Source organism: Dysgonomonas termitidis (assembly GCF_042654545.1).
GTDB classification, from domain to species: domain Bacteria; phylum Bacteroidota; class Bacteroidia; order Bacteroidales; family Dysgonomonadaceae; genus Dysgonomonas; species Dysgonomonas termitidis.
The window spans coordinates 57,672-107,287 of sequence record NZ_JBHSGN010000169.1 but is presented as its reverse complement, the minus strand read 5'-3'; the positions used below and the strand labels follow the sequence as shown (position 1 = coordinate 107,287).

Below are 49,616 nucleotides of genomic sequence, written 5' to 3'. Positions count from 1 at the left end.
TTTTTTCAGGGGTCAATTTAGATTTGGCACGAGGGGGCAACGCTCACTGGATTTTCCACATGTCAAGTACAACACCACCTATTCAATCTGGAAAAATCAGTTTTTGGACTAATTGGAAAAAATCGGGGAGTTTACGATTATTTTTTGATGGGGAATATATAGGAACATTTACACAATATTTTGAGAATGGATTTCCAAGTTGTGGACAAGAAGGGACTCTTACAGTAGAGTATAAACCCGGAACTTATAAATATGTTGCTGTTTCAGGTAGTAAAAGATACGAAGGAATGGTTACTATAACGGCAGGACAATGTTCTTTATATTGTTTAAAGAAATAATAGAAACTCGCCCTCTACTATGTTAGTAGAATTATGAAATAAATTAATATTAACCAAGTTCTTGCTGACCAACCTTAATCAGAAAGGAATGTTAGCAGCCATGTTAGCAAAATACTGAGCAGATAAAGACAATAGACTATACAGTGATATATCAGGTTAGTAATTAAGCAGTTATCTACTCAATCAGAACATTAGAGCTAAGTGTCAGAGTATCCTTCCAACCTGAGGGTCGCGGGTTTGAGCCCCGTCTTCCGCTCTGATGAAGAGACACTTACAGAAATGTGGGTGTCTTTTTTTGTTTGTAGCTAATATATACAACTCTGTATCAACCCTTTGCGTTGAGACCGACAAACACCCTGCAATATCTATCCTCATCCTCACGATAGCCCGATCCAGCCCATAAAGAAACAGACACATTCCGTACATAACTGTCCGAAAACGGACAATTTAAATATTATCAAAATATTGAAAATAAACACATTGACTTATTGGCATATTCATTGATAAATAAAATACGGAACACTAAATAATTTCAAAAATGGACAGGGAAATACCACTGAGTGTACAGCGAAAAGAAAGACAGAAACTAATACTCCGGTACGGAATTATTGCATTGGCAATAGTAATTGCGATTATTTTCCTGATGAATCTACTTGAAAGTACACTCTCCTACAAAAATATAACGATAGGAACCGTGGATAAAGGTACTATAGAGATAACAGTAAATGCCTCCGGTAAAGTAATTCCCCTAACTGAAGAGATTATAGTGACCCCTATCAACAGCCGGATACTCGAAGTATACAAAAACGCAGGGGATTCCGTACTTGCCGGTGAACCCATCCTGAAACTGGAACTGGCATCCGTCGAAACGGATTATAACCAGAAGCTGGATGAGAAAGAGATGAAAAAAAGCAAACTTATTCAGTCCCAGGTCGGCCTCGACAACAAGATATCCGAATTGCGGATGCAAATGCAGGTGAAAGAGATGAACCTTAAACAAATGCAGACAGAACTCAAAAACGAACAGTACCTCGACAGCATAGGAGCAAGTACAACAGATAAAGTACGGCAGGCAATATTAAACTATGAAGTAGCCAAACTCGAACTTCAGCAACTGAAGCAACAAATAGAGAATCAGAAAAAAAATGCCGACGCCGAGGTAAAAGTGCAACAACTCGAACTCAGCATATTCGAAAAATCACTGGCCGAAAGCGCACGCCTGCTCAAAGACGCCCGTATCCTATCTCCCCAGAAAGCAACCCTTACTTATGTAAACAATCAGATAGGTTCACAAGTGTCGGCAGGCACACAGATAGCGATTGTTTCCGATTTAAGCCACTTTAAGGTAGAAGCCGACATAGCGGACAGCTACGCCGAAAAACTGGCCACAGGAGCAAAAGCAATCATAAAAATCGGACAATTGCAATTGGAAGGAACCGTAGTCAACATTACGCCCTCTGTCAGGAATGGGGTTATCCAGTTCATCGTAATGCTGAAAGATGCAGGGAATTCACGCCTGCGAAGCGGACTGAAGACAGACGTATTTGTGTCGCATGGTATCCAGGAAGATGCCTTACGCATACCAAATGCCTCCTATTACATCGGAGCGGGAGAATATGAACTATGGGTAGTAAAAGACGGACAGGCGAAAACCCGTAAAGTGAAACTGGGAGAAAGCAGCTTCGAATATGTAGAAGTACTCAGCGGATTAAATCAGGGGGAACAGGTAATTGTCTCCGATATGAGCCAATATAAAGGTAAAAAATCAATAAAAATCAAATAACTTATAATTCATAAAACTATGTCAATCATCAATTTACAAGGCATAACAAAGATTTACCGCACAAAAGAAGTTGAGACTGTAGCATTGGAAAATGTAAATCTGGAAGTGCAAAAAGGAGAATTCCTGTCTGTAATGGGACCTTCGGGATGTGGAAAGAGTACAATGCTGAACATCATGGGACTGCTCGACGTACCCAGTGAGGGTAAAGTCCTTATCGGCAATACCGAAACTCACAATATGAAAGATAAAGAGATGGCTGAGTTCCGGAATAAAACTCTGGGTTTTGTATTTCAAAGTTTCCATCTGATAAACTCGCTCAATGTTCTCGATAATGTGGAACTCCCCCTTCTTTATCGCAAATCGGGAGAAAGCAGCCGGCGCGAAATGGCTAAAAAAGTACTGGAGAAAGTCGGCCTGTCGCACCGTATGAAACACTTTCCTTCACAACTATCAGGTGGACAATGCCAACGTGTAGCCATTGCCCGCGCTATTATCGGCGAGCCGCAGATCATACTTGCCGATGAGCCGACCGGAAACCTGGACAGTAAGATGGGTACCGATATCATGGAGCTTTTATTTGAACTGAATAACGAAGGCACAACAATAGTAATGGTGACGCATGACGAACATATCGCCAAAACCACAAAACGGATCATCCGCTTCTTTGATGGAAGAAGAGTAGAATAAACCATCATCCGACAATTGAAAACCACATATCATGTATAGTACCTATTTCAAACAAGCCATTGCGATGCTGAAACAGAACAAGTTTATCAGCACAATAACTATTGCGGGAACAGCACTGGCTATAATGATGATTATGGTTATCATAGTCAGCGAATCTATCAAGAATACAAGCATCGCTCCCGAAATAAACAGGGAGAGAACCATGTATATAAAATATGAAATCCAAAAGAGCAAAAATTCAGAGATGTGGGCCAGCAGCGCTGTCGATTATAAAATATACAAAGATTATCTGGCCGGGATGCCGGCCCCCGAATTAACAAGTGCAATCCAGGCAAGGATCGTATTCGTCACTGCTGAACATAAAAAAGAAAGACAGGAAACCACCTACAGGCTCACCGACTACAATTTTTGGAAGATAATGGCATTCACATTCATAGAAGGGAAACCTTTCACAAAGGAAGATCACGATTCGGGGCTCAAAAAGGCTATTATTTCGGAAAGTACCGCATATACACTTTTCGGCTATGAACCCGCTTTAGGAAAAACAATAGAAGCAAATTTCATCCCTTATACCGTAACAGGTATTGTAAAGGATGTATCCCCTGTCTTTACCTATGCACATGCGGATGTATATGTGCCATATACATCCCATAGCGGATTCGACCAGAGTTCGTGCACTATCCTGATACTTGCAAAAGACCGAAACGACTTCAATACCATTACGGAAGAAGTACGGGAAGCCGAACGAAAAGCCGATACGACAGATCCGGAATACAACCTAACCCTCATTGGCCCTTACGACCATAGAACCCAACTGATAAATACAAGTGCTCAGGAACCCGATATAAAGGCAGACAACCGGAAAACGGTATTCATATTTGTTATACTCCTGCTTATACCTGCCGTTAACCTGTCCGGTTTCAGCATGTCGCGCATCAAGAAACGTACTGAAGAAATAGGAATCAGAAAAGCATTCGGGGCAAAAAGATATATGATTCTATTTCAGGTATTATATGAAAACCTCATAACATCACTTATCGGGAGCGCTATAGGCCTCATATTATCCTATATCGTCGTAATATGGTTAAAAGACTGGTTGCTCGATCTAGAATCCGGCGATAGCATCCCGCTCGAAACCTTCGTCTCATTCCCTGTATTCCTGGCTGTTTCCGTTATTTTACTGTTGCTGAATATGTTATCGGCAGGCCTGCCGGCATACCGGGCTTCGAAAATAGCGATCGTAGACTCTATCAACCAAAATAACCGGTAACTTATCATGATACAACATATTTTTAAGATAATCTGGGTTGAACGCAAAGTAAATACATGGATATTACTGGAACTTATTTTAGTATTCTGCGTACTATGGTTCTGCGCCGACTATATGTATTACACCACAAAACGTTATTTCCAGCCCAAGGGGTTCGACATAGAGCATACATATCATATAACCATCGGCATGAAGAGACAGGGCTGGAACGACATAGATTCCGGCGACAGCATAAAAAAAGCTGGAATATATGATAATGCATGGACTATATATAACCGGATAAAACAGTATCCCCTGATAGAGACAGCAAGCCTCTCCTCAGCTGCATATCCCTATTCAGGAGCAAGCATGAGTAATTCGTACATGATCGATTCCACCACTATAGATATGCGCGTAAAAAGGGTTACGCCTGAATATTTCGGTGTATTCAAAATAAATATAATTAAGGGAAAGCCTTTTACAGAAGAAGATCTCGTAGGAGGAAACAACGTCATACTCAGTGGCGGTAATAATAACCTGTTCGGGAAAAAGACCGTTGAAGAAATGAAAACATTATATTTTGACAAAGAAAAATCGGATAGCAGTAAAGTAATTGGTATCGCAGACAGGGTAAAAATAAATGATTATGAAGATTATCAGTGTATTCAGTACAAACCTCTGAAAATAAATGAGGAAGATGTGATAATATTCAATGAGTTATGTGTACGTATAAAGCCGGAAGCCGACAAAGACTTTATCTCCCGTTTTTCTCAGGATATGCGAAACCAACTGGAAATAGGTCCTTTCTACCTTTCCGGCATCAAATCTATAGAAAAGGAACGTGAACTATTTATGAAACAGGCAGGATACACCAACAATTTCAAAAGTATATATTCTGTAACAGCCTTTCTTATCGTGAATATATTCCTGGGTGTACTCGGCACTTTCTGGTTCCGTGTGCAATCGCGCAGGAGCGAAATAGGATTGCGTATCGCGCTCGGAGCTTCGAAAAACAATGTAAAGAAAATGTTTATTGGAGAATCCATCCTACTCCTGTTTATCGCCAGCCTGGTCGCATCCATCATTTGTATCAATATATCAGCGGCAGATCTTTTAAAAAGCATAAACGTCCCGGTACCAAACAGAGGTGAAGAAGGTGCAGGCATTGCCCAACATTTCATCAATTATGGATTTACTTTTGCCTTCCTTGCCGCTATTGCCATTGTTGCCGTATGGTATCCCGCAAAGAAAGCATCGGATATACAACCGACGGAAGCACTGAGAGATGAATAAGAAACCAACATTAAAAAACAGAGGCCGTGTATAAAACCTATTTCAAACAAGCCGTTGCGATGCTGAAACAGAACAAGTTTATCAGCATAATAAGTATAGCAGGGACATCACTTGCCATTATGATGATAATGGTACTTATAGTCTCTGAGTCTATAAAGAATGTAAGTATTGCACCCGAACCCAATCGGGAGCGAACAATGTATATGCGTTACGAAATAAAGAAAGGTAAAGAAACTAAAAACACGAATATTAACTCAGCCATTAGTTACGAGATTTATAAAGGATATCTATCGGACTTGAAAGAGCCGGAATTAGTAAGCATACAATCTAACGGCTGGGATAAAAGTCAGATTTCCACTTCTGAAAATCAGATGGATAGGAAAGCTATGAATGTAAAGTCGACAGATGCCAATTTCTGGAAAATAATGTCTCTTTCTTTTATCGAAGGAAGTCCGTTTAGTGAAGAAGATTTCAAATCGGGACTGAAAAAAACCGTAATAACAGAAAGGACAGCAAAAGAACTATATGGGAATCAGAGAGCATTAGGTAAAACAATAAACATCGACTTCAAACCGTATATCATAGTAGGAATAGTAAAAGATATATCTCCCATATTCAAATTTGCCTATACTGATATTTATATTCCATACACTTCCAAAGGAGGATTTGAAAAAAATGGATTTGAGATTCTGCTTCTGGCCAAGAATAAAAAAGATTTTGAAGCTATTTCGGAAGAAATACGCACGGCAGAACGGAAATTCAATGTAACCGATAGTGAATGGAATCTTACCTTATTAGGCCCTTATAACCATTCTATTTATTTGCTAAATACCAATAACAATGAGCCGGATATAAAAGGGAATGCCCGAAAGAATATTTTTATATTTTCTATTTTACTATTGATTCCTGCTATCAATTTATCCAGTTTCAGCCTTTCCCGCATAAGAAAGAGAACAGAGGAAATAGGGGTAAGAAAAGCCTTCGGCGCAAAAAGATATGTAATTCTGTTTCAGGTACTATACGAAAACTTTATCACATCGCTTATCGGGGGCATCATCGGTCTTATCTTATCCTACATTATAGTAATATGGCTTAAACAATGGTTATTGGGGATAGATACCGATGGTACACTTCCTTTGGAAACACTGGTTTCCCTCCCTATATTCTTTGCCGTTTTTATCGTATGCATCCTTCTTAATCTGCTTTCGGCCGGAATACCTGCATACAAGGCATCCAAGATAAAAATAGTAGATTCTCTCAACCGAAACAACCTCTAATTATGATAAAGCATATTTCAAAAATCATCTGGACAGAACGCAAAATAAACGCATGGATATTACTGGAACTTATTCTTGTATTCTGCATATTGTGGTTTTGCACAGACTATCTGTATTTCACCACAAAACGCTATCTGGAACCCAAAGGATTCGATATTGAGCATACATACCGGATAGGCATAAGCATGAAAGAAGAGGGACAGGCGATTTCCGCATCCAACGATTCTATAAAAAAGCAGGAAATGCTCAATGATATATGGACTATCTACGACCGCATAAAGCGATATCCTGCAACAGAATATATAAGTTATTCACAGTCTGCGCATCCTTATTCAGGATCATGGTCAAGCAATTCTATTATGTGTGATTCTGTACAAGTATATACTCAATACAAAAGAATAACACCCGAATTTTTCGATGTATTTAAAATTAAAAGAATAGCGGGAACTTCTTTTGACTGGAACAATATAACATCGGGCAACCCCGTCATGATAAGTTCCGACAATACTAATATGTTTGGCAAAACACCTGTCGAAAAAATGGAGTATATACATTATGACGATAGAAACAAAGATAAAGTATTAGGAGTAGTAAATAAAACAAAAAGAAGTGATTATGAGTATTATAACACTATAATGTATACACCTATAACAAAGCAGCGCACATCCCTGATCGACTACCGCGAATTATGTATAAGAGTAAAACCAGCTGCCGACAAAAATTTTGAAGAGCAATTTACAAAAGATATGCGCGACCAGCTCGAAATCGGCCACTACTACTTATCATCGGTAACAGCACTCGAAAAAGATAAGGAAACATATATGCAATGGACCGGATACGCTAACAATTTTAAGAGCGTTTATTCCATCACAGCTTTTCTTATAATCAACATTTTCCTCGGAGTTATAGGTAGTTTCTGGTTCCGTGTGCAGTCCCGTCATAGCGAAATAGGACTACGCATAGCCCTTGGTTCATCAAAAGCAAATGTAAAGAAAATGTTTATAGGAGAGTCTATTCTTTTATTATTCATCGCCAGTCTTGTCGCATCCATCATTTGCGTCAATATATCTGCCGCAGATTTATTGAAAAGTATAAATGTTCCCATACCCGATAGAAGAGAAGAAGCTGTTAATATTGGTCAGTATTTTATCAACTATGGCATAACCTTTATTTTTCTGGCCATAATAACTATAGTAGCCGTTTGGTATCCTGCATGGAGGGCATCGAAAATACAACCGGCGATAGCACTGAAAGACGAATAAAAATACACGATTATGAAAAAAACTCTGTCTGCCATAGCAATTTCTCTTTGGTTCTCTGCCGGGCTGACCGCACAGGATACTATAACTATCAGCCTGACGGATGCCATTAACCGCAGTGTATCCAATTCGGTAGATGCAGTTGTGGCACGCAACCAATACAAATCCAGCTACTGGGGTTACCGTACCTATAAAGCCGAGTTGTTACCGGAAGTAACGCTTAACTCCACCCTACCCTATTATTCCAAGTCATATAATCAATTCCAGAATACGGATGGTACATACACCTATGTAAGCAACGATTACAGCCGCATAGACGGAGGACTTTCCATATCGCAGAATATTCCTCTCACAGGAGGTATCTTGTCCGTAGAAAGCAGCTTTGAGCGTTTACAACAATACGGAGAGGGAGGTTCTACCCGCTATATGGGCATACCGGCATCCGTTACACTGGAACAACCTATTTTCGGATTCAACCGTGTGAAGTGGCTCCAACGTATAGAACCCGTAAAATATAAGGAAGCACAGCAAAAGCTTATAGGTGATATGGAAGAAGTTTCCAATACGGCCATACAATACTATTTCAATCTGTTGCTGGGACAGATAAATATGGAAATAGCAGAGCAAAACCTGAAAAACTCGGAGAAACTCTATACGATTGCCGAAGCCAAACGAAAAATAGGACAGATCTCAGAAAACGATTTGTTACAGCTGAAAGTATCGTTGCTCAAGGCCGAATCGTATCTCACCGATGCCCAGGCTTCGCTCAATGCGCGTATGTTTCAGCTACGCTCATTTCTGAATTATGGGGAGTATCTTATACTAAAACCCATAATACCCGAATCACTGGCAGATAAATTACCGGTCCTTTCATATGCGCAGGTAATAGCTCTGGCCCGGGAAAACAATTCATTTACCCGGAATGTACAGAAAAGAATGCTCGAAGCCAACCGTGACGTAAGCCAGGCAAAGGCCGACCGCTGGAACGCAAAACTGTTTGTATCCTTCGGTATGTCGGGACAGGAAGATACATTCTCCCGTGCATTCAACAGCAACAACTGGCGAAACAATCAGATAGTAAATGTAGGCATAAAAATACCGATCCTCGACTGGGGAAAAGGAAAAGGGAAAGTAAAGATTGCCGAAGCGGAACGTGATGTAGAAAACTCACGCATAGAAAAAGAGCAAATGGACTTTAATCAGAATGTCTTCCTGCGGGTACAGAATTTCAACAGCCAGTCGAAGCAACTCGAACTGGCCAAAGAAACAGATAAAATAGCCCAGCAGCGTTACAATACATCCATCGAAGCATTCGTATTGGGAAAGATAGATGTATTGAACCTGAACGATTCGCAATCATCAAAAGACGAAGCGCGCAGGAATTATATAGAGCAGATGTATCAGCTATGGTCTTATTATTATCAGATAAGAAGTCTTACTTTATATGACTTCATCAGTGACAGAGAGATTTCGGTTGACTACGAAAGTGCTATCAATTGATTGTAATTGATATGAATATGCGAAAACTTTATCTATATATAGCTTTTAGCCGTTAGCTATTAGCTGATAGTTCTTTGAAGTATTTGGAAAAGTTACAAGTTACTTTGCCCAGCGGGCAGTTACGAGTAGACAAGAAGCGAGATACAAGTTGTTAACTGATGACTGTTTACTGTTCACTGAAAAAAGTGTTACTTTTGTTACCTTTTTCGATTCAATACACTGGAAATAACTATTTTTACTGATTATAAAAAGAAAATCTATGATATTAATCTGCGACGACGATGCTGCCATACGCTCCTCGCTTACCCTGGTACTTAACCGGGCCGGATATAAGACAGCAAATGCCGCTTCCCCGCAAGAAGCCATTGATTTTGTACGCACTACCCTGCCCGATCTTATCCTGATGGATATGAATTATACAAAAGGTACAAGTGGAGAAGAAGGGCTTACATTGCTTCGTCAGGTGAAAATATTCGCACCCGGTGTACCGGTAATATTGATTACGGCTTGGGGTTCTATTAACCTGGCTGTAAAGGGAATACAAGCAGGTGCATTTGATTTTGTAACTAAACCGTGGAATAATCCGGCTTTGCTGAATACCATACAAACCGCTATACAGCTGAAAGAAGAATCAGAGAAAGAAGTAGAAACCAGCAACGTTCCAACAATAAAGACTTTCCGGAGTGACAAAATCATAGGAAAATCGCCCCTTTTACAAAACGTGTTCAATACCATTTCACGTATAGCAAAAACCAATGCATCTGTACTGATAACAGGCGAGAGTGGGACAGGTAAAGAACTGATAGCCGAGGCAATACATGAAAACAGCAACCGTAGCAAAAACCCATTTGTAAAGGTCAATCTGGGAGGTATTTCCCAATCATTGTTCGAAAGCGAGATGTTCGGTCATAAGAAAGGAGCCTTTACAGATGCGCATTACGATAGGGTAGGGCGCTTCGAACTGGCGAATAAAGGAAGTATTTTTCTGGACGAAATAGGAGAACTCGATGCCGCCTGCCAGGTAAAACTGCTACGGGTATTACAGGACAAAACTTTCGAACCGTTAGGTGATAGCAGACAAAAACAGGTAGATATACGTGTTATAAGTGCAACAAACAGGAATCTGGCCGAAATGGTATCGAAAGGAACTTTCCGCGAAGACCTCTTTTACCGTATCAATTTAATTTCCATCCGCGTGCCTGCCCTCCGTGAACGTATAGAAGACATACCTTTACTGGTAAATCATTTTGCAAAAAGACAGGCAGAACTGAATGGACTGGATAATATAGAAATTTCATCCGATGCAATGAATTACCTTCAAAGGCTTCCATATCCGGGAAATATCCGGGAGCTGAAAAATCTGGTCGATCGTGTTATTCTTGTATCAGCCAAAGACCTGATTACTGATAAGGATTTTAAAGAACAATATACCGAAATACCAGTTTCTTCTGCCAGGTTACCCGATTCTGTTTATCCTCTGGAAGAACTGGAAAAAAACATGATACTGAAAGCAATAGAACTGTACGGAAACAATCATTCTAAAATAGCGATGGCACTGGGACTGACACGTCAGGCACTATACAGGCGCATGGAGAAATACGGTATAAGCAGCAACGAACAATAAGCTCATGAAATCGAAAATTCTTTTCTGGATATTGGTAATATTGGTATTTGGAGCTCTGCTTTCCATCGGGTTCCTTTTTTATAATACGAATATATATAAATTCATGATAATAGAGGGTATAGCCATTTTAGCTATTATCCTGTTTGTCATTCTATATTACCGGCTGATAAAACCATACCAGATAATCGCCGACGGGATGGAATTACTTAAAGAGCAGGATTTCTCGACACGTTTGCGCCTCATTTCCGATAGTGAAGCCAATAAACTGATTTCGGTCTTCAATAAAATGATGGATCAGCTGAAAGATGAACGGTTACAGGTAAGAGAAAAAAACCACTTTCTGGATCTGCTCATTCAGGCATCGCCGCAGGGAGTGATTATCCTTGATTTTGACGACCGTATTTCCGAAATCAACCCTTCGGGCCTGCGTCTACTCGATGTCAGGAGTATAAGCGAAGTAAAAGGGAAGAAACTTTCAGATTCGGGAATCGGCATAGGAAGCCAATTGGAGAAACTCAACGCCGACGAAGACGTAGTTATCAGGAGTTCGGGTATCACCCTATACCGCTGCATACGTTCTTCATTTATCGACAGGGGATTTTCCCATCCGTTTATCCTGATAGAAGAGCTTACACATGAATTACTGAAAATAGAAAAGAAATCGTACGAGAATATCATCCGCATGATGGCACATGAGGTAAATAATTCGGTAGGCGCCGTCAGTTCCACGCTGAATGTGATATCGGATATCTTACGGCAAAATGATAATAACGAACTTGCCGACGTACTTCCCGCTGTAGATGCATCGTTTGACAGATGCAGGCATTTGGGTTATTTTATCAGCAACTTTGCCGAAGTGGTCAAAATACCTGTACCCTCCATAGCCGATACCGACCTCAACGAACTGGCACGTTCGGTAGATGCACTTACACGGCTCGAATGTAAACACCGGAATATAGACCTTAAATTGGATTTAACGGAAGATAATAACATTATCCGCATAGATGGTATCCAATTTGAGCAAGTGCTCGTAAATGTGATTAAAAACGCTTATGAAGCTATAGGGGAGAATGGGGAGATACGAATATCCACGCGATCAAACCCTTTATCCATCGAAATAGCAAATAATGGTCCCGAAATAACCGATGATGTAAGACAAAAGCTTTTTACACCGTTTTTTACTACAAAATCGTCAGGGCAGGGAATAGGTTTGATGTTCGTGCGTGAGGTACTGATAAATCATAATTGCAAATTCGATCTGAAATCTCAGGATGGATGGACTAAATTTGATATTCACTTTCCTAAGAATAAAACACTCTAGCTATTTTGCATTTTATTAGAAAAATTTTATCTGTAAAATGAGTTGTCGGTAAAGAGTAGCCGGCTTATCGTTCTTTGAAATATTAGAAAATAACTATCTGTTCAAATATTTAAGGTCAGAAACGAAAAAAGAGTACACGGAGGCACTCTTTGATTACGGATATTTAAATTTATTTCTATGCCAGAAGTGTTTTCAATTTATCAGTGTCCGAAAAGTCAGATACAACCGCATAAGTATAATCTTTCAGATAATCGGCCGATAATGTAGTGGAAATTCCAATCACACGCATAAATGCATATGTAGCCGCTTTTATACCTGTAAAAGAATCTTCAAATACAGCGCATTCGGAAGACAAAACACCTAAGTTGTTCTTAGCTAAAACATATCCCATCGGATCGGGTTTTCCTTTCTTTATACTATCCGATGTAATAACAGTATCAAATGCATCCTCTAATGATAGTTGAGCAAGAGCAACCTTTACTTTACTTGCAGGGGAACTGGTTACCAAACCCACTTTATAGCCTTCTTTTTTGATATATTGAATAAAATCGAGTACACCCGGGATTATTATCTTCTTATAATCAATGGATTGCTCCATGTCGTAGCAAGACTGTCTTATAGCCTGTTTCTCTTCAGGACTGGAGATAGCAAAATAAAGTTCTATAATTGAATTTAAGGTCATTCCTTTTATTATATCAGGAAAGTTGTTTATTTTCAAATCATTATCTTGTGCTATTTTACTCCAAAACTTGTCGTAATCATGTTCTGTATCTACAACAACACCATCCAGACCGAACAGTACTGTCGTGATTTTATTTTTTTGAGCCATATATCAGGTATTAAAAACATTATATAAATAAATGATGTACAAAGTAAGCTAATTTTTTCTCTTTATTATTCATCCGACTTAACTAAATGAAGTATAGGATATCCTTTTCCTTCACCATCGTATTCATCCCGGCTTACTTCCTTAAAACCAAAGTGATAATAGAAATCCAAAGCCTGCTTATTCTGTTCATTGACATCCACATTTCTGGCATTCAGTTTATTTACGGCATAGTCGAGTAGTATCTTACCTATACCTGATCCACGGCTTTCATTATCTACAAATAACATTTCGATGCTATTGTCCGCCACTCCAAGAAATGCTTTAACGACACCCTTGTTATCTTTATATTTATATAACGACATATGCTCAAAATAAATGGGTATATGTTTTTTATAAAATTCAAAATCTTTATCTGACAGAAAATCATGAGTAGCTTTTACAGCGCTTTCCCATACAGCTATCAGTACCGGGTAATCTTTTTTGTCTGCTGGACTAATCATATCAGTGCTATTTTAATTAATCTATATTAATAACGTCTCCGTTTTCTAATTTATTTAATGCTATAATCTGCGAAAACTCCGGTAACAAGACTTTCTCATCTACTTTCACTATCAGCCTGATAGGCTTCTTCCCGAAATAGGAAGCCCATTGTGAATATGAACTTGGCGGCCCTGTTATATACGAGCATTTCGACAAAGCATATAAATCTTTAGGTCCTGACGAATCAGGTATTATAAAACAATCCAATTCCTTGAAATGCTTAATATCCAGTCTTTCATTCGAACACAGCAGGAATTTTATATTTTGTCCCTTATCATCAAATTGCTTTTTTATGTCCTTCATCACATGAAGATATTCTTCATCGGTATAATAATAAATACCATCGTTCCATTTGGCATAATCGCCACGACGAATGTGCACACCAATGACAATCCTATCATTAAGCTTTGAAAATAAGGCGTCTACCACATCTGTCACTTCACTGCTGAATGTGAATATCTTTCTTATTTCACCGGAATGTTTTATTACCAATTCTTCATTGCCCAGGCGGTTCGACCAGCCTTCTATCAGATTGAGCTTAAACAGCTTCGAAAAAATGTTAGGTTGCCCGTTCTGTATATATCCTCTCGCTTTCATGGATAAGAGGAATCTTTGGACAAGTTTCCGGGAAGCAAACCTGATATATTTATTACTATTCAGATTCTCAAAGTCTAACGAATACTTATCGAGATTTATCGCAAGAACTTTCTCTTTATATTCGAGTCCGTAAGCAATGGATGGTATCAAAGACCATATCCTGTTACATAACTGTCCGGGAGAATCATAGTTTATAATCATTTAACCTTCAGGTTACTTTACACATTAAATCTGAAATGCATTATATCCCCATCCTGAACAATGTATTCCTTACCTTCAACATTCATTTTCCCGGCTTCTTTTACAGCTGCTTCGGAACCCAGAGTAATAAAATCGTTATACTTAATTACCTCTGCACGGATAAAGCCTTTTTCAAAATCGGTATGTATCACGCCTGCACATTGAGGGGCTTTCCATCCTGCCGTAAATGTCCATGCACGTACCTCCTGAACTCCGGCAGTGAAATAGGTCTGCAGACCTAATAATTTATAAGCCGACTTAATCAAGCGAGCCACTCCGGATTCTTCCAATCCTATTTCGGACAGGAACATCTCACGTTCCTCATATGATTCGAATTCAGCTATTTCCGATTCTATCTTTGCAGCTACGATCAATATTTCAGCATCTTCTTCTTTCACCGATTCACGTACCTGCTCCACATATTTATTACCCGATACGGCACTGGCTTCGTCTACATTACAAACATACATCACAGGTTTGTATGTTAACAGGTAGATCTCTCTGGCTATCTTCTCGTCTTCCTTATTATCGAATTTGACGGTACGGGCAGACTTGCCCTGTTCCAATGCTTCTTTAAACTGTAACAAGATATCGTAAGCACGTTTAGCATCCTTATCACCTCCTGTTTTAGCCTGTTTTTCTACCTTTTGTATGCGGGATTGGATAGTTTCCAGATCTTTCAACTGTAGTTCTATATCTATAATTTCCTTATCGCGTACAGGATTTACACTGCCATCGACATGTGTAATATTATCATCGTCGAAGCAACGAAGAACATGCAATATGGCATCTGTTTCGCGAATATTGGCAAGGAACTTATTCCCTAATCCTTCTCCTTTGCTCGCACCTTTTACAAGGCCTGCTATATCCACTATTTCTACAGTGGTAGGTACTATACGGTTAGGTTTTACCAGTTCCGAAAGTTTATTCAACCTTTCATCAGGTACGGTAATAACACCCACATTCGGTTCGATAGTACAGAACGGGAAATTTGCCGATTGTGCCTTAGCATTCGACAAGCAATTGAAAAGAGTAGATTTTCCTACATTCGGAAGGCCTACTATACCACATTGTAATGCCATTATTCAGTTTTAAATTATTTTGGGTACAAAGTTACGATTTTTTTATTTATCGCTTTTAATATTGGTAATCTTAAACTTTATTACATAAAAAAGCCTCTTAATCTTATAATTAAAAGGCTCATTCATATTATATATCCAAACTATTTCAATACTTCATCTATCACTGCCTTTGCTGCTTTTTCCATTACAGCATAACCTTCTTTTGTGAGGTGTACACCATCGGTAGTGTATGCGGCGATCATAGCTCTGTTTTCATCTTTCAGAAGGCTATAATAATCTATATAAGCAAATCCGTTGGATGCGGCATATTCCCTGATACCGGCGTTCAATGCCGCAATTTTAAGAGGTACTTCCTTGATCTCTTTTCTCCACGGATATTCTCCTGCCGGAGTTACTGAGGACAGGATAACTTTTATACCGTTGGCATTAGCCAGCTCTGCCATCGACTTAATATTTCCGAGTGTAAAATCAGCATCGTAAGTCCCTGTATTTTCAGCTACATCATTTGTACCTATATTAATTACGACAGCCGCAGGTTTCAGGTTGATAACATCCTGACGGAAACGGGATAAAAGCTGCGGACTGGTCTGTCCGCTTATTCCCCGGCCTATATAATTGTTCTCCTTAAAGAAATCAGGACGTTGGCCAACCCATCCTTCAGTAATGGAATTACCTATAAATACCACCCGATGTTCACCTTTAGAGGGTGCAGGCAATTCGCTGTTAGCTTTAGCGTATTTTGCCATATTTATCAATTCATTAAATTTTTGGGCATTGGAAAACAGACAAAACATAGAAAAAAACGAAGCCATTAAAATAAGTTTCTTCATGATCAATTAAAGTTTTATAATTATAAGAATAGTAAAAAGGTCCGATATCTTAAAATCTGAAAGTATATCCTACACTATAAAATATATTGTCGCCATAAGGTGAATTTTTATCCTGCACTACATCATATTGTATCATGGCTATCATACCACCAAGACGCACACCTCCACCGATAAGGAACGAAGGTACAAATTTACTTTCACTGAATTCCATACCGTCATTATATTTTATATTCTGCCACATACGGCTCATTTCGGGCTGTATACTGATAACCAGATATTCAACAGGATAAAAACGTCCGAATACATCGAAACTCAGATAGCTGTTACTCCACTTATAATCGTAATGCTTATCTTTAAAATAAGTATATCCGAAACCTGCCCCCGCAGTAAGGTATCTGGAAAAATCATATCCTATCTGCGGTGAAATACCCACAACAGTATAGTCTCCAAACTGTAAACTGAAGTTACCACCCACAGATAATTTAGAAGGATCAAACTGTTGAGAAAATCCGGCAACCGTCATACTCGCCAGTAAGGAAAATAATAAAAATGCTCTTTTCATATCATTATCAATTTTGATTCAATATATCATCAATAGCTTTCTGTATCAGAGGTTCCATAACCGAATAGCCTTTTTCATTCGGATGCTGGCTATCGAAACTATAACCGTCTTTCATCCCTTTGTCTTCATCATTCACCATAGACGAATAATAATCCACATAGCTATAGCCGTTTTCTTCAGCATAAGTCTTTATTTCTATATTCAGATCTTTTATCTTCTGTGTAATATTCCTTATATGACCTTTCCATCCATATCCGCTCGAAGGCAGTACAGATGTCAGTATAACCTTTATCCCGTTTATTTGTGCTAGTTGCGCCATAGATTTGATATTATCCATAGTAAACACAGGATCGTATTCGCCCGTATTCTCGGCTATATCATTTATGCCTGCATTTATAACCACTATTTTAGGATTAAGTTCTATTACATCCCGACGGAAACGAAGCAAAAGCAGGGGACTGGTCTGCCCGCCAATGCCACGGCAGGTATAATTGTTGTCCTTAAAGAATTTATATCTCAGATGCACCCAGTTTTCAGTAATGGAATTACCTATAAATACCACCCGGTTTTCGCCTGGTTCGGGAGCTTCCAACTGACTGTTGGCCCAGGCGTAGGCATTCAATTTAAAAATATTACCGTTTTTCCTGTTTATGTAATAGTTTATACCTATATAAGCTAGTGTCGCAACATTCAATATTATAGACAAGACTAAAATAATTCTAAAAAATTTTCCTTTGTTCATATATTCTTGTTATATCCCTATTTTTTCAGGATTACGGAGTTATTATCAAATTATATTAATATTATTCTTTTTATTTAAACTTTAAAAAAAATCATGTTGGTTATTATAGGCTGTTAATTGTGTTCATTGTTTTTTCCTGAAAAACTTGTATATTTCATTATTAAAAATCTGTTTGCATAGGATTGTGTCTTATTAACAACTATAAAAGTAGACAAATTATTTGTATATAGCGTATTGTGAACTTTATTAAAACAATGTTGATAACTATATTTGTTGAAAAATAACTTATTTCAGTTTTGTTCATCTCTGTTGATAATCCTTTGAAATATGATACAATAAATTGATGTGATTTTTAATTGTTGTTTGCGACTTATTTTGTATATGATGTTTTGTTTTTATAAACCATGATTTTTATTTGAAAAATATATTAACAGTTTTCAACAGGTTATGAACATACTATCAATAATTGTAAATTTTAATGATTTATAGATTTTAAATAGCATATTACCAGATAAATATATAATTTTGTTACCTGTTTAAATATAAAAGCTACGAGATGAAAGAGTTTTTTAAAAGTTTACTGGCCTCTATTTTAGGCTGTTCTATAGTATTAGGAATTTGTTTCCTTATATTTTTTATTGTTTTAGCTGCGTTGTCAGCTAAAGAAAGTTATGCATTGAAAGATAATACAGTGCTGGCGTTAAAACTTGAAGGTATATTATCCGAAAGGGTGGAAGAAGAGAATCCTTTATTGACTATGCTTAATCAAAATAGTGAAGCGCAAATAGGATTGGATGATATTATTTCGTCTATAAAAAAGGCAAAGGAAAATGATAAAATAAAAGGTATATATATAAATGCGGGTGCTTTTTCCGCGTCAAATGCTTCCCTGAAAGAAATCAGGGACCAATTGATAGATTTTAAGGAAAGCGGAAAATTTATTGTTGCTTATAGTGATGTATATACACAGGGCTGTTACTATCTTTCGTCTGTAGCTGATAAGTTAATAATGAATCCGGAAGGTCATCTCGACCTGCACGGGCTTTCAGCTTCCCCTACTTTTTACAAAGGCTTACTAGATAAAATAGGTATAGAAATGCAGATATTCAAAGTAGGTACATTTAAATCTGCGGTAGAACCGTTTATGCTCGATAAAATGAGTGATGCCAACCGTGAGCAGGTATCTTCTTATATAGGTGATATGTGGTCGACCATCACAAGTGAAATATCAGCTTCGAGAAATATCTCTGTGGAAAAATTAAATGTAATTACCGATTCACTTGCCCTTTTCAAAAAATCTGAAGTATGTGTGCAGGATGGCTTGGTGGATACACTTATGTATGAAACAGGAGTAAGGGAATATCTGAAAACATTGCTCACAGGAGTAGAAAAGGCTAAAGATGTGCGTCTGGCTTCGGTAAAAGATATGACTACCGTATCACCTGAAAACAAAAGCAAATCGAAAGATATCATAGCTGTATTGTATGCTGAAGGTTCCATAACCGATGGTTCGGGCACTGATGGAATTACAAGCAAACGCTTTGTAAAAGAACTGGAGAAACTGAAAGACAACGACAAGGTAAAAGCCGTTGTATTCCGTGTAAATTCTCCCGGAGGTAGCGCTTATGCTTCCGAGCAGATTTGGAAAGCTGTTACCGACCTGAAAGAGAAGAAACCTGTAGTAGTATCTATGGGAGACTATGCGGCTTCGGGAGGATACTATATATCTTGTAACGCTTCTAAGATCATAGCCCAGCCGAATACATTGACAGGTTCTATCGGTATATTCGGTATGTTCCCCAATGTAGAAGGCCTTACCAAGAAAGTAGGTCTTACATTCGATAATGTAAAAACAAATGGACATGCCGATTTCGGAGATATGACACGTCCGATGCGTAATGATGAAAAGGCAATACTTCAAAATTATATAGAGCGCGGATACGATTTATTCCTTACCCGTTGTTCGGATGGCCGTGGTATTGCTAAAAACGCCCTTGATTCTATTGCACAGGGTCGTGTATGGACAGGTAACCAGGCTGTAAAAATAGGTTTGGTAGACGAATTGGGAGGTATAGACAAAGCTATTGAAGAAGCAGCCAAACTGGCAAACCTCGAAGATTATTCTTTAAACAGTTTTCCTAAGAAAAGGGATTTCTTCGAATCCTTCCTTAGCGATCAGAAAGAAGAACTGACCACACGGGCCATGAAAGAATATCTTGGTAGTGATTATCAACTGTTCAAAACAATCAAGGAAATAAAAGAGCAAGACTTTATACAGGCACGCATGCCTTACGATATCAATATAAGATAAGCTCTTTTCAAGAATTTTAAAGAAAAATGATAAAAAATCAGCCTGTACATATCAACAAATGGTTGCTGCCGTTTTCATGGTTGTACAGGCTGATTGTATTCATACGCAACAAATTTTTCGACTGGGGAATACTCAAACATGAAGAATTTGATATCCCTGTTATCTGCATCGGTAATGTCACAGTAGGAGGAACGGGAAAAACTCCCCATACCGAATATCTTGTACGCTTGTTGCAGCAAAAATACAGGGTAGGGGTACTCAGCCGCGGATATAAACGAAAATCGAAAGGTTTTGTATTGGCTACGAACGATTCTGACAGCCGTGATCTGGGTGATGAATCGTTCCAGATAAAACAAAAATTTCCGAATGCTATAGTTGCCGTCGACGGCAACAGGAGAAGAGGTATTAAAGAAATGCTGGCATTGGAAAATCCTCCCGAAGTGATTTTGTTGGATGATGCTTTTCAGCACAGGTATGTAAAACCTTCTTATACCATTATTCTATCCGATTTCAACCGTCCTGTTTATGAAGATGAATTGCTTCCTGCCGGACGATTAAGAGAGCCTGCATCGGCTCTTGTAAATGCGAATATGATAATCGTAACAAAATGTCCCGATGATATGCAGCCAATCGATTACCGCATTATTTCGCACGATATAAATGCTTTTCCGTATCAGGGATTATATTTTACGCAATTTACCTATAAACAGTTACAGCCGGTATTTAAGGATTCTGCTGTCGAACAGCCGTTAGATATCCTGAAAGGCAAACATATCTTACTGACTACCGGAATAGCATCGCCAAAGATGATATTAAAGAAACTGGAGGAATATACAGATAAAGTAGATACCATAATTTATCCTGACCATTATAGTTTCAAAGCAAAAGATATCCAGCATATTATAAATAAATTTGCGGGTATACCGTCCGAAAATAAGATTATTCTGGTGACGGAAAAAGATGCTACCCGTCTTGTTTTGAACGAAAATACAGATGAAGAAATAAAAAGGCATATGTACTATTTGCCTATCGAGGTTACATTCTTGGATAAAGAGGACGATTTTAAAGAAAAAATATATAAACATGTTAGAGAAAATTCAGGAAACCGCAGGCTTTATAAAAAGTAGAGTGCAGACTATTCCTAATATCGCCATCATACTGGGTACAGGACTTGGTGAACTGGTACACGAGATAAGTGACAAAAAAGATATCCCATACGAAAACATACCAAATTTCCCTGTTTCCACAGTAGAAGGGCACAGTGGAAAACTTATTTTCGGGAAACTCGGAGGTAAAGATGTGATAGCCATGCAAGGCCGCTTTCATTACTACGAAGGCTATAACATGCAGGAAGTAACATTCCCTATCCGGGTATTTCAGGCGTTGGGCATCAAATACCTTTTTGTATCTAATGCGGCTGGTGGAATGAATGGCAGTTTCGATATAGGCGATATTATGCTTATCGACGATCATATCAATACTTTCCCCGAACATCCGCTGCGTGGGAAGAATTATAAGGAACTCGGCGTACGCTTCCCCGATATGAGCGATGCATACAACAAGGAACTTCGTTTATTAGCTATGCAGATAGCTAAGGAAAACAATATAAAGTTGCAACATGGGGTTTATGTAGGAACTCAGGGTCCGACATTCGAGACGCCGGCCGAATATAACTGGTTCCGCATTATAGGCGGCGATGCCGTAGGTATGTCCACAGTACCGGAGGTCATAGTAGCCAGTCATGCCAAAATGAAGGTACTGGCATTCTCTATAATCACCGATCTGGGTGTAATAGGGAAGATAGTGGAGGTAACACACGAAGATGTGCAGGAAGCCGCTAAAATAGCCCAGCCGAAGATGGCTTATATTATGCAGGAAGTAATAAAAAAGATAAATTAAAAAAATAACAGGGTGTTCGATCTGAACACCCTGTTATTTTTTATATAAGTTTACAGAATTCTATCAGAATTTATATCCTACACTGATATGCGCGCACCGGTTCTTTGTACTGGTGTCTTTAAATATTTTAGTTAAACCCTGGTCAGCACCGAGGCTAACGCTTATTTTATTTAAGAATTCAACACCCACAGCTCCTCCGATTCCAAAATCGAAGCGATTACTATCATCAGTAAAGATATCCTGATCTTTAATTTCTTTTGCATCCCATTTTATTTTTCCTCCTACGCCATAAGCCAGATATGGTCCTGCACGGAATATGAGTTTAGTACCGGGTACCAGATCCAGTTTATATCCCGCATGTATAGGCAATTGGAGATACATAGCATTATATGTAGCCTTGGATATAGATCCGGAAGCATCGGCAATATTAATTTTGCTTTTGGCTCCTTTAGTTGTAAACTCCAGACCTGACATCAGGTAAAAGTTACTTGGCAATGCAAGCTCTGCAGTTAGCCCGATATTGAAACCCACCTTAACATTATCATCCATTTTTTGTATCTCCGATAAATTCATACCGGCTTTTACGCCAAAGGATACAGGGAGTTGTGCGAACATGCTTACACTACTTACCAGACCGATAAGTAACACAAAAGAACTTCTAATAATTCTCATAATATTAATTGATTTAATAAATAAATGTATGTTCTAAGAGGTTCTAAAATTAAATAAATAATTCTGTTTAACAAAAAAGATTAAAAAGAGTGCTTAGCAAGTATGGCTAAAGCGGAGTTTTGGTAATTATGCTCTAACCAAATATATTTGTGAACAGATCCGATTACTCATTTTCCTAAATACATCCATTCCGTAAATTAGCAAGATTGGAAAAGATAATAAAATGAATGGTGCATAATTTTGTATCGAAACATTTATAGACTATGGAACAGAAAACAATCACCAGAGAAGAATATGCCAAACGCATTAATGTGGTTATCGAGTATATCGGTAACAATCTGGATGAGGAAATGGATCTGAATAAACTCGCCGAAGTTTCAAACTTCTCCGTATATCATTTCCATCGTATATTCAGAGCGATTGTAGGCGAACCGATAGGGGCTTTTGTTGTAAGGATACGGGTCGAGACTGCAGCCCGGCTGTTGAGGTACACAGAGCTTCCCGTACAGGATATTGCATACAATGTGGGGTATGCCACTCCTTCTTCGCTGACAAAGGTTTTCCGGCAGTTCTATAATATTTCACCTACAGATTATAGAAACAATAAAAGTTACACGATTATGAAACCATTACTAATTAATGAGAACCTGAACCTGAAAGCTCCGAAAATACGGGAAGTAGAATCTAAACAAGCCATTTATATCCGGCTATTCGGAGAGTATTCTTCCCTCGATTTTCCCGGTACATGGAAACGTCTCTGGCAGTTTGTAAAAGAGAACAAGCTGTTTTCGGCGGGAATAGAGCATGTTTGTTTTTATTATGACGACCCTAAAGTAACCGAATCGCATAAGCTACGAACAGATATATGCCTTGTAATGCATAAACCGGCTGTCCCAAAAGGTGAAATAGGTGTTAAAGAAATAGAGGGAGGGAAGTATGCCGTATTCCATTATCAGGGATCTTATGACCAGTTAGGCAGTATTTATGATACTATTTACGGGAAATGGATTCCGGAAGGTGGATATCAGGTACGGAATGCCCCTTTATTTGAGAAATATGTAAATAATCCGGAAAATACCGCACCTGATAAATTGAAAACAGAAATATATATTCCGGTGGAGTAAAGGAAAAAAGAGGCTGTCCCAAAAGTATTTTTTCATATTATTTTGTCATGTTGAACGGAGTGAAACATCTCGTATCCGGAGGGTCGGGATTCTTCGTTACACTCAGAAACAACGTTCGGCAGAGCGAAGCGGAGCCAATGACAAATAGGGTAACACTTTGATTGTGCAATTTTACTTTTGGGGCAGCCTCTTTTCTATCTTTAAAAATAGAATTACATAATTCCTTTTTCTCTCAGCTTTAATTGCCATTTCCAAGCTGAATCCATTGTATTTTCAATGTTTTCCTTGGCAGTCCATCCCAGAACTATATTTGCATGCTTAGGTTCAGCCCATATTTTTTCTATATCACCCTCGCGGCGTCCTACGATTTTATAGTTTAGCTTTACTCCCGATACTTTTTCAAATACATTGATAAGTTCCAGAACAGAAACTCCACGGCCTGTTCCCAGATTGAAAATTTCGACTTTCTCTTCCGATTTATTCTCCAGCATGCGATCGATAGCTATTACATGGGCTTTGGCAAGGTCTACCACATTGATAAAATCGCGGATACATGAACCGTCAGGAGTATTGTAATCGTCACCGAATACACTCATTTGCTCACGTACACCAATAGCTGTCTGCGTGATATAAGGAACAAGATTCTGAGGGACACCATTCGGTAATTCTCCTATTTCGGTAGAAGGGTGCGCGCCAATCGGATTGAAGTAGCGCAGGATGATACTTTTTATATCGGCTCCTGAACGTACAAAATCCTTGATTATTTCCTCGTTTATTTGTTTTGTATTTCCGTATGGCGATTCTGCCGGTTTTACAGGGGCAGTTTCATCTATCGGATTTACATCCGGTTCCCCGTATACAGTGCAAGACGATGAGAAAACGATATTCTTAACGCCAAACTGCGGCATCAGGTCGAGCAGGTTGATAAGGGAATTCAGGTTATTCCTGTAATAAAGCAATGGTTTTTGTACCGATTCACCTACAGCTTTGCTTGCGGCAAAATGTATAATTCCTTTGATGTCGGGATGAGCAGTGAATAGTTTTCTCAGTCCTTCGAGGTCGTTACAATCCAGCTTTTGGAAAACAGGCCTGATGCCTGTGATACGTTCGATTCCGTCGATGGAGTCGGCTGTCGAATTGGATAAGTCGTCGATTATAACAACCGAATACCCTGCATTTTGCAGTTCTACAACAGTATGTGAACCAATATATCCGGCTCCGCCTGTTACAAGTATTTTCCCTTTCATTTTTAGTGTGTTTTAATTAGGTGGTAAAGATACAAAATAGCAGATAAAGTAAAAAACGAAGAGAAGAAGTTTATCTAAAATAAACACCCCTGTACTATTTGTACAAGGGTATTTTATCAAGGAAGAAATCTTATAAGCCCATTCTGCTACTAAAGTTTTGTTAATATAATTGCAGTTCCTCCACTGGTTGCAAGTTCCAGGTTAAGAGTCGTACCGGAATTTACTTCGACCTCTTCAATTTCTATAGGGTATGGATTGGTTTTATATTCGGCATCTTTACCGTCTCTGAATATTTTAGCTTTGTATCTGGCTCCCTTATCCAAAAATGAGAGAGATAAGCTCAATTTACGGCTGTCGGCATTCGTAATAGCTCCTATATACCAGTTTTCGCTATCCCTGTCTTTACGGGCGATAGTTACATATTCACCTATCCTGGCATCCGGGATTACGGTTTTAGCCCAGTTTGTAGGGCAAGAAGTAATGAACTCAAAAGCCGGATTATTTTCATAGTTTTCTATATCGTCCGAAGCCATTTGCAGAGGGCTATATATCACAACGGATAGAGCAAGTTGTTTTGCCAGAGTGGTTTGCACGCGTGTATTTGGAAATACCGGATTGTTGAAATTGAATGTGCCCGGAGTAAAATCCATTGGACCAGCCAATCCCCTCGTAAATGGGATAATTGTAGTATGATCGGGAGGATTACCTCCATCTTTAGACCAGGCATCCCATTCCTGCCCCCTGACTCCTTCCTGAGTCATCAGGTTTGGCCATGTGCGTTGCAGGCCTGAAGGCATTACGGGTTCGTGGTTATCTATCATTATATGATATTTTGCGGCCGTTTCCAGCACTTTACGGTAGTGGCGTACTCCATACTGACTGCTATTTCTTTGTTTGCCATCCAGAAGGGGACTCACATATCCGGTTTTTACGACATCTACTCCATACTTTTGGTAAAGAGCAAAAGCACTGTCTAATTGTCTTTCATAGTTGAGTGTGGCTCCTCCGGTTTCGTGATGACCGATAAGCTTAACGTTTTTCATCGCTGCATATTTAGTTATTTCTTGTAAATCGAAATCGGAATATGCCTTTGTAAAGCTGAATTTATCACCCTCTTTAGTCCAGTTGTTCTGCCATCCGTCGTTCCATCCTTCAACCAGTACGCCGGAGAAATTGTGTTTGGCGGCGAAGTCAATGTATTTTTTTACATTCTTTGTAGTTGCTCCGTGTTTAGGACCTTGATACCAGGTGTATTTTTCCATGTGCATTCCCCACCATATACCGATATATCTTCCGGTTTTGATCCACGAGGTATCTGTTATCTTATTGGGTTCATTCAGGTTGAGCATCAGCCTTGAAAGAATAAGATCTCCCGGTTTGGCAGCGATGATAATTGTACGCCAAGGCGTTACTCCGGGAGCCTTCATAAATACTTTCTCCCCTGTCGCCCATGGGGTCAGGTCAGCCTTTAGTACAGATGTTTTACCTTTTGACAAGAGATTCATTGCCGCATAATCAGTAAGATTAGCTTCGTGAATTGTCACATATAGGCCTCCTTTTGTTTCCATGGTCAGAGGAGTGCAAACAGTATCCAGTTCGTTTGCCGGAGCTGTTGTATACAGGCCTTCATAATACTGTGTCTTATATGCAGGAATAGACCATGTTTTATAATTTTCTGCAAGAGCAAACTCGGTGAGTTCGTCCATGATGATAAAGTCTTTCAGGTTTTCCTGATCTGGAAATTCGTAACGGAACCCCACTCCGTCATCGAATGCACGGAATATGATAGAGAACCTACGTTTCAGACCATCAGCCTCTTCCACATTTACAGCCATCTGGTTGTACTTGTTTTCTACAGCCATTTCTTCTCCCCATGGCTGGTCCCATGTTTCGCTAAAAGATGATTGCTTTATATCGGTGATGGCAAGGTTTGCTGAAAAGCTGTTCTCTTTCAGCACAAAGCCGAGAAGGGACTTATTCAGAATTGCTTTACCATCTTTTTCTACAGAGTAATAGATCTTTCCGCCTTCTGCCGTTACAGATATAAATATACTACCATCAGGGGAAGTAACCGAAGATGGTACTTGAGAGGGAGTACATGCGATGAGGCATGAGAGCGCGAAGATCAATAAATATAATACATGTTTCATGATGTAGTTGTTATTATCTGTTTTTCAATTCATTTACTATCTGTTGAGCCTTAGTATCCTGCAATGATATATAGTAATAGAAAGCTTGCAGAAGCTCTTTTTCTATCTGGGTATTTCCTTTATATTTCTTTTTCAGGTTATAGTAATCAAGAATACTCTCCAGAACCTGTGTATTGTACGATATTCCCGAAAATATCTGGATTTCATTTAAGAACTTATAGCCGAATTCTTGAGTAGGTTCTATCATTGTTCCTTCTCCAAAATCGTTCCATGTAATAAGTTGCAGATAGCCTGTATTTTTATTTTTGGCCATTTGCAGCAGGCTATGGAGTAATGCTGCATCCTGATGATCTATTGTTGCCAGAACGGAATTTCCCCATCCGCCTTCTTTATAGAAATCTTTAAATCCCGGATAAGCGCCACCAAAGAATATATCGAAATTATCTTTTACAGCATATTTCGTTTCCATAGAGGTCGCGTCTACCCAGATGTATTCTCCCGCCGCATTCTTATTCGCCGTATTGCTGGCCAGACCTGAGTGGCCGTATAGGGTGACAAAGGCAGGCTTGTTTTTTAAGCTGCTGAATATATTTGTCCATTCGGCAGGTGTTTTGATTTGTTGAGGGCCGAAAACCATCAAGAAAGGTTTGCTGTCTATCTTTATATAGTTGGACTTGCCGAAGAAATTGCTTTCCAGATATTGCATATCGGCTTTAGCCTGTGTAATTTTTGCATTGCCTTCCAAATCATCTTTTAGTGTTTGGTCTTCATATACGATAGCAAACTTTAAACCTACTTTTTCCAATCCTTTTACAATAGCTTCCGTATTTGTTTTATTGGCTTTATAGTCATATTTATCACGGGTACCATACCAATCGATCAGAATACCATCGACTCCCGAATATTTCATTAGCAGAAGGTGATATTCGATTACGGCTTCATTGCTTGATGCATATGGACCTATCAGAGGATAATAGTGAGAGGCTATTTCTCTCTTGCCGCCGGCATCTGTTTTGTCGGGATTTTTATTGGCCATAGTCCAATGCTGTCCCCATGTTCCATTATTGGTTTCTTTTGTCTCGAACCAAGGCATGTAATGTACATACAAATTCATCGGATTTGTTTTTGTAGCGGATGCGGGCTCAAACTTTTCTATTTCGTTACCGTTTCCATTACCTTTATTTGCAGATTCGTCATCATTTCCGCAACTGATGAACAATATGAATAAAACGAAGGGTATAATCACTGAAATCCTTTTCATTTGTAAAAGTTTAATATTCATCCGATGATACTATATCACCGGATGAATTGGTTTGAAGGCTAGTTATAGCCCGGATTTTGCTTTAGCTTGTTGTTTTTCGCGATTTCCTGAGCAGGTATAGGAAATAGGCCGGTATGCTTGTCCGCACTATCAGCTGGTTTTTCCCACCATGCCCCGTAGTACGTTCCAAAACGGATATTATCTGTTCTGCGATGGTCTTCGAATACAAATTCTCTCCTCAGTTCCTGATCTATAAAATTAAGATCGATCGTTTCGGGAGTAGTAAGTCCTGCTCTTGAGCGTATTTGCTCGATGAAAGGACGTGCTGCCCCGGCATTACCCAAACGGATATTGGATTCTGCCTGCATCATAAGTACTTCAGCATAGCGCATAAGCACAAGGTCGTGGTCTCTTTCCCATGCTACTCCTTCTTTTACTTCATATTTGTTTAATCGCCCTCCTTCATTCTGTGGAGATTTGGTTATATCAGTAATCTCTTCTGTATATACCAATGGATTGCCTGAGGCCGGCATAATGATAGTAGATCCGGTTCTGAGATCGATCTGAGGTCCCATAAGAATGGATTTACGGCGAATGTCTGTTTCTTCAAAGGCAGAATATAGTCCCGGCTGAGCGCTGATCCCGTTTCCACACCACTGATAGTTTCCTGTTGCTGAAATAGCCCATTTTTGTTCATAATGAAATGTCATTGAATGGAGGAAATTACCGAGAGTACCCATTTTGTTATCATAAGGAATACTGAATATAATTTCTTTGGAAGTCTGATTCTCCGTCTTGAAACTTGTGAAATAATCAGGTTCTAATTGGCCCGAAATCTTACTGCATACAGTCAAACAGTCGTTCCAGCGTGCCTGGCCTATATATACTTCCGAATTCAGATACAATCTGGCCAATAACAGATTTGCTGCATTTTGGGTAAATCGTCCATAGCCTTCTGTTGGTAAATAATTTATATTACCAGTGAGTTCTTCTTCTATAAACTTGTAAACATCGGCTCTGGATGATGTCTCAGGTATATTCTCCACTATATAGGATATTTCGATAGGTACATTTCCATACCAGTCTAATAGTTTATAATAGTAATATGCGCGCAGACACTTCAGTTCGGCAAACAAAGGCTTGCTTGCTTCTTCATCTAGCCCCGATTGTTCTACCTGGTATATAATGGCATTGGTCGCAGCTATTCCGTTATAGGCATACTTCCACAATGCCCACAATTTGGGATTGTCCGGTTTCCATTGGTGACGCTGAATATCCAGATACATTCCCCCGTCGTACCAGTCATCGTTGGGAGTACGGGTTGGTATCACACATTCATCGGATGCCACCGATGGTACAAAAAACACAAATTCAGATGTCGGATAAAAATTCACTCCGTCCGAGGCTCCACCTCGCAAAGAAGAGTAAGCACGTCCAACTATTGTTTCTACTTCAGCCGGTGTTTTTCCGTAGTCACCGGAGCCGACTTTGTCATAAAGATCTTCCGATAAGTCGGTGCATGCACTTAGAAGCATGACTCCGCCTAGTATGGATATTATTGATTTCAATTTCATAGTTATTCAGAATTAGAAATGATTAAAATGATAGATTTATACCGAATGATATTGTCCTGGCTCGCGGATAATAATAGTTATCTCCGTCTCTGGATTCTCCGATAGATTTATCAATACCAGGACTCAGTAATCCGCTGTAATTGACTTCCGGGTCCATTCCGTCATATCTTGTCAGTGTAAACAGGTTCTCAGCAGTCGCATATACCCTGATTTTTGAGAACCAGTTGTTTTTCACAGGCAATGTATAACCAAGCGTAACACTTTGCAGGCGGAAGAAATCTCCCTTTTCGATCCAATAGTCTGAAAATATAGGCGAATCGGCAATTCCCTTGTTTAGCCATGCGTCAGGAATATTTGATCCGGGTAAGCGTCCCATACTGCTTATAACCATACCCTGAGCATTCAATATTTTTTGTCCGAACAATCCGTATCCGGCAATATTAAGATCGAAGTCACGATATCTGAAGTCCAACCCGAATCCCATAGTAAGTTTTGGCTGGGCATTACCCAGATCCTCATAGATAAGTTCTCCTTTCTCATCTTTATTCAGAATATATTTGCCATCTTCGTCGATTCCCAAACATTTTGGGCCCCAGAAAGTACCCACAGCATATCCTTCCCTCAATGTCTGGGTATAAACACCTGTCATACCTGTGAGGCCATGAAGATTTCCATAAGAAACGGCTTCTGTCTGATATTTATCGTTTGATAGCTTGGTTACTTTTTGTTTGTTATAGGCAAGTGTAAAATTTCCATTCCATGTAAAGTCTTTCGTATTTATAATGTTGGCCCCCAAAGTGAATTCGATCCCTTTATTCTCCAGGTCTCCCACGTTTGCCATCATCTCATGATAGAGGTATGGAGGCTGAGGAACAGGATAAGTATATAACAGGTCGGAAGTTTTCTTTATATATCCGTCGATTGTAACATTGAAGCGATTTAGAAAAGCAAAGTCTATACCGACGTTGGTTTGTGCCGTGGATTCCCATTTCAGGTCGGGATTGGCATTCTGAACAATGCCATACGATTGTTTCCAAGAATCGCTGGCCTGATCGTAATATGCTCCTCCACCTATCGTTCCCATCAGTGACAATGATTTGTAAGAGTCTATTCCATCCTGATTTCCGGTGATACCGAAACCTAGACGTAGCTTCAGATTGTCGAGCCATCCGCGGGTTCCTTCCATAAAGCTTTCTTCCGATATTCTCCATGCTGCTGAAACGGATGGGAAAGTACCCCATTTGTGATTGTCTCCAAAACGGGATGAACCGTCGCGGCGCACTGTTCCTGTGAACATATAACGATCAGACAATACATAGTTGACACGACCAAAAAAAGATATTAGCTTTGAAGTTCCCTTATATGAGGACGCGTCTCCTAATCCGAGTGTATTACCTGCTGCCAGATTATTGTAACCAAATATATCGGTATCGAATCCTCTTCTTTCGGCAGCAAAACCTTCATACATATTCTTCAGATATGAATATCCGCCCATCACATTCAATTTATGTATTCCGGCAAACTTTTTATCATATGTCAGGTAAGTCTCCGCCTGTGTATTGGTATAGTCGCCAAGCCTGCGCCTCCCATATCCTTTGTCGGCTATGCCGAAGAAAGCATATGATGGGGTATAGAAGCGTTCCTGATGTGAATTGTATTCGTAAGAAGCATTTACGGCGCCCTTCAATCCTTCTATAATCTCCAGTTCGGCTTTAGCGTAACCGAGCAAGCGTGTACGGGTCTGATCGTCTTTGCGATTGTTCAGTACTTCTACTGGGTTGTTATTGTTAGTACCTCCTATTTGAGTGTACTCTCCATTCTGCATTACCGGGAGAGTAGGATTCATATTATACGCCCTTTCATAAATGCGGATATCAACAGGGTTGTAGCTGTCTTTATTAGCATTGAGGCTCACTTCCAGTTTTAATCTGTTGTTCAGTCCATATTGGAAGGCAGATAAGCTACCGGCCAAACGGCTCAAAGCACTTGTTCTGATCACCCCCTGAGTATCCATATAGCTTAAAGAAGCTCTTACCCCACTTTGCTTACCTCCATTAGAAAAAGATAAATTATGTGAATGTGAAACAGCTGTGCGTTGAAGTTCTTTTTGCCAGTCTGTATCACCACCGTAGTCTACGGCCGATGTAACATTATTATCCCGAACATATTGCCTCCATTGGTTTGCCGATAATAAATCAAGATTCTTAGCAACACTGCTGATAGCTAAATAGCCATTATAATTCATTGAGAAATTGGAGGTTCCACGATTGGTTGTAACTATAATTACACCATTGGCTCCCCGCGAACCATATATGGCAGCCGCCGATGCATCTTTTAATACATCTATCGAAGCAATTTCGTTAGGTTGTATTGTATTCATATCAACGCCCGGAATGCCATCTACCACAATGAGTGGATTATTGCTTGCAGAGAGTGATGTTCCTCCGCGTAGACGCATGTTTGAACCCTGTGTAGGGTCTCCTGTAGCCTGCGAAACTGTAAGTCCTGCAACTTTACCCTGCAACAACTGTTCGGCCGATGTAATAACGCCCTTTTTCAAGTCTTCGGCCGAAACCGAAGTAATAGAGCCGGTAAGGTCCGATTTGCGCATTGTTCCATAACCTACACCTACCACTACTACAGCATCCAATGCAACCATATTCTCCTGTAGCTGTATGTTCATATCCGGAGTGGCTGCTTCTTTTAATGTATTATACCCTACATACGAAAACGTTAATATTTCACCGGCAGAGGCTTGTAATGTGAAGTTACCATCCTGGTCTGTAACTGTACCCAGAGCCGGGTTTGAAGGGACGATGCTTACTCCTATGAGTGGTTCTTTGTTCTGATCTACGACAGTACCCTTTACTGTTATCCGGTTTTGTGCGTATGCTGAGTTGATGAGACATACAACAGAGAGAATCATCAAGCATGCGTATTTTGAAAATCTTTTTAAATTCATCATCATATTATTTAATAAGGTTATCAACTTTTACTAATGGAATATCTCCTTCATAGATAGTCTTGCCGTTCTGATCTTTTACCAAAACATTGAGTTTGGATATATCCATTCCTTTAAACTCTTTGGCAACATTTATATATACGCGTTGCTGAGTCATTGCTCCTTCCATATCCCCTGTCAGGGTTTTGGTTCCGCCTTTGATAGTATATGAAAGCTTTTGGCCTCTGTCATTATTGTCACGGGTGATAATCAGAATGTCATTTATACTTATTTTCAATGGAAAGAAGTAGAAATTGGCGGGAGGGGGAACCGGTGTTCCGGGCGCTAGTATTTTCATATCCGGAGATGTTCCTGCCCAATCCGGAGCGGCATCATTGCCATTGTATTTAACAGCCAGAAAGACTATATTTTCCATTTCGTATTCTTCTGTAACACCGAAGTATGTTTGCGGCACTATATCTTTTTTATAAATGCCATTCCCCAAATGTTTGAACAGGGTTTTTTCACGAATCTCAGGTAACCATGCCTGGAATTGTTGCTGGGCATCCCAGTCGTTCAACCCTCCATGCATATGTACAGTGGAGGGCGCAGGATTAAATCCCTCAACCAGATTGGAATTGAAAAGAATAGATACAGTACTCCCCAGTTGGAAATCCGTTGGGCCGTAATCCATCATTTTACCACTTTCTACGAAATCTTTTACGTAGTCTGTTTTCGGGAGTTGCAGGGTTCCGGTAAGTTTTGTTGCATCTAAATCCCTTAGCAGAAAGTAAAAGGGCTCTTTATTATCAAAAAGTTCCTGAACAGTCATTCCGAAAAAAACAGTAGGAGTAAGGCTGATACTCCAGATTCTATTTCCTTCATATTTGATCGGAATAGGATTTCCCGTTGGGTTCTTAGGTGCCCATATCCATAAATAGAGGGCTTCCCCGTCATTGACCTGAGGTGCATTTCCGAAATCGAAGTACCATGTCACAGGTTCATCCATAGTGTATATTGATGGAACTGTCCACATTTTAGGATCTGCAATCGCTGTTTGAGCTTTAAGTGCCGTAAGAGAACAGAGTATGAATCCTAAAAATATATATATAAGTTTTTTCATAATATTTATTCTTCGTTAGATTGAATTGGGGTTGATAGTTTGTACTGATAAGAAACGAAAGAGACTCCGGCCGAACTACGGGTGAGTTTTAAGTCCATCTCAGCTTTTGATCCGGGTACCGAAACAATGCTTAACTGACCTGTCAGAGTCGTTTTATTAGCATCTGAGTAGAGATTGATAACCGGTGCAGAGCCGTTAGTATAAGGGAATGGTGAACTCATATCCCAATATCCATTGTTGGGGAATAGTTCGGGTGCGTTTCCGGATACCTTATACGATGTCGGCTGGTTGTTTGCATCGACATCGAACGAAATTCTGAAACTATTGAAATCGAATTGTTCAAACAAATTAATCTCATCAGGTTTAATCCCTGATACTTTTGCCGTTTCGTCAATTTCAGTAATTTCTGTTAACACCCAATTGCCTTTTACCTTTTCGTAGAGAGTGACAGGTTCTACAAAATGCCCATCGTCGGTATCGTTACACGCGGCAAACGAAAACATGACAGTCAGGAGAAGTAAAACAGCTAAATGCTTTAGTAAGACTTTCATAGGTACAAATTTTGGTTATTAAATAATGGAGTAATTAAATTTAAGTTCTGAGAAATACGTTTCTTAAAGGATATTAAAAAATATGTATCAATACAAATGTAGCTTAGCTGATCCGTAACAAAAATTATTCAATGAAATATATAATCATATTTCCAAAGATATTCTTGTTAAAGTTTTGTTTTATAGACTATTATAATTTTTGGCGTATAGAGAAAATATAACCTGAATATAAAAGAAAAAAAGAGTCTGCCGGACTCTTTTTAACATATATGGGCGAAGAACAACTTTATTGAGGAGTCGTCCGTACAGTTTTAATTTCCATTATTTTTTGCTCGAATTGTTCATTTGGTATAATGGATTTATTCTTGACTTTGGTTTTATAGGTATTTATTGTATTTACTGAATAATCCAGGAATTTTGCTATTCGTTCACTCTCGTTTATCCCCAGACGTATAAGGGCAAATATTCTGAGTTCGGGGGTTAGTTCCTTACCTGAGTCAATGACAATTATGTCTTCAGCTTTAAATAAACGATTATACTCTTCAATAAAATCGGGAAAAAGCCTTAAGAAAGTCTGATCGAACGATGAATACATATTTTCCCGTTCTTTTTTCAGGTCCGACTCCTTCAGATATGATTTGATATCATCATATTGCCGTGCCGTAATTTTACGGTTTATAGTTCTGTAAAGATTTTCGATCCGGTCTATATATTCAGATTTTCCATATAGTGATTGTACGATATATTCATCCTTTATTTCGTTTGCTTCCAACAGCTTGATGTTTGCGGATTTAAGGTTCTTATTTTGGGATTGGATGGTGTGCCTTGCCATCCGTAAGCGTTTTACCTGCTTATAGATAATAATTGTAGCTATTAATAGCAATACGAATAATAAAGATACCGTGACAGCAAATACGACAAGGCTATTTCTTTGTTTCTCAACCATTTCTATCCGTTCTTTCTCTATAATGGGCAAAATAGCACTTATTTGCATCTTTCTGTGGCGCGCATTGTAAAAATTCGCATCCTCCATGGCTATACGGATATATTTGTTGGCTCTGCCAACATCACCTGTTCCGTACAGTACACTTGCCAGATTTAATAAGGCAACACCTTCTTTCGTAGCAGATTTTATATCGCCTATGGATGCCTGCGACAGGTAATAGATGCCTCTGTCTATGTCTTTCATATCCCAGTACATATATCCGATACTGGATGTTGCAATGGCATATGTGTGATCGTCTAATTGCGGTGAATGTAACAGAGTCTGGAACGCGTCTATTGCAGCAGGAAAATTGCGCTGCTGCATACGTTTTAACCCCACGGTACCCCACATATCAGGCGACTCTACCGGAAGGTAGGTAATAGCTGAGTCACAGTATTGGAGTCCTTTTTTTATATAGTCGGTACTGAATGACACACCGTAACTATAATCGGCCATATCGTAATAAAGTCGGGCCATCAGGGAATAATAATTTTCTTTTACCTCAGGAGGAGCTTCTCTTATATCAATGGAATCCATTATATCTGAAGCTTCTTTGAACAGGCCGGACGAGAGATAACAAAAAGCGATATTCCTTTTGGCCAAAATAATACTGTTTTCATCTGAGATCCTGTTTGCTATATCAAGGGTTTTTTTTGCGTACACAAATGCCGAATCGTATTTATATGATTTATATTCATCAAATAATGAATTATACACGTTCAGTTTCTCTGCATCCTTGCTCGCGAATCCTATTTTTTCCATTAAAAGGCGTATTCTTGATTCTCTAAGCTGAACATAATATTCTTTATTCTCAATATATTTATCTAACTCTTCTACAGATCGTTTTACATCATCAGATTCAGAAGCTGTAGAATAGGATATAGATATACTGAAAAAAATAAGAAAAAAGAGATGTTTTTTCATAATAGAAGGTTCATAACTGATCTACATTGATATGAGTGCTATTTACAAAAATAATGTTTTTTCTGATAAATAAATATTATCAAAGAGATTCATATTTAGAAGTTTTCTATTCGCTACATAATTTAGTACAGGTCTTCCTCCTGGATAAAGGCTTGTTCCGCAGGTTATAAGCCAATTTGATTGAGTTAAGCTGCTATTCGGTTCTAATAGTTACAGTGTCAGGATGAAGGATTGCATCGTCAGCAGCCTTTTGGGCTATTGATATTTCGGATTCCGATAATGATGTAGGAGCAAATGAGTTTCCTACGACACTGTGTCCTGTTAGCTTTTCATACCATGCACATGCGGCAATATAACGTCCTGTTATAAGGCTAAGGTGATGCCCGTCTCTACAAAGAGTATCTCCTAAGCCTGACGAGCGTGCATTCTGAATAGCAGTGCCGGATGGAATGATAATATTTATATTTACTGCTTTTGCCGCTTGGTTAACTGCTTCTACAATAGCTGTGTACATCTGATACTGGTCATTGTTATAATTGGCGAATCCTTTGTTTACCGTATTTTGAGCATAAGCCCATGTCAGATGGAGCATATATTTTGTATCCGGGTTTATAACCCTGGCTTTTACATAATCGTATAAATTAAGTAAATAAGGGAAATAGGTGTCATACACCCCGGAATTGGGACTTACTTGCTGGAATGAAATATAGTCCCACGGTTCGCTTGGGATAATTTGAGATAATTGGGCGCCGGGTGTAACTGTTTTTATTCCATCTGCTTCTATTTTCCGGTACGAATAAACAGCAAGATCGTTTTCTGCATTATTCCAATGTTTTTCAAGTGAACACCCTCCAATGAGCATATTCCCTATTATGAAAGTCACCCCATCAGCTTTTCCCAGGTCGTAAAGATAATTTTCGACGGCGTCTTCCGAGAAACTGTTGCCAATAGCCAGAACACGTATTGTGTCATTTGACGCAACAATTGAGGAAATATAAATAAATAAAGCAATAGATAATAAGAAAATCTTCCTTTGCATAATGTAATAATATATAAATTATAATTGGTAATTCATCAGATATAAGCACATCTATAGAAGAGGGAAATGGTATAGTATTCACCAATGTAATCTAGCTTCCGGAATAGCCATGTCTATTATATCGGTCTCAGGCTGATAATCAGTCAAACATTGGCATATGTAAAACCTTTCAATATTATTCTTTGTTCAAACCGTAGTTTTATACTCTTCACTCGATAACAATATTGAAATTTGTATATCTTTGCAATTTTACGGCTTCAAATATACGAAAAAGAATTACATACAAGCCTTAATAGTAATTCGAATGAAAAACAAATTGTTATAGCACAGATAACAAGCAATATAACGTGATTATGTCTTCCCCAAAAACAACTATAAAAGAAATTGCCAGTTCGTTGGGGCTTTCTATTGCGACGGTTTCCAGAGCCCTCAACGATAGTTGTGAAATCCATCCGGAAACAAGAAGGCGAGTATTGGCCAAAGCTCAGGAATTACGTTATAAGCCCAATATTCAGGCTCGGAATCTCCTGAAAAGAAGGAATAATATGATTGGCATTGTTGTTCCCGAATTCATTACATTTTTTTTTCCTGAGATAATCATTGGGATACAAGAGGTTGTTAATAAGCAAGGCTATCAGGCTTTGATCTGTCAATCGAATGAGTCCTCGTCATTAGAACGTAAAAATGTAGAAATGCTTGAGGACAGTATGGTCGAAGGTTTAATTGTATCAGTTACTAAAGATTCTCAAAATATAGATTTGTATGAACGTCTGATACAAGAAAGAACGCCCATAGTATTTGTAAATCGTGTATTACCTCAATTGCAAGCAGATCAAATTGTTATTGACGATCGGAAATGGGCGTTTAAAATGGTAGAACATCTGATTAAATGCGGATACAAACAAATTGCCCATTTAGCGGGGAATCCCGATCTATCTGTTTCGAAAGAACGTTTGCAAGGTTATCTCGACGCATTGGCTACTTATAATATTCCAATACAAGAACAATTCATTATGCATGTTGGTGTGCAGCAGGATAGGGCAAAAAGTGGAATTGATTACCTGATGGTTTTAAAAGAAAAACCGGATGCTATCTTCGCCGTAAATGATCCGATAGCAATAGGTTGTATCCTCGAATTGAGAAAACGGGGACTCAATGTACCTAAAGATATTGCTGTAGCAGGATTTTCAGAGTCTCCTATTGGGAAAATCATGGAATTAACCAGTGTTTCCCAACCCACATTCGAGATAGGCAGAATAGCTGCGGAAAGGCTTCTGAAACAAATAGAGAATTACAATACCCTTAAAGAAACCATCGTTCTGGATGCAAAACTAAACATCCGGAACTCTACGCTTCCTCAAAGTAAAAGAGGGCATTAAGATATTCCAATATGTGATAATTGTTGTAAAATGGGCTGTCCCACATACATCTTGCTGAAATTTACCGCCTATAGTTTCCAATTATCTAACAACACTTCTATTCCCCTTCATTGCAGGAGATTGAATATTCTATTTCGGAAACGTTTCCGGAGTTTTTGGAAATAGTGGAATACTGCATATCTTTTTGTGCATACATTTGTTATACCAAGGTTCCTGACAAGTTGTAATACAATAAAAACACCATCTATGAGTATATTAGATATTCTAACAATCGTCCTACTTACTATTGGGGTTCTATGTGCAGGCTTAGCCTTTTCGAAAAGAGGAAAGAACATGACTTCTTTCTTTGCTGCCGGAGGTGCTGTGCCGTGGCAGATGAGCGGTTTATCCTTATTCATGGGCTTTCATTCTGCCGGAACATTTGTGGTTTGGGGATCTGTAGCATACTTGTACGGATGGGTTTCAATAACCATCCAATGGACTATGGCTATTGCAGGCTTGCTGGTAGGCTGCTTGATCGCTCCGAGATGGCACCGGACAGGAGCTCTTACTGTAGCAGAATACATAAATAAACGCTTAGGTGTATTCACTCAGAAAATATATACTTATTTATTTTTATTTATTTCATTATTCCTCACAGCGTCATTTCTTTATCCTGTAGCAAAAATCGTAGAAGTATCCACAGGATTTGACCTAAACTTATGTATTGTACTGCTGGGTATTTTCTGCATCCTGTATGTTTCTGTCGGCGGCTTATGGGCAGTCGTTTCCACCGATATATTGCAATGTATTATTCTCACTGCCGCACTAATCATTGTCATACCTTTATCGATAGAACGGGTTGATGGAATTACCAATTTCATCACTCAGGCTTCTGCATCTTTTTTCGATTTGACCAATGCTGAATATACTCTCACTTTTATTATTGCTTTTGGTATATATAATACGATTTTCCTTGGCGGGAATTGGGCCTATGTACAGCGTTATACATGTGTCAGGTCAGAAGCGGACTCACGAAAGGTAGGCTGGCTCTTTGCCGCTTTGTATGTTGTAAATCCAATATTGTGGATGCTTCCTCCAATGCTATACCATGTATGTAATTCATCTCTGGGTATCCTTGAGTCTGAAGGAGCTTATCTGATGATGTGCATGGAAGTCCTACCTAAAGGCATATTAGGATTAATGATGGGTGGCATGATTTTCGCGACTACAAGTGCCATGAATTCCAAATTGAATATTGCGTCAGGAGTTATAACCAACGATATATTCAAAAGATTACGGCCCGAAAGTTCCGATAAGACATTAATGTTAAGTGCCCGGTTATCGACAATAGCCTTTGGTATTGCCAGTGTTTTTCTGGCACTCATGATCCCGCATATGGGCGGAGTCGTAAATGTAGTGATAAGTCTCGCTGCACTTACGGGTGTTCCCCTTTACCTGCCTGTAGTGTGGACCCTGTTTTCAAAAAGGCAAACATCCTATTCGGTGCTTACTGCTATGTTTCTAAGTCTGTTTATTAATGGATATTTCAAATTCATAAACCCTGTATTATTCAACTTTTCATTGAACAGAACCGAAGAGATGGTCCTGGGTGTAGCTTTCCCGATAATTTGTATGACTGTTTTTGAAATTTACTTTTTAATAAGGGGGCAGATCTCCGGCATGTATATTTCTTACAAGATATGGGAAGATGGCAATCAGGAAAAACGCAACCAAATATCGGATCAGAATATACTCGAAGCCAAAAAGGAAAATAAATATAGTCTGCGGATTATTGGCTATGGTGTAGTATTTATCGGACTTGCAATTTTTGTCTTGGGGCTATTGTCTCCTTTCTATAAAATATTTGTGGCAGGTACGGGTACGGCTTTCATATTATTAGGATTAGCGTTAGTGAAAAGGAATTCATTAAAATCAGTTGTAGAAGGTTGAAAATTATATGATAGAGAAAGAATTCAGTAAAAACGGCAGATTATTTAAGGACGTAATCTTTGACACAGATTTAGTTATAGTTGGAGCCGGTATGTCAGGAATTTGCGCAGCTATAACAGCCGCCCGCGCCGGCATAAAAGTAATACTATTACAGGACCGGCCTGTAGTAGGTGGCAATGCATCAAGTGAAGTCCGGCTTTGGGTTCTGGGAGCTACCTCGCATATGGGTAATAACAATCGTTGGTCGAGGGAAGGAGGAGTAATAGATGAAATATTGGTTGAAAACCTCTACAAAAATAAAGAAGGGAATCCTATTATTTTCGATACAATACTATTAGATAAAATCAAGCAGGAAAAAAATATAACATTACTGCTCAATACAGTGGTATATGATCTGGAAAAATCAGAAGCGAATATAATAAAGAAAATATTTGGATTTAATTCTCAGAATGAGACGAAATATACAATAACAGCTCCATTGTTTTGCGATGCTTCAGGCGATGGAGTGCTGGGCTATATGTCTGGTGCCAGGTATCGTATAGGCGCAGAAGACAGGTTGAAGTATGGAGAACGGTTTGCCCCCGATATTACTAAATATGGAGAACTGCTGGGACATTCTATATATTTTTATAGTAAAGATGCCGGGTCTCCTGTAAAATACATAGCGCCGTCTTATGCCCTGAAAGATATTACGAAGATCCCGCGTTTCGGGAATATAAATACAGGCGAACACGGATGCAAATTCTGGTGGTTGGAGTATGGAGGGAGGAAAGACACGATTCACGATACAGAAGAAATTAAGTGGGAACTATGGAGCATCGTATATGGAGTGTGGAACTATATTAAAAATTCCGGAAATTTTAAGAATGTAGAAAATCTCACATTAGAGTGGGTCGGTGTAATTCCCGGAAAACGAGAGAGTAGAAGATTCGATGGTTTATATACATTGACACAACAAGATATCATTGAACAGCGACACCATAAGGATGCTATAGCTTATGGTGGTTGGGCAATAGACTTACATCCTGCGGATGGAGTCTATAGCGGGGAAAGCGGTTGCACACAATATCATTCCAAAGGTATTTATGAAATGCCATACAGATGCTTTATCAGCAAAGATATAGAAAACCTGTTTTTCGCGGGGCGTATCATTAGTACCTCGCATGTTGCGCACGGGTCATCGCGAGTGATGGCTACTTCTGCATTTGGAGCACAGGCTGTAGGAATGGCCGCTGCTCAATGTATAAAAGAGAGATTATTACCTGCGGATATTCTCCAAGAGCAAAAATTGAAGGTTTTGCAGCAAGCGCTTAATCTGGCTGGTCAGCACATTCCGCGTATTCCAATAGACCGTTCCCGAAACTTAGTGGATTCTGCATATATTGAAGCCTCCAGCAACCTTGTTTTGAGGCAGATCCCTTTTGATGGATCATGGTATCAACTCGATTTCTCCGCAGCGCAAATGTTACCTCTAAATCCGTCTATTAATTATGAGTTTGAAGTGCAATTGGATGTACTACAGCCGACTTCACTCAACGTAGAATTAAGATATGCCGAAAAAGCGGGAAATTACACGCCTGATTGTATTGCCGAAAAATGGGAATATTCGTTACAACCCGGAATACAGCGATTAAAAATTTCTTCTAAAGCATTTCTTCTTACACAACAATATGCATTTATTACGTTTATTAAGAATGAATCTGTAAAAATTAGGACAAGTACGAAGCGTTATACAGGTTTACTCAGTGTCTTTAATAAATTTAATATTGCAGTAAACAATCATGGTAAACAAGAACCTCCTCTAAATTCGGGGATTGACGCTTTTGAATTCTGGTGTCCTGAAAGGCGTCCCGAAGGGCACAATATAGCAATGAATATTCAGCCTGCAATTACCGCTTTCGATCCGGCGAATGTAACAAACGGATTTACTCGTCCGACTATGACATCAAATGCATGGGTTGCAGCCTTAGAAGATGAATATCCTGAATTGAAATTTTGTTGGCCTGCCCAACAAACCGTGAAACGGGTGAGATTATATTTCGATACAGATTTTGATCATCCGATGGAGTCTGTACAAATGGGACATCCCGAAAGCCGAATCCCTTTCTGTATAAGAAATTTTAAATTACTGAATGAGAAAAGGGAACTTATTGCCGAAGTAATTGATAATTATCAGACAATATGCAGTATCAACTTCTCCGAACCAATGAAACTAAATGAGATTGTTTTACAGATGGAAAAAGCAGAAAACAACATTCCTTGTTCTTTGTTTCAGATATATATAGAGAAGGGTATCAGCTAGACCGCATATTATTAGCCGGAAAATACTGACCGTTCTTCATACAAAATACTTATATACAGTGTATAAGTAATTAACCATATCTGATACAAGCTGATTTGTCTTTAATAATTTAGATAATTTTAACAAATATATCTGTTATGATTAGGATCAAAAATTGCATTTAGATTAGACAGCCATGAATGAAAAAGAAAAATTGCTATTGCTTTCACAGGGAAGTAACGAGGCATTTGAACACATGTATTACCTTTATAGTGGAAAGTTATATAACTTTATAATGAAATTGACACAAGGGAATAATCATGTGGCAGAAGAATTGGTACAACGTACTTTTATTAAAATATGGGAGCAGCAAGAAAAAGTGGATCCCGAAAAGTCGTTTTTGTCTTTCTTATGCACCATAGCAAAAAACCTTTTGCTCAACGACTATGAACATGAAGCCGTCCGGTTTATATATGCCGAATATATAAGGAAAAGTGAAAATCTACGCTATGATAATGTTACAGAGAAAGATATTGACCGCAAATTGTTGGAGGACCTGATAGATCAACTCACAGAAGATCTACCACCCAGACGAAAAGAGATTTTTGTTTTGAGCCGCAAGTATGGTTATTCAAATAAATCCATTGCCCGGAAATTACATCTCTCGGAGAGCACAATTGAAACACAGTTAACGAAGTCTCTGGCGTATATGAAAGATAAACTTAAATATTACAGCAGTTATGTTATATTTTTATATATGTTTTTTTATTTTTAGATAGTGGAAAAGAGCACGATAACTGTATATTAAATATAAACAAGGACAATAGTTACATATTATTTATTATAATTGTCTGATACATTTATATTTAATACGATTGATAATAAGGATTGAGATCTTAGAACAGCAAAGAATAATGGCTTATATATGAGACCAGAAGAATGTGTAAAACTTTTTGAACGTTATGTACATGGCAAAGCATCGGATTTGGAAATTGGACAATTGATCGAATGGATAAAAACCAATCCAAAATTTTCCTCTTGGCTGGAGCAACAGATTGAAGATTCGTCTTCCGATATTGACGCTTCACTCCAATATAAGATGTTACGCAATATACGACAGGCAGTTCCGGTGCATAATGAGCTTCCACAATCATTCAATCATAAGAAAAGATGGTGGCTGGCAGCTGCCAGTATAGTCCCTATACTGATTGCTATAGGCTCATATTTTTACTTTTCTTCAGAAAATAAGTCTCCGGACAAACCTTTATCGCCATATACCTTCACTGTCGAACAAGGACAAAAGGCTTCTATAGTTTTACCTGATGGGACGAAAGTTTGGCTCAATTCAAAATCAAAACTAACATGTACTACCGGCTTTAATATAAAGGATAGGGAACTGGATCTGACAGGAGAAGCTTATTTTGAAGTAGCTCATAATAAAGACATGCCTTTTCGGGTGAAATGTAACGGTATGTCAGTCGAAGCATTAGGAACTGCATTTGTAGTGAAAGCCTATGACGAAGATGAAACTGTATCTTCTGTTTTAATAAATGGTAAGATAAAAGTGGGAACTGCAGGAGGGCAAGTTATCTTATCGCCTAGCGAAAGAATAGAGTATCATAAGAACTCTCATAAAAACGAGATAAAATATATCATAAATGCATCAGACTTTACCGGCTGGCGGGATAATGTATTGCGCTTCGAAAATGAATCTTTAAAAGAAATAGCTAAAGATATTGAACGAACATATAATGTCAAGATAATATTTGAGGCAAAAGGTATAGAAGACCAGTATTTTACCGGTACGATTAATAACACTAGCCTCGAAAGCATGTTAAATGTATTGGGATTAGCTTCATCCTTGAAATTCCGGATAGAAGATCAGCAGGTTATACTATTCAAATAACGAAAATTAACACATTAGTCCGGAAGGGCAACCTAAACCAGTTTAGGTTGTCTTTTTTTATCTGAAGATGTTAAAATTGAAAATGCAGTAGTGTTTTTTTAGGTCTGGCCTGTATATCTAGTAAGAAAGTATTTTTAACCTTTTAACTTTAAATTTAATACGTATGAGAATGCAAATCAATGACTCTACGGGAATCAGATGGCGATACCTGATTATATTGCTTATCTTTTTCCCTGCTTTTATGAGCGCGCAAATCAGTCTCGAGGTAAAACAGCAGCCATTAAAAGAGATACTAAAACAGATCGAATCCAAAAGTGAGTACCGCTTTTTCTATAGTGAAAGTCTCAAAGGACTGGATATACGGTGTAGTGTACACGTAGATAATGTGTCTATAGACAAAGTTATGTCGCAGATTCTTTCCCAGACTGATATCGACTATAAGAAAGACAAGGCCAATCTGATTGTTCTCTTCCAAAAGTCAAAGCCGCAGGAAATAATAGAAGAAACACAAGAAAAAAGAATAGGCCGTAAAGTTACAGGTTTGGTAAAAGATGAAGAAGGGCTTCCATTACCGGGGGTGAGTATAACAATAAAAGGAGATAAGCAAGGAGGAGTAATGACCGATGCAGATGGGGCTTTTACATTGCAGGGCATAGATGATAACTCAATCTTGCAGTTCTCATTTATAGGGATGAAGAAACAAGAGATTGCAGTAAGAAGACAAACAACGATAGATGTCATACTCCAGAATGACGCTATTGCCCTTAACGAAGTGGTAGCTGTAGGATATGCTACACAAAAAAGGGTAAACGTAATCGGGTCTATTGCTACAATCAGTTCAAAGTCATTAGACAGCAGGCCGGTAACAAATCTATCGTCAGCTTTGGCCGGATTGGCTACAGGAGTATATGTCCGTAATACATCCGGTAAACCAGGCGCTGATGGAGCTGATATCCTGATCCGGGGAACAGGAACTTTAAACAACACGGCTCCATTAGTTATTGTTGATGGAATTGTAGGATCGACCACAGGTGTAAATCCGAATGATGTAGAAAGTATTTCAGTACTGAAAGATGCAGCCACTGCTGCCATATATGGCTCTTTGGCATCTAATGGGGTAATATTAATTACAACAAAAAATGGTAGCCAAGGAAAAATATCCGTAACCTATTCGGGTAATGTATCTGCTACCAAACCGAACAATTTGCCGGGTTTTGTTTCCGATTATGTAACTCACATGCAACTCGTCAATGAAGGTTATTCAAATATCGGACAAACTCCGGTATATACCGATGCAACCATAGCCCTGTGGAAAAATGCAAATGCAGACCCTAATGGATTGACCGCAGAAGGCATTCCGAATTATGTCGCATATCCGAATACTAATTGGGCAGAAGAGGTATTTAGCAATAAACTTCTTCATAATCATAATTTGTCTTTAAGGGGCGGTAATCAGAATACACAATACCTATTGTCTGCCGGCTATATGAACAATCCGGGAACCATGCCTAATACAGGGGCAGAGCGGTATCAGCTTCGTATAAACCTGCAATCAAAAGTCGCCAGCTTCCTTACTGTTGGAACACAGACTTTTGGGTCTGTACAGAACTCAAGTGTTGTTGATATGAATACTGTATTTCAATATCTGACAGCAACTGTACCCGGAGTCTATCCGAAATATGGAGGTAAATACGGTTTTCCTTCGGCTAAGGAAGAATCTGTAACAGCAAATAACCCTTTGGCTTCATTATATTCGCTGGACGGAGACAATGCTGTCTCTTTATTAAATACAACCGTCTTTGCTAACTTCGATATTGCTAAAGGACTGAGAATGGAAGCTAAAGCACATTACGACAATTCTTTTACGGAAAACAATATTCACCCCGTACCTCAGGAAAGATGGAACTTTGCGGCTAATGCAATCGGCAGTGCGGCTGCAAGCCCCAGCCAGTTGTATACCCAATATTCATTATATAAAAGTTATAATGTGATCTTGGATAATGTATTAAAATACAATACAACCATTGCCGGGAAACATGACATTGGAGGTTTAGCCGGATATAATCAACAGTATTTTAAATTATATAACTTCTTGGCAAGAAAAACAGGGTTGTTAGACTCTTCATTAACTACGTTGAATACCGCGAATACATTAACAACTATTTCCGGTGATGCTTATGACTATGCATTAAGGTCATTTTTTGGGCGGTTAAACTATGTATATAATCAACGGTATCTATTCGAAGCAGTCCTCCGTTATGATGGTTCTTCAAGATTTTCAAAAACCAGCCGATGGGGATTTTTCCCTGCCTTTTCCGGAGGGTGGAGAATCTCGGAAGAATCCTTCATGCAGGGTTTCAATAAATATATAGATAATCTGAAATTACGTGCGTCATGGGGTAAAACCGGGAATAATGCATCCGGGAATTATGATTACCAGGCTACTTACAATACAACGCAATATTCCTTTAATGGTAGTCCGGTCAGCGGACTTATTCAAAAAAAGAGCGCGAACCCAAATCTGAAGTGGGAAACGACGACAACAACAAACTTAGGCTTAAGTGGTACCCTTTTAAATGGGGCATTAAACTTCGAATTCGATGCTTACCGGGGCTTTACCGAAGGAATCTTATTTATTCCGACTATACCGATTACAGCAGGAACAGCAACAGCAGCTACCCAAAATATTGCACAAGTATCCAAAAAAGGGATTGAATTCACCCTTGGATATAATGGGCACTTCAATGATTTCAGATATAGTATATCCGGAAACATCGCTTATAACACGAATAAAGTGAAAAAATATAAGGGTCAGCTACAAGAAAGATATATAACTGATGCAAGTGGCAATCAGGTATATACTTCAAATTTAGGTTCCGTTTCGACAGGTACGACACAACGTATACTGGAAGGTCATAGCATCAACGAATACTATCTCTACCCAATATATAAAGGTAATGGAAGCTATACTAACAACGACGGCTCGGTGAATGTTAACGGAGGGCCTAAAGATGGTATGATCAGAACCGAACAAGATATGAAATGGCTACAGATGATGCAGAATGCTGGATATATTTTCCAACCTTCGGGAGATATAAGTAAATCAAAAATATGGTATGGTGACTTAATTTATGCTGATACTAATGGTGATGGTATTTATGGAAATACTTACGATCAGAAGTTTACAGGAAAAAAAGCAACTCCATCTATTAACTATGGATTCAATATGAATTTTTCATATAAAGGCTTTGATATGTCCATGATATGGGCCGGCAGTGCAGGTATGTCGTATTACTGGAATGAATTGTATATGAATCAGTCAATCGTTGGATTGGGAAAAGCCGTGCCGACTTTGGTTGCGAATGATCATTATTATTATAATGAAGCAAACGCATCAGATCCGGCAAATAATATTAATGCCCGTTATCCCAGATTAAAGACCACCGATCCTCAAAATACGAGAGCTAGCGATTTTTATTTATATAATGCATCTTATTTAAAACTAAAGAGCTTGCAATTGGGATACACTATTCCCGAACGATTGACTAAAAAAGCATTAATGAGTAATGTTCGGATCTTCATCGGAGGTGAAAACCTATTAACTATAACAGACTATCCAGGTATTGATCCCGAAGTTGGAGCAAGTATCAGTTATCCGACAATGAGGCAATATACACTGGGATTAAACATTACTTTCTAAAAAAATAAGGACATGAAACAAATATTTATATTTTTAAGTTCAATAATTTTGATGACAGGGTGTACCAGCGATTTACTCGATACATCACCTTATTCGGCTATATCATCCGAAACCATGTGGACAACCGATAATCTGACCGATCTTGGTATTTCCGGGGTTTATGCCGCATTGAGACTTGGTAATGGTAGCAGTAGCACTACTTCTCCATACGAACTGTACGAAACCGACAGGTTCGGATTTACCGGACAGTGCCGATTTGACGAACCATTGCTAAGAGGAACTATAACTCCCAGCGATGCGTTATTTTCCAGCATGTGGCAGAATTTTTACGAAGGAGTTCAACGTGCTAATGATGGGATTAAAAATATCCCTCTAAAATCACCATCTATTGAAACAAAGAAAGCAAGGTATGTTGCCGAATGTAAGTTTTTCAGAGCATATTTCTATTACCGGTTAAATCAATTATACAAGGGCGTACCAATTTATCTGGAGCCGTTTGTCGCTGATGAAGCTACAAAGGCCAGGTCTTCGGAAGACGAAGTCTGGAATCAGGTTGTAGCAGACCTGACCGACTGCATAAGTGAAGTAAATCTGCCGGATAAATATGCAGCCGGATCAGCTGACTATGGGCATATTACAAAAGGTGCGGCTTATGCATTACGGGGAAAAGTATATATGTATCAGCAAAAATGGGATCTTGCTGCAAAAGACTTTGGTAAAGTAAAGGATTGTGGATATTCTCTTTTCTCAGACTATAAAACGCTTTTTACAGCTGCAAATGAACAATGTGCTGAGATGATATTTACAATTCAAAATATAGGTCAGCAAAATTACGGGGGATCAGTTCAGCTGTATTATGGTAGC

At 38.9% G+C, this 49,616-nt stretch carries 38 protein-coding genes (1 of these 38 only partly in view); 21 read left to right on the top strand and 17 right to left on the bottom strand.

From position 1 onward, the window contains the following. The 10 genes from ACFO6W_RS25650 to ACFO6W_RS25605 all read left to right on the top strand — a co-directional run. Nucleotides 1-338, top strand: a 338-nt coding sequence (locus tag ACFO6W_RS25650; RefSeq protein ID WP_380001906.1) for a hypothetical protein, incomplete at its 5' end; no start/stop codon positions are given. A gap of 538 nt (nt 339-876) precedes the next feature. Further along, complete coding sequence (locus ACFO6W_RS25645; protein WP_380001904.1) at nt 877-2,121, top strand: efflux RND transporter periplasmic adaptor subunit; 1,245 nt, start codon at nt 877-879, stop codon at nt 2,119-2,121. 18 nt (nt 2,122-2,139) lie between these two features. Continuing rightward, complete coding sequence (locus tag ACFO6W_RS25640) at nt 2,140-2,808, top strand: ABC transporter ATP-binding protein (protein WP_380001902.1); 669 nt, start codon at nt 2,140-2,142, stop codon at nt 2,806-2,808. Nucleotides 2,809-2,839: 31 nt separating this feature from the next. Beyond that, nucleotides 2,840-4,078 (top strand): ABC transporter permease, encoded by a 1,239-nt coding sequence (locus tag ACFO6W_RS25635; RefSeq protein WP_380001900.1) that lies wholly within the window; start codon nt 2,840-2,842, stop codon nt 4,076-4,078. Between the two features lie 6 nt (nt 4,079-4,084). Next, nucleotides 4,085-5,350, top strand: coding sequence for an ABC transporter permease (locus ACFO6W_RS25630; protein ID WP_380001898.1), 1,266 nt, complete (start codon nt 4,085-4,087; stop codon nt 5,348-5,350). Nucleotides 5,351-5,376: 26 nt separating this feature from the next. Continuing rightward, nucleotides 5,377-6,627, top strand: coding sequence for an ABC transporter permease (locus ACFO6W_RS25625; RefSeq protein WP_380001896.1), 1,251 nt, complete (start codon nt 5,377-5,379; stop codon nt 6,625-6,627). Nucleotides 6,628-6,629: 2 nt separating this feature from the next. Further along, the gene (locus tag ACFO6W_RS25620; protein WP_380001894.1) at nt 6,630-7,889 is read left to right on the top strand and encodes an ABC transporter permease; all 1,260 of its coding nucleotides are present in this window, start codon (nt 6,630-6,632) and stop codon (nt 7,887-7,889) included. 12 nt (nt 7,890-7,901) lie between these two features. Next, nucleotides 7,902-9,386 carry a TolC family protein gene (locus ACFO6W_RS25615; RefSeq protein WP_380001892.1) on the top strand — a complete coding sequence of 495 codons (1,485 nt, stop codon included), beginning with the start codon at nt 7,902-7,904 and terminating at the stop codon, nt 9,384-9,386. Between the two features lie 259 nt (nt 9,387-9,645). Next, a complete protein-coding gene (locus ACFO6W_RS25610) occupies nt 9,646-11,010 on the top strand; it encodes a sigma-54-dependent transcriptional regulator (protein WP_380001890.1) in 1,365 nt (454 codons plus the stop codon). A gap of 4 nt (nt 11,011-11,014) precedes the next feature. Beyond that, nucleotides 11,015-12,331 (top strand): sensor histidine kinase, encoded by a 1,317-nt coding sequence (locus ACFO6W_RS25605; protein ID WP_380001888.1) that lies wholly within the window; start codon nt 11,015-11,017, stop codon nt 12,329-12,331. Nucleotides 12,332-12,506: 175 nt separating this feature from the next. Here ACFO6W_RS25605 and ACFO6W_RS25600 read toward each other — a convergent pair whose 3' ends face one another. The 7 genes from ACFO6W_RS25600 to ACFO6W_RS25570 all read right to left on the bottom strand — a co-directional run bounded on the left by ACFO6W_RS25600 (nt 12,507) and on the right by ACFO6W_RS25570 (nt 17,753). Further along, the gene (locus tag ACFO6W_RS25600; protein ID WP_380001886.1) at nt 12,507-13,160 is read right to left on the bottom strand and encodes an HAD family hydrolase; all 654 of its coding nucleotides are present in this window, start codon (nt 13,158-13,160) and stop codon (nt 12,507-12,509) included. Between the two features lie 65 nt (nt 13,161-13,225). Further along, the gene (locus tag ACFO6W_RS25595; protein WP_380001884.1) at nt 13,226-13,660 is read right to left on the bottom strand and encodes a GNAT family N-acetyltransferase; all 435 of its coding nucleotides are present in this window, start codon (nt 13,658-13,660) and stop codon (nt 13,226-13,228) included. Nucleotides 13,661-13,676: 16 nt separating this feature from the next. Beyond that, entirely contained in the window at nt 13,677-14,498 is an 822-nt protein-coding gene (locus ACFO6W_RS25590; RefSeq protein WP_380001882.1) for an alpha-1,2-fucosyltransferase, read from the bottom strand. 17 nt (nt 14,499-14,515) lie between these two features. Beyond that, nucleotides 14,516-15,619: a redox-regulated ATPase YchF gene (ychF, locus tag ACFO6W_RS25585; protein WP_380001880.1), complete on the bottom strand. Its 1,104-nt coding sequence runs from the start codon at nt 15,617-15,619 to the stop codon at nt 14,516-14,518. A gap of 140 nt (nt 15,620-15,759) precedes the next feature. Then, the gene (locus ACFO6W_RS25580; protein ID WP_380001878.1) at nt 15,760-16,449 is read right to left on the bottom strand and encodes an SGNH/GDSL hydrolase family protein; all 690 of its coding nucleotides are present in this window, start codon (nt 16,447-16,449) and stop codon (nt 15,760-15,762) included. A 49-nt stretch (nt 16,450-16,498) separates the two neighbouring features. After that, on the bottom strand, nt 16,499-17,011 hold the full coding sequence (locus ACFO6W_RS25575; RefSeq protein ID WP_380001876.1) for a hypothetical protein: 513 nt from the start codon (nt 17,009-17,011) through the stop codon (nt 16,499-16,501). A 7-nt stretch (nt 17,012-17,018) separates the two neighbouring features. Next, the gene (locus ACFO6W_RS25570; protein ID WP_380001874.1) at nt 17,019-17,753 is read right to left on the bottom strand and encodes a GDSL-type esterase/lipase family protein; all 735 of its coding nucleotides are present in this window, start codon (nt 17,751-17,753) and stop codon (nt 17,019-17,021) included. 556 nt (nt 17,754-18,309) lie between these two features. Here ACFO6W_RS25570 and sppA point away from each other — a divergent pair. Genes sppA through ACFO6W_RS25555 form a run of 3 tightly spaced genes read left to right on the top strand, consistent with a single transcriptional unit; the run spans nt 18,310 to nt 21,963 of the window. Next, nucleotides 18,310-20,064: a signal peptide peptidase SppA gene (sppA, locus tag ACFO6W_RS25565; protein WP_380001872.1), complete on the top strand. Its 1,755-nt coding sequence runs from the start codon at nt 18,310-18,312 to the stop codon at nt 20,062-20,064. A 26-nt stretch (nt 20,065-20,090) separates the two neighbouring features. Continuing rightward, nucleotides 20,091-21,191, top strand: coding sequence for a tetraacyldisaccharide 4'-kinase (gene lpxK / locus ACFO6W_RS25560; RefSeq protein ID WP_380001870.1), 1,101 nt, complete (start codon nt 20,091-20,093; stop codon nt 21,189-21,191). Further along, nucleotides 21,148-21,963: a purine-nucleoside phosphorylase gene (locus tag ACFO6W_RS25555; protein ID WP_380001868.1), complete on the top strand. Its 816-nt coding sequence runs from the start codon at nt 21,148-21,150 to the stop codon at nt 21,961-21,963. Before lpxK ends, ACFO6W_RS25555 begins: the two co-directional genes overlap by 44 nt. A gap of 63 nt (nt 21,964-22,026) precedes the next feature. Here ACFO6W_RS25555 and ACFO6W_RS25550 read toward each other — a convergent pair whose 3' ends face one another. Beyond that, complete coding sequence (locus tag ACFO6W_RS25550) at nt 22,027-22,635, bottom strand: porin family protein (RefSeq protein ID WP_324354523.1); 609 nt, start codon at nt 22,633-22,635, stop codon at nt 22,027-22,029. Nucleotides 22,636-22,898: 263 nt separating this feature from the next. Between ACFO6W_RS25550 and ACFO6W_RS25545 the strand changes: the two genes are divergently transcribed. Beyond that, nucleotides 22,899-23,759: an AraC family transcriptional regulator gene (locus ACFO6W_RS25545; RefSeq protein ID WP_380001866.1), complete on the top strand. Its 861-nt coding sequence runs from the start codon at nt 22,899-22,901 to the stop codon at nt 23,757-23,759. 212 nt (nt 23,760-23,971) lie between these two features. On the opposite strand, the gene galE is transcribed toward ACFO6W_RS25545, so the two are convergent. The 9 genes from galE to ACFO6W_RS25500 all read right to left on the bottom strand — a co-directional run bounded on the left by galE (nt 23,972) and on the right by ACFO6W_RS25500 (nt 37,554). Next, nucleotides 23,972-25,006, bottom strand: coding sequence for a UDP-glucose 4-epimerase GalE (galE, locus tag ACFO6W_RS25540; protein WP_380001864.1), 1,035 nt, complete (start codon nt 25,004-25,006; stop codon nt 23,972-23,974). Nucleotides 25,007-25,155: 149 nt separating this feature from the next. Next, nucleotides 25,156-27,156, bottom strand: a complete 2,001-nt coding sequence (locus tag ACFO6W_RS25535) for a glycoside hydrolase family 97 protein (RefSeq protein ID WP_380001862.1) — start codon at nt 27,154-27,156, stop codon at nt 25,156-25,158. Between the two features lie 13 nt (nt 27,157-27,169). Further along, a complete protein-coding gene (locus tag ACFO6W_RS25530; RefSeq protein WP_380001860.1) occupies nt 27,170-28,417 on the bottom strand; it encodes a glycoside hydrolase family 99 protein in 1,248 nt (415 codons plus the stop codon). 59 nt (nt 28,418-28,476) lie between these two features. Next, a complete protein-coding gene (locus ACFO6W_RS25525; protein WP_380001858.1) occupies nt 28,477-29,991 on the bottom strand; it encodes a RagB/SusD family nutrient uptake outer membrane protein in 1,515 nt (504 codons plus the stop codon). A gap of 22 nt (nt 29,992-30,013) precedes the next feature. After that, nucleotides 30,014-32,959: a SusC/RagA family TonB-linked outer membrane protein gene (locus ACFO6W_RS25520; protein WP_380001856.1), complete on the bottom strand. Its 2,946-nt coding sequence runs from the start codon at nt 32,957-32,959 to the stop codon at nt 30,014-30,016. A gap of 1 nt (nt 32,960) precedes the next feature. Then, nucleotides 32,961-34,055 carry a hypothetical protein gene (locus ACFO6W_RS25515; protein WP_380001854.1) on the bottom strand — a complete coding sequence of 365 codons (1,095 nt, stop codon included), beginning with the start codon at nt 34,053-34,055 and terminating at the stop codon, nt 32,961-32,963. 5 nt (nt 34,056-34,060) lie between these two features. Beyond that, the gene (locus tag ACFO6W_RS25510) at nt 34,061-34,606 is read right to left on the bottom strand and encodes a DUF5004 domain-containing protein (protein ID WP_380001852.1); all 546 of its coding nucleotides are present in this window, start codon (nt 34,604-34,606) and stop codon (nt 34,061-34,063) included. Nucleotides 34,607-34,892: 286 nt separating this feature from the next. Beyond that, nucleotides 34,893-36,515, bottom strand: a complete 1,623-nt coding sequence (locus ACFO6W_RS25505) for a DUF6377 domain-containing protein (RefSeq protein WP_380001850.1) — start codon at nt 36,513-36,515, stop codon at nt 34,893-34,895. Nucleotides 36,516-36,708: 193 nt separating this feature from the next. Continuing rightward, nucleotides 36,709-37,554, bottom strand: a complete 846-nt coding sequence (locus tag ACFO6W_RS25500; RefSeq protein WP_380001848.1) for a DUF4886 domain-containing protein — start codon at nt 37,552-37,554, stop codon at nt 36,709-36,711. A gap of 353 nt (nt 37,555-37,907) precedes the next feature. Here ACFO6W_RS25500 and ACFO6W_RS25495 point away from each other — a divergent pair, with 353 nt between their 5' ends. The 7 genes from ACFO6W_RS25495 to ACFO6W_RS25465 form a co-directional block, all read left to right on the top strand. Next, nucleotides 37,908-38,933, top strand: a complete 1,026-nt coding sequence (locus tag ACFO6W_RS25495) for a LacI family DNA-binding transcriptional regulator (RefSeq protein WP_380001846.1) — start codon at nt 37,908-37,910, stop codon at nt 38,931-38,933. 246 nt (nt 38,934-39,179) lie between these two features. After that, nucleotides 39,180-40,865, top strand: coding sequence for a sodium:solute symporter family protein (locus tag ACFO6W_RS25490; protein WP_380001844.1), 1,686 nt, complete (start codon nt 39,180-39,182; stop codon nt 40,863-40,865). Between the two features lie 7 nt (nt 40,866-40,872). Then, nucleotides 40,873-43,167, top strand: a complete 2,295-nt coding sequence (locus ACFO6W_RS25485; protein WP_380001842.1) for an FAD-dependent oxidoreductase — start codon at nt 40,873-40,875, stop codon at nt 43,165-43,167. 175 nt (nt 43,168-43,342) lie between these two features. Continuing rightward, complete coding sequence (locus tag ACFO6W_RS25480; RefSeq protein WP_380001840.1) at nt 43,343-43,921, top strand: RNA polymerase sigma-70 factor; 579 nt, start codon at nt 43,343-43,345, stop codon at nt 43,919-43,921. A gap of 150 nt (nt 43,922-44,071) precedes the next feature. Beyond that, nucleotides 44,072-45,052: a FecR family protein gene (locus tag ACFO6W_RS25475; protein WP_380001837.1), complete on the top strand. Its 981-nt coding sequence runs from the start codon at nt 44,072-44,074 to the stop codon at nt 45,050-45,052. Between the two features lie 163 nt (nt 45,053-45,215). Further along, nucleotides 45,216-48,752 carry a SusC/RagA family TonB-linked outer membrane protein gene (locus ACFO6W_RS25470; protein ID WP_380001835.1) on the top strand — a complete coding sequence of 1,179 codons (3,537 nt, stop codon included), beginning with the start codon at nt 45,216-45,218 and terminating at the stop codon, nt 48,750-48,752. A 12-nt stretch (nt 48,753-48,764) separates the two neighbouring features. Next, nucleotides 48,765-49,616: the start of a RagB/SusD family nutrient uptake outer membrane protein gene (locus ACFO6W_RS25465; protein ID WP_380001833.1), read on the top strand. The gene runs 909 nt beyond the window's last position; 852 of the gene's 1,761 nt are visible here — the first part of the coding sequence; its start codon is at nt 48,765-48,767; its stop codon lies off the right edge, out of view.

Excerpts from the sequence above, each read along its gene's own strand:
- ACFO6W_RS25645 (WP_380001904.1), top strand. The coding sequence starts at position 877 with ATGGACAGGGAAATACCACTGAGTGTACAGCGAAAAGAAAGACAGAAA.
- ACFO6W_RS25640 (WP_380001902.1), top strand. The coding sequence starts at position 2,140 with ATGTCAATCATCAATTTACAAGGCATAACAAAGATTTACCGCACAAAA.
- ACFO6W_RS25635 (WP_380001900.1), top strand. The coding sequence starts at position 2,840 with ATGTATAGTACCTATTTCAAACAAGCCATTGCGATGCTGAAACAGAAC.
- ACFO6W_RS25630 (WP_380001898.1), top strand. The coding sequence starts at position 4,085 with ATGATACAACATATTTTTAAGATAATCTGGGTTGAACGCAAAGTAAAT.
- ACFO6W_RS25620 (WP_380001894.1), top strand. The coding sequence starts at position 6,630 with ATGATAAAGCATATTTCAAAAATCATCTGGACAGAACGCAAAATAAAC.
- ACFO6W_RS25615 (WP_380001892.1), top strand. The coding sequence starts at position 7,902 with ATGAAAAAAACTCTGTCTGCCATAGCAATTTCTCTTTGGTTCTCTGCC.
- ACFO6W_RS25610 (WP_380001890.1), top strand. The coding sequence starts at position 9,646 with ATGATATTAATCTGCGACGACGATGCTGCCATACGCTCCTCGCTTACC.
- ACFO6W_RS25605 (WP_380001888.1), top strand. The coding sequence starts at position 11,015 with ATGAAATCGAAAATTCTTTTCTGGATATTGGTAATATTGGTATTTGGA.
- ACFO6W_RS25600 (WP_380001886.1), bottom strand. The coding sequence starts at position 13,160 with ATGGCTCAAAAAAATAAAATCACGACAGTACTGTTCGGTCTGGATGGT.
- ACFO6W_RS25595 (WP_380001884.1), bottom strand. The coding sequence starts at position 13,660 with ATGATTAGTCCAGCAGACAAAAAAGATTACCCGGTACTGATAGCTGTA.
- ACFO6W_RS25590 (WP_380001882.1), bottom strand. The coding sequence starts at position 14,498 with ATGATTATAAACTATGATTCTCCCGGACAGTTATGTAACAGGATATGG.
- ychF (WP_380001880.1), bottom strand. The coding sequence starts at position 15,619 with ATGGCATTACAATGTGGTATAGTAGGCCTTCCGAATGTAGGAAAATCT.
- ACFO6W_RS25580 (WP_380001878.1), bottom strand. The coding sequence starts at position 16,449 with ATGAAGAAACTTATTTTAATGGCTTCGTTTTTTTCTATGTTTTGTCTG.
- ACFO6W_RS25575 (WP_380001876.1), bottom strand. The coding sequence starts at position 17,011 with ATGAAAAGAGCATTTTTATTATTTTCCTTACTGGCGAGTATGACGGTT.
- ACFO6W_RS25570 (WP_380001874.1), bottom strand. The coding sequence starts at position 17,753 with ATGAACAAAGGAAAATTTTTTAGAATTATTTTAGTCTTGTCTATAATA.
- sppA (WP_380001872.1), top strand. The coding sequence starts at position 18,310 with ATGAAAGAGTTTTTTAAAAGTTTACTGGCCTCTATTTTAGGCTGTTCT.
- lpxK (WP_380001870.1), top strand. The coding sequence starts at position 20,091 with ATGATAAAAAATCAGCCTGTACATATCAACAAATGGTTGCTGCCGTTT.
- ACFO6W_RS25555 (WP_380001868.1), top strand. The coding sequence starts at position 21,148 with ATGTTAGAGAAAATTCAGGAAACCGCAGGCTTTATAAAAAGTAGAGTG.
- ACFO6W_RS25550 (WP_324354523.1), bottom strand. The coding sequence starts at position 22,635 with ATGAGAATTATTAGAAGTTCTTTTGTGTTACTTATCGGTCTGGTAAGT.
- ACFO6W_RS25545 (WP_380001866.1), top strand. The coding sequence starts at position 22,899 with ATGGAACAGAAAACAATCACCAGAGAAGAATATGCCAAACGCATTAAT.
- galE (WP_380001864.1), bottom strand. The coding sequence starts at position 25,006 with ATGAAAGGGAAAATACTTGTAACAGGCGGAGCCGGATATATTGGTTCA.
- ACFO6W_RS25535 (WP_380001862.1), bottom strand. The coding sequence starts at position 27,156 with ATGAAACATGTATTATATTTATTGATCTTCGCGCTCTCATGCCTCATC.
- ACFO6W_RS25530 (WP_380001860.1), bottom strand. The coding sequence starts at position 28,417 with ATGAAAAGGATTTCAGTGATTATACCCTTCGTTTTATTCATATTGTTC.
- ACFO6W_RS25525 (WP_380001858.1), bottom strand. The coding sequence starts at position 29,991 with ATGAAATTGAAATCAATAATATCCATACTAGGCGGAGTCATGCTTCTA.
- ACFO6W_RS25520 (WP_380001856.1), bottom strand. The coding sequence starts at position 32,959 with ATGATGATGAATTTAAAAAGATTTTCAAAATACGCATGCTTGATGATT.
- ACFO6W_RS25515 (WP_380001854.1), bottom strand. The coding sequence starts at position 34,055 with ATGAAAAAACTTATATATATATTTTTAGGATTCATACTCTGTTCTCTT.
- ACFO6W_RS25510 (WP_380001852.1), bottom strand. The coding sequence starts at position 34,606 with ATGAAAGTCTTACTAAAGCATTTAGCTGTTTTACTTCTCCTGACTGTC.
- ACFO6W_RS25505 (WP_380001850.1), bottom strand. The coding sequence starts at position 36,515 with ATGAAAAAACATCTCTTTTTTCTTATTTTTTTCAGTATATCTATATCC.
- ACFO6W_RS25500 (WP_380001848.1), bottom strand. The coding sequence starts at position 37,554 with ATGCAAAGGAAGATTTTCTTATTATCTATTGCTTTATTTATTTATATT.
- ACFO6W_RS25495 (WP_380001846.1), top strand. The coding sequence starts at position 37,908 with ATGTCTTCCCCAAAAACAACTATAAAAGAAATTGCCAGTTCGTTGGGG.
- ACFO6W_RS25490 (WP_380001844.1), top strand. The coding sequence starts at position 39,180 with ATGAGTATATTAGATATTCTAACAATCGTCCTACTTACTATTGGGGTT.
- ACFO6W_RS25485 (WP_380001842.1), top strand. The coding sequence starts at position 40,873 with ATGATAGAGAAAGAATTCAGTAAAAACGGCAGATTATTTAAGGACGTA.
- ACFO6W_RS25480 (WP_380001840.1), top strand. The coding sequence starts at position 43,343 with ATGAATGAAAAAGAAAAATTGCTATTGCTTTCACAGGGAAGTAACGAG.
- ACFO6W_RS25475 (WP_380001837.1), top strand. The coding sequence starts at position 44,072 with ATGAGACCAGAAGAATGTGTAAAACTTTTTGAACGTTATGTACATGGC.
- ACFO6W_RS25470 (WP_380001835.1), top strand. The coding sequence starts at position 45,216 with ATGAGAATGCAAATCAATGACTCTACGGGAATCAGATGGCGATACCTG.